58 protein-coding genes (2 of these 58 running past the window's edge) are annotated in these 57,446 nt (G+C 51.6%); 36 read left to right on the forward strand and 22 right to left on the reverse strand.

Features of this window, described 5'->3' with window-relative positions; genetic code table 11:
• Window positions 1-561 carry the 3' portion of a superoxide dismutase gene (locus tag ABJM21_RS07550; protein ID WP_348303551.1) on the forward strand. Its footprint begins 45 nt before the window's first position, so 561 of the gene's 606 nt are visible here — the last part of the coding sequence; its start codon lies off the left edge, out of view; its stop codon occupies window positions 559-561.
• A gap of 55 nt (window positions 562-616) precedes the next feature.
• On the opposite strand, the gene ispZ is transcribed toward ABJM21_RS07550, so the two are convergent.
• The 5 genes from ispZ to ABJM21_RS07575 form a co-directional block, all read right to left on the reverse strand.
• Window positions 617-1,231 (reverse strand): septation protein IspZ, encoded by a 615-nt coding sequence (gene ispZ / locus ABJM21_RS07555; RefSeq protein WP_348303549.1) that lies wholly within the window; start codon window positions 1,229-1,231, stop codon window positions 617-619.
• Window positions 1,228-2,157, reverse strand: coding sequence for a signal recognition particle-docking protein FtsY (gene ftsY / locus ABJM21_RS07560; protein WP_348303547.1), 930 nt, complete (start codon window positions 2,155-2,157; stop codon window positions 1,228-1,230). The genes ispZ and ftsY overlap by 4 nt, the downstream gene beginning before the upstream one ends.
• Entirely contained in the window at window positions 2,154-3,419 is a 1,266-nt protein-coding gene (gene mtaB, locus ABJM21_RS07565) for a tRNA (N(6)-L-threonylcarbamoyladenosine(37)-C(2))-methylthiotransferase MtaB (RefSeq protein ID WP_348303546.1), read from the reverse strand. Before mtaB ends, ftsY begins: the two co-directional genes overlap by 4 nt.
• Window positions 3,416-4,234: a diaminopimelate epimerase gene (gene dapF, locus ABJM21_RS07570; protein ID WP_348303544.1), complete on the reverse strand. Its 819-nt coding sequence runs from the start codon at window positions 4,232-4,234 to the stop codon at window positions 3,416-3,418. The genes mtaB and dapF overlap by 4 nt, the downstream gene beginning before the upstream one ends.
• A 90-nt stretch (window positions 4,235-4,324) precedes the next feature.
• On the reverse strand, window positions 4,325-5,980 hold the full coding sequence (locus tag ABJM21_RS07575; RefSeq protein WP_348303542.1) for an EAL domain-containing protein: 1,656 nt from the start codon (window positions 5,978-5,980) through the stop codon (window positions 4,325-4,327).
• Window positions 5,981-6,257: 277 nt separating this feature from the next.
• Between ABJM21_RS07575 and ffh the strand changes: the two genes are divergently transcribed.
• The 15 genes from ffh (at window position 6,258) to ABJM21_RS07650 (ending at window position 17,781) form a co-directional block, all read left to right on the forward strand.
• A complete protein-coding gene (gene ffh / locus ABJM21_RS07580) occupies window positions 6,258-7,721 on the forward strand; it encodes a signal recognition particle protein (protein WP_348303540.1) in 1,464 nt (487 codons plus the stop codon).
• A 44-nt stretch (window positions 7,722-7,765) separates the two neighbouring features.
• Window positions 7,766-8,305 carry a 30S ribosomal protein S16 gene (rpsP, locus tag ABJM21_RS07585; protein WP_348303539.1) on the forward strand — a complete coding sequence of 180 codons (540 nt, stop codon included), beginning with the start codon at window positions 7,766-7,768 and terminating at the stop codon, window positions 8,303-8,305.
• Between the two features lie 3 nt (window positions 8,306-8,308).
• On the forward strand, window positions 8,309-8,797 hold the full coding sequence (gene rimM, locus ABJM21_RS07590) for a ribosome maturation factor RimM (RefSeq protein WP_348303537.1): 489 nt from the start codon (window positions 8,309-8,311) through the stop codon (window positions 8,795-8,797).
• Window positions 8,794-9,084 (forward strand): hypothetical protein, encoded by a 291-nt coding sequence (locus ABJM21_RS07595; RefSeq protein WP_348303535.1) that lies wholly within the window; start codon window positions 8,794-8,796, stop codon window positions 9,082-9,084. Before rimM ends, ABJM21_RS07595 begins: the two co-directional genes overlap by 4 nt.
• A gap of 91 nt (window positions 9,085-9,175) precedes the next feature.
• Window positions 9,176-9,466, forward strand: a complete 291-nt coding sequence (locus ABJM21_RS07600) for a hypothetical protein (RefSeq protein ID WP_348303533.1) — start codon at window positions 9,176-9,178, stop codon at window positions 9,464-9,466.
• Entirely contained in the window at window positions 9,466-10,212 is a 747-nt protein-coding gene (gene trmD / locus ABJM21_RS07605; protein ID WP_348303531.1) for a tRNA (guanosine(37)-N1)-methyltransferase TrmD, read from the forward strand. Before ABJM21_RS07600 ends, trmD begins: the two co-directional genes overlap by 1 nt.
• The gene (rplS, locus tag ABJM21_RS07610) at window positions 10,209-10,598 is read left to right on the forward strand and encodes a 50S ribosomal protein L19 (RefSeq protein WP_348303529.1); all 390 of its coding nucleotides are present in this window, start codon (window positions 10,209-10,211) and stop codon (window positions 10,596-10,598) included. Before trmD ends, rplS begins: the two co-directional genes overlap by 4 nt.
• An 84-nt stretch (window positions 10,599-10,682) precedes the next feature.
• Window positions 10,683-11,708, forward strand: a complete 1,026-nt coding sequence (locus ABJM21_RS07615) for an aspartate-semialdehyde dehydrogenase (protein WP_348303527.1) — start codon at window positions 10,683-10,685, stop codon at window positions 11,706-11,708.
• A gap of 86 nt (window positions 11,709-11,794) precedes the next feature.
• Window positions 11,795-12,778, forward strand: coding sequence for a beta-galactosidase (locus tag ABJM21_RS07620; protein ID WP_348303526.1), 984 nt, complete (start codon window positions 11,795-11,797; stop codon window positions 12,776-12,778).
• Window positions 12,779-12,850: 72 nt separating this feature from the next.
• A complete protein-coding gene (locus ABJM21_RS07625; RefSeq protein ID WP_348303524.1) occupies window positions 12,851-13,498 on the forward strand; it encodes a DsbA family protein in 648 nt (215 codons plus the stop codon).
• 181 nt (window positions 13,499-13,679) lie between these two features.
• Entirely contained in the window at window positions 13,680-14,129 is a 450-nt protein-coding gene (locus ABJM21_RS07630; RefSeq protein WP_348303522.1) for a GFA family protein, read from the forward strand.
• Window positions 14,126-14,569 (forward strand): GFA family protein, encoded by a 444-nt coding sequence (locus ABJM21_RS07635; RefSeq protein ID WP_348303520.1) that lies wholly within the window; start codon window positions 14,126-14,128, stop codon window positions 14,567-14,569. Before ABJM21_RS07630 ends, ABJM21_RS07635 begins: the two co-directional genes overlap by 4 nt.
• The gene (locus tag ABJM21_RS07640; protein WP_348303518.1) at window positions 14,566-15,324 is read left to right on the forward strand and encodes an alpha/beta hydrolase; all 759 of its coding nucleotides are present in this window, start codon (window positions 14,566-14,568) and stop codon (window positions 15,322-15,324) included. Before ABJM21_RS07635 ends, ABJM21_RS07640 begins: the two co-directional genes overlap by 4 nt.
• Window positions 15,325-15,345: 21 nt before the next feature.
• Window positions 15,346-15,873: a hypothetical protein gene (locus ABJM21_RS07645; RefSeq protein ID WP_348303516.1), complete on the forward strand. Its 528-nt coding sequence runs from the start codon at window positions 15,346-15,348 to the stop codon at window positions 15,871-15,873.
• A 57-nt stretch (window positions 15,874-15,930) separates the two neighbouring features.
• Complete coding sequence (locus ABJM21_RS07650) at window positions 15,931-17,781, forward strand: M2 family metallopeptidase (RefSeq protein WP_348303515.1); 1,851 nt, start codon at window positions 15,931-15,933, stop codon at window positions 17,779-17,781.
• A gap of 59 nt (window positions 17,782-17,840) precedes the next feature.
• On the opposite strand, the gene ABJM21_RS07655 is transcribed toward ABJM21_RS07650, so the two are convergent.
• Window positions 17,841-18,317 (reverse strand): peroxiredoxin, encoded by a 477-nt coding sequence (locus tag ABJM21_RS07655; RefSeq protein WP_348303513.1) that lies wholly within the window; start codon window positions 18,315-18,317, stop codon window positions 17,841-17,843.
• 151 nt (window positions 18,318-18,468) lie between these two features.
• Here ABJM21_RS07655 and ABJM21_RS07660 point away from each other — a divergent pair, with 151 nt between their 5' ends.
• Entirely contained in the window at window positions 18,469-19,029 is a 561-nt protein-coding gene (locus tag ABJM21_RS07660) for a YqgE/AlgH family protein (RefSeq protein WP_348303511.1), read from the forward strand.
• A gap of 168 nt (window positions 19,030-19,197) precedes the next feature.
• Complete coding sequence (gene ahcY, locus ABJM21_RS07665) at window positions 19,198-20,610, forward strand: adenosylhomocysteinase (RefSeq protein WP_348303509.1); 1,413 nt, start codon at window positions 19,198-19,200, stop codon at window positions 20,608-20,610.
• A gap of 48 nt (window positions 20,611-20,658) precedes the next feature.
• Here the strand turns inward: ahcY and ABJM21_RS07670 are convergent, their stop codons facing one another.
• Together ABJM21_RS07670 and ABJM21_RS07675 are read right to left on the reverse strand one after the other, a co-directional pair.
• Entirely contained in the window at window positions 20,659-22,461 is a 1,803-nt protein-coding gene (locus ABJM21_RS07670; protein ID WP_348303507.1) for a lytic transglycosylase domain-containing protein, read from the reverse strand.
• Window positions 22,419-23,216, reverse strand: coding sequence for a uracil-DNA glycosylase family protein (locus tag ABJM21_RS07675; protein ID WP_348303505.1), 798 nt, complete (start codon window positions 23,214-23,216; stop codon window positions 22,419-22,421). Before ABJM21_RS07675 ends, ABJM21_RS07670 begins: the two co-directional genes overlap by 43 nt.
• A gap of 128 nt (window positions 23,217-23,344) precedes the next feature.
• Between ABJM21_RS07675 and ABJM21_RS07680 the strand changes: the two genes are divergently transcribed.
• From ABJM21_RS07680 to ABJM21_RS07715, 8 genes are read left to right on the forward strand one after another with little or no spacing between them, the layout of a single operon-like run.
• A complete protein-coding gene (locus tag ABJM21_RS07680; RefSeq protein WP_348303503.1) occupies window positions 23,345-25,000 on the forward strand; it encodes an electron transfer flavoprotein-ubiquinone oxidoreductase in 1,656 nt (551 codons plus the stop codon).
• Window positions 24,969-26,657, forward strand: a complete 1,689-nt coding sequence (locus tag ABJM21_RS07685) for a tetratricopeptide repeat protein (protein WP_348303501.1) — start codon at window positions 24,969-24,971, stop codon at window positions 26,655-26,657. The genes ABJM21_RS07680 and ABJM21_RS07685 overlap by 32 nt, the downstream gene beginning before the upstream one ends.
• The gene (locus ABJM21_RS07690; RefSeq protein ID WP_348303499.1) at window positions 26,657-27,511 is read left to right on the forward strand and encodes a 4-(cytidine 5'-diphospho)-2-C-methyl-D-erythritol kinase; all 855 of its coding nucleotides are present in this window, start codon (window positions 26,657-26,659) and stop codon (window positions 27,509-27,511) included. The genes ABJM21_RS07685 and ABJM21_RS07690 overlap by 1 nt, the downstream gene beginning before the upstream one ends.
• Entirely contained in the window at window positions 27,508-28,233 is a 726-nt protein-coding gene (locus ABJM21_RS07695) for an N-formylglutamate amidohydrolase (protein WP_348303497.1), read from the forward strand. The genes ABJM21_RS07690 and ABJM21_RS07695 overlap by 4 nt, the downstream gene beginning before the upstream one ends.
• Window positions 28,234-28,293: 60 nt before the next feature.
• Window positions 28,294-30,015, forward strand: coding sequence for a dihydroxy-acid dehydratase (gene ilvD / locus ABJM21_RS07700; RefSeq protein ID WP_348303495.1), 1,722 nt, complete (start codon window positions 28,294-28,296; stop codon window positions 30,013-30,015).
• Entirely contained in the window at window positions 29,996-30,436 is a 441-nt protein-coding gene (locus tag ABJM21_RS07705; RefSeq protein ID WP_348303493.1) for a hypothetical protein, read from the forward strand. The genes ilvD and ABJM21_RS07705 overlap by 20 nt, the downstream gene beginning before the upstream one ends.
• Window positions 30,437-30,441: 5 nt before the next feature.
• On the forward strand, window positions 30,442-31,845 hold the full coding sequence (locus ABJM21_RS07710; RefSeq protein ID WP_348303491.1) for an NAD(P)H-hydrate dehydratase: 1,404 nt from the start codon (window positions 30,442-30,444) through the stop codon (window positions 31,843-31,845).
• Window positions 31,842-33,053 (forward strand): class I SAM-dependent RNA methyltransferase, encoded by a 1,212-nt coding sequence (locus ABJM21_RS07715; RefSeq protein WP_348303489.1) that lies wholly within the window; start codon window positions 31,842-31,844, stop codon window positions 33,051-33,053. Before ABJM21_RS07710 ends, ABJM21_RS07715 begins: the two co-directional genes overlap by 4 nt.
• Before the next feature lie 10 nt (window positions 33,054-33,063).
• Here ABJM21_RS07715 and ABJM21_RS07720 read toward each other — a convergent pair whose 3' ends face one another.
• The 6 genes from ABJM21_RS07720 to ABJM21_RS07745 all read right to left on the reverse strand — a co-directional run bounded on the left by ABJM21_RS07720 (window position 33,064) and on the right by ABJM21_RS07745 (window position 38,753).
• Window positions 33,064-34,023 (reverse strand): carbon-nitrogen hydrolase family protein, encoded by a 960-nt coding sequence (locus ABJM21_RS07720; protein WP_348303487.1) that lies wholly within the window; start codon window positions 34,021-34,023, stop codon window positions 33,064-33,066.
• A gap of 18 nt (window positions 34,024-34,041) precedes the next feature.
• Complete coding sequence (locus ABJM21_RS07725) at window positions 34,042-34,476, reverse strand: MAPEG family protein (protein ID WP_348303486.1); 435 nt, start codon at window positions 34,474-34,476, stop codon at window positions 34,042-34,044.
• 21 nt (window positions 34,477-34,497) lie between these two features.
• A complete protein-coding gene (locus ABJM21_RS07730; protein ID WP_348303484.1) occupies window positions 34,498-34,926 on the reverse strand; it encodes an MAPEG family protein in 429 nt (142 codons plus the stop codon).
• A gap of 72 nt (window positions 34,927-34,998) precedes the next feature.
• Window positions 34,999-36,198: a type III PLP-dependent enzyme gene (locus ABJM21_RS07735; protein WP_348303482.1), complete on the reverse strand. Its 1,200-nt coding sequence runs from the start codon at window positions 36,196-36,198 to the stop codon at window positions 34,999-35,001.
• 173 nt (window positions 36,199-36,371) lie between these two features.
• Complete coding sequence (locus tag ABJM21_RS07740; RefSeq protein WP_348303480.1) at window positions 36,372-37,535, reverse strand: carboxynorspermidine decarboxylase; 1,164 nt, start codon at window positions 37,533-37,535, stop codon at window positions 36,372-36,374.
• Window positions 37,536-38,753 carry a saccharopine dehydrogenase family protein gene (locus tag ABJM21_RS07745; protein WP_348303478.1) on the reverse strand — a complete coding sequence of 406 codons (1,218 nt, stop codon included), beginning with the start codon at window positions 38,751-38,753 and terminating at the stop codon, window positions 37,536-37,538.
• Between the two features lie 53 nt (window positions 38,754-38,806).
• Here ABJM21_RS07745 and ABJM21_RS07750 point away from each other — a divergent pair, with 53 nt between their 5' ends.
• From ABJM21_RS07750 to ABJM21_RS07765, 4 genes are all read left to right on the forward strand, one after another.
• Complete coding sequence (locus tag ABJM21_RS07750) at window positions 38,807-39,787, forward strand: threonine/serine dehydratase (protein WP_348303476.1); 981 nt, start codon at window positions 38,807-38,809, stop codon at window positions 39,785-39,787.
• A 38-nt stretch (window positions 39,788-39,825) separates the two neighbouring features.
• Complete coding sequence (locus ABJM21_RS07755; RefSeq protein WP_348303474.1) at window positions 39,826-40,395, forward strand: sigma-70 family RNA polymerase sigma factor; 570 nt, start codon at window positions 39,826-39,828, stop codon at window positions 40,393-40,395.
• Window positions 40,388-41,104 (forward strand): anti-sigma factor, encoded by a 717-nt coding sequence (locus ABJM21_RS07760; RefSeq protein WP_348303472.1) that lies wholly within the window; start codon window positions 40,388-40,390, stop codon window positions 41,102-41,104. The genes ABJM21_RS07755 and ABJM21_RS07760 overlap by 8 nt, the downstream gene beginning before the upstream one ends.
• A gap of 82 nt (window positions 41,105-41,186) precedes the next feature.
• Window positions 41,187-41,741 carry a fasciclin domain-containing protein gene (locus ABJM21_RS07765; protein ID WP_348303470.1) on the forward strand — a complete coding sequence of 185 codons (555 nt, stop codon included), beginning with the start codon at window positions 41,187-41,189 and terminating at the stop codon, window positions 41,739-41,741.
• Between the two features lie 61 nt (window positions 41,742-41,802).
• Here ABJM21_RS07765 and ABJM21_RS07770 read toward each other — a convergent pair whose 3' ends face one another.
• The 4 genes from ABJM21_RS07770 to murI form a co-directional block, all read right to left on the reverse strand.
• Window positions 41,803-43,377, reverse strand: coding sequence for a cisplatin damage response ATP-dependent DNA ligase (locus tag ABJM21_RS07770; RefSeq protein ID WP_348303468.1), 1,575 nt, complete (start codon window positions 43,375-43,377; stop codon window positions 41,803-41,805).
• A 3-nt stretch (window positions 43,378-43,380) separates the two neighbouring features.
• The gene (locus ABJM21_RS07775; protein WP_348303467.1) at window positions 43,381-44,379 is read right to left on the reverse strand and encodes a ligase-associated DNA damage response exonuclease; all 999 of its coding nucleotides are present in this window, start codon (window positions 44,377-44,379) and stop codon (window positions 43,381-43,383) included.
• Window positions 44,380-44,425: 46 nt separating this feature from the next.
• The gene (gene hemA / locus ABJM21_RS07780) at window positions 44,426-45,640 is read right to left on the reverse strand and encodes a 5-aminolevulinate synthase (protein WP_348303465.1); all 1,215 of its coding nucleotides are present in this window, start codon (window positions 45,638-45,640) and stop codon (window positions 44,426-44,428) included.
• Between the two features lie 109 nt (window positions 45,641-45,749).
• Window positions 45,750-46,562 (reverse strand): glutamate racemase, encoded by an 813-nt coding sequence (murI, locus tag ABJM21_RS07785; RefSeq protein ID WP_348303463.1) that lies wholly within the window; start codon window positions 46,560-46,562, stop codon window positions 45,750-45,752.
• 149 nt (window positions 46,563-46,711) lie between these two features.
• On the opposite strand from murI, the gene plsY reads away from it, so the two are divergent.
• The 3 genes from plsY to topA all read left to right on the forward strand — a co-directional run bounded on the left by plsY (window position 46,712) and on the right by topA (window position 51,153).
• A complete protein-coding gene (gene plsY, locus ABJM21_RS07790; RefSeq protein WP_348303461.1) occupies window positions 46,712-47,305 on the forward strand; it encodes a glycerol-3-phosphate 1-O-acyltransferase PlsY in 594 nt (197 codons plus the stop codon).
• A 29-nt stretch (window positions 47,306-47,334) separates the two neighbouring features.
• Window positions 47,335-48,447, forward strand: a complete 1,113-nt coding sequence (gene dprA, locus ABJM21_RS07795) for a DNA-processing protein DprA (protein ID WP_348303459.1) — start codon at window positions 47,335-47,337, stop codon at window positions 48,445-48,447.
• A 111-nt stretch (window positions 48,448-48,558) separates the two neighbouring features.
• The gene (gene topA, locus ABJM21_RS07800) at window positions 48,559-51,153 is read left to right on the forward strand and encodes a type I DNA topoisomerase (RefSeq protein WP_348303457.1); all 2,595 of its coding nucleotides are present in this window, start codon (window positions 48,559-48,561) and stop codon (window positions 51,151-51,153) included.
• A gap of 208 nt (window positions 51,154-51,361) precedes the next feature.
• Here topA and ABJM21_RS07805 read toward each other — a convergent pair whose 3' ends face one another.
• Complete coding sequence (locus ABJM21_RS07805) at window positions 51,362-52,123, reverse strand: SDR family oxidoreductase (protein WP_348303455.1); 762 nt, start codon at window positions 52,121-52,123, stop codon at window positions 51,362-51,364.
• A gap of 117 nt (window positions 52,124-52,240) precedes the next feature.
• Here ABJM21_RS07805 and ABJM21_RS07810 point away from each other — a divergent pair, with 117 nt between their 5' ends.
• Window positions 52,241-53,158: a LysR family transcriptional regulator gene (locus ABJM21_RS07810; RefSeq protein ID WP_348303453.1), complete on the forward strand. Its 918-nt coding sequence runs from the start codon at window positions 52,241-52,243 to the stop codon at window positions 53,156-53,158.
• 69 nt (window positions 53,159-53,227) lie between these two features.
• On the opposite strand, the gene era is transcribed toward ABJM21_RS07810, so the two are convergent.
• The 3 genes from era to lepB are packed head-to-tail and all read right to left on the reverse strand — an operon-like array spanning window position 53,228 to window position 55,585.
• Entirely contained in the window at window positions 53,228-54,121 is an 894-nt protein-coding gene (gene era / locus ABJM21_RS07815) for a GTPase Era (protein ID WP_348303451.1), read from the reverse strand.
• Complete coding sequence (rnc, locus tag ABJM21_RS07820) at window positions 54,118-54,786, reverse strand: ribonuclease III (protein WP_348303449.1); 669 nt, start codon at window positions 54,784-54,786, stop codon at window positions 54,118-54,120. The genes era and rnc overlap by 4 nt, the downstream gene beginning before the upstream one ends.
• Window positions 54,779-55,585, reverse strand: coding sequence for a signal peptidase I (lepB, locus tag ABJM21_RS07825; RefSeq protein ID WP_348303447.1), 807 nt, complete (start codon window positions 55,583-55,585; stop codon window positions 54,779-54,781). Before lepB ends, rnc begins: the two co-directional genes overlap by 8 nt.
• A gap of 157 nt (window positions 55,586-55,742) precedes the next feature.
• Here lepB and pgi point away from each other — a divergent pair, with 157 nt between their 5' ends.
• Both pgi and gor read left to right on the forward strand, forming a co-directional pair.
• Window positions 55,743-57,236: a glucose-6-phosphate isomerase gene (gene pgi / locus ABJM21_RS07830; RefSeq protein WP_348303445.1), complete on the forward strand. Its 1,494-nt coding sequence runs from the start codon at window positions 55,743-55,745 to the stop codon at window positions 57,234-57,236.
• A gap of 18 nt (window positions 57,237-57,254) precedes the next feature.
• A protein-coding gene (gor, locus tag ABJM21_RS07835; protein ID WP_348303444.1) for a glutathione-disulfide reductase crosses the window boundary here: on the forward strand, window positions 57,255-57,446 show its beginning. Its footprint extends 1,155 nt past the window's final position; the window shows 192 of its 1,347 coding nt (coding positions 1-192); the start codon lies at window positions 57,255-57,257; its stop codon lies off the right edge, out of view.

Genomic DNA, 57,446 nt, shown 5'->3' on the forward strand with positions numbered 1-57,446 from the left:
GGAGAGTTAATCTCTGAAGCCACATTCAATTTTCACCATGGCAAACATCACAACGCCTATGTGACCAAAACCAACGATGCGATCGCAGGAACGGATCATGCCGGCAAAAAACTGTCAGAGATCATCAAAGCCTCTGATGGCGGTTTGTTCAACAATTCCGCACAGGTCTGGAACCACAGCTTTTACTGGCTGTGCCTAAGCCCTGAAAAGAAAGAAATGCCTGCAGAGCTGAAAAGCCGCATTGAAGCTGATTTTGGTTCGGTCGAAGACTTTAAAGAAAAGTTCAAGGCCGAAGCTACCGGTCACTTTGCCAGCGGTTGGGCATGGTTGGTGCTAAACGGTGACAAGCTGGAGATCACCTCTCTGCATGACGCTGATAGCCCCGTTGCGCATGATATGAAGCCGCTGCTGACCATCGATGTGTGGGAACATGCTTATTATCTGGACTATCAAAATGCGCGTCCGGACTATGTTTCCGCTTTGCTCGATAATGCGATTGATTGGGATTTTGTGGCCCAAAATCTCGACGGTGAAGGTGTGAGCCGCGCCGATCAGGGCTAAACACTTTATTCAAAAGAATAGAGAGCCGCGCTCCACCTAGTGTGGGGCGCGGTTTTTATTTGGAAGCCGTTTCCTCTGCTTCATCGTCCTGCCCAAGGTCCAGACCGTGGCGCATCAACATCGGCACATTGGCGATCGCGAAAATGAAGGACAAGATAGTGATGCCCCATACTTTCAGTGTAAGCCATAGGTCAAAACTGAGAGTCATTCGCATGGCCTCGTTGAGCAACGCCATGGCTACAAAAAATATCGCCCAATTGCGTGATAATTTTAACCAGCCTTCGTCTGAAAGCCCTTCATAGGCGGCTTGCAGCAGATATTTGAGCATCGCCTTGCCGCGCAATAATCCAACACCCAATATAACCGCAAAGCCGGTATAAATGATGGTAGGCTTGATCTGGATGAAGCGCGGATCGTTGAAATAGATGGTCAGAGCGCCAAATCCAATGACCAACACCGCAGAGAGCCAGAGCATCGGGGAAATTTTGCCGATCTTCCATTTTGATATGATCACGGCGATCAGGATGGCTGCCATGAAGGCAGCGGTCCCGGCAATGATACCAGAGAATTTGTAAGCCAGAAAAAATACCAACAGCGGCCCGAAGTCGAGGGCGAAACCCAAGCCCTTATTTTCCTTCTTGGGCTCTACGTTAATGACGTCATCGCTCATTCTTCGATTCCTGCTATTGCTGCGGCCAGATCATTGGCATCAAATGGCCGCAAATCTTCCATTGTTTCTCCGACACCAATAGCATGGATTGGCATTTCAAACTGCTTGGCTGCGGCGACAAGGACACCGCCCCGCGCGGTCCCATCCAATTTGGTCATGATTAAGCCGGTCACCTTTGCCACTTCCTTAAATACTTCAATCTGGGACAGAGCATTTTGTCCTGTCGTCGCATCCAGTACCAGAACGACATCATGTGGAGCCTCTGGATTAAGCCGTCCCAAGACCCGCCGGATCTTGTCTAGTTCATCCATCAACTCTGTACGGTTTTGCAAGCGTCCGGCTGTATCGACAATTAACACGTCGATGCCGGTGGCAGTGGCCTGTTTGACGCCCTCATAGACGATGCTGGCACTATCGCCGCCTTCTTTGCCGCTGATAATCGGAACGCCTAGCCGTTCGGCCCAGACTTTCAATTGTCCTATGGCCGCGGCCCGAAAAGTGTCTCCGGCGGCCAGCATCACGCCATAATCCTGCTCCAGAAACAGATGTGCGAGTTTGGCGATCGTGGTAGTTTTGCCAGAGCCATTAACTCCGATCACCAATATCACCTGAGGACGAGGGAAGGCATCGATTTCCAGCGGCACAGCTACCGGCTCCAATATCCCTGCAATTTCCGACTGGATGATTTCACGGACTGCATGTTCGCTAAGCCCTTTCTCAAAACGCTCGTTGGAGAGTTTCTCGCGGATAGCGGCGGCTGTTGCCGGGCCAAGATCTGAAATGATTAATGCGTCTTCGATTTCATCAAGGGTCGCATCGTCCAGCTTGGCCTTGGTCACAAGACCTGTCAGATTCTCGGTGAGACGGCCTGATGTCTTGCTGAAGCCGCCGAACAGACGGTCCTTCCATCCCGGTTTTTCACTCATATAATTTTTCTTCCGATCAGGTTACGGCCATCGGATGCAATGACTTCTACTGGGATGATTTGGCCTTCTGGCATGGTTTCTTCAAAGCTTATATGGGCAAAATTTTCCGCATATCCAGCTTTGCCATTTAACTCGCACAAGATATTTTGACGTGTACCGACCAGATTGTCGCGCCAGACCTGCGCCTTTTCGTTGACCGTTTGCCGTAAGATCTTCGCACGTTCCTTGATGATGGCGCCATCAACTTGCGGCATTTTGGTGGCGGGCGTGCCCTGTCGCGGCGAATAAGGAAATATATGGCCATGAATGACGTCACATTGGTCGATAATATCGACACTATTGGCAAACATATCGCCGGTTTCGGTGGGGAAGCCCGCAATGATATCAGCACCTATGGCAATTTCAGAGCGTTTCTCCTTCAGGCGCGCAACCAATTCTATGGCTTGCTCTCGGCTGTGGCGGCGCTTCATCCGTTTGAGGATCATATTGTCGCCAGATTGTAGCGAGAGATGCACATGGGGCATCATCCGGCTTTCGCCGGTCAGAATGTCAAACAGGCGCTCATCAATTTCTACGCCATCAACTGACGACAACCGCAACCGTTTAAGCGCAGGAACATGGTTCAAAACCCGTTCAACGAGCAGCCCCAGGCTAGGATTTCCTGGCAGATCAGGGCCATAGCTGGTCACATCAACACCGGTTAGAACAACCTCGTTAAAGCCTTTGTCGACTAAAGCTTTGACTTGATCGACCACTTGACCTGCTGGCACTGATCGGCTGTTGCCGCGGCCGTAAGGAATGATGCAAAAGGTGCAGCGGTGGTCACAGCCATTTTGTACCTCGACAAAGGCTCTGGATCGCTCGGCAAAGGCACTGACCATATGCGGCGCAGTTTCCTTGACCTGCATGATGTCGGAGACACGGATGTCTGGCCGGTTCGTTTCCAGACCAAATTTGAAATTATCCGCGTCATATTTGTCGAAATTGCCGACGACGCCAGATGTTTCAGGCATATTGGCAAACATGTCGGGATCAACCTGCGCAGCACAGCCTGTTACGACGACGGTTTTATCGGGGTTGTCCCGCTTGGCCCGTCTGACGGCTTGGCGGGTCTGGCGCACCGCTTCATTGGTCACTGCACAGCTATTGACGATGATAAGTTCATCCGCATTGACCTTGGATGCATTGATGCGCTGACGAATTGCTTCGCTTTCCGCGATATTCAGGCGGCATCCCATGCTGATGATATCTGGACCACTCATCCAAAATCATCCCAATTGGCTTCGCCAAAAAAGACATATGTGGTGGGACCCTGCATCATGATGGGGCCGCCATCCTGCCATGACAAAACAAGCTTTCCGCCGGGCAGATGGACGTTGACAGGGCTTTGCACCAATCCGCGCTTGATCGCCGCCACAGCGGTTGCGCAGGCCCCTGTACCGCAAGCGCGGGTTAGACCGACGCCGCGTTCCCAGACGCGTAAGTGGATATCGTTACCGTTTATATGCGCGACATTCACATTCACGCGTTCCGGAAATAGGGGATCAACCTCGATCATCGGCCCTAGGCGATCAAGTTCGACAGCATCGCTATCCTCTACAAAGAAAATAACATGGGGATTACCGACATTGACGGCTGCAGGATCCTGCAAATCTTCCCAGCCGACCGGCATATGCAGCGTATCCATGGCATAGGCGAGGGGGATGGTGTTCCAATCGAAACGGGGGTTCCCCATGTCGACGATCGCGCCCTCATCGGTCACCTGGCCAGAAATCATTCCGCCATCTGTTTCGATGGATGTTCCATCACCGAGCAATTTTACGACGCAGCGCGTCGCGTTACCGCAAGCCTCAACCTCACCGCCATCTGCATTATAAATTTGCATCCGGACATCAGCTTTGTCGGATGGCTTCAAAATGATCAGCTGATCGCAGCCAATACCATGGTGTCGATGTGCGATGGCCGCGGCTTTTGCCGGCGGCATGGTCAAAGAATTCGATATTTCAGGCGCGCGCGCATCGATAATGACAAAGTCATTGCCCAATCCATGCATTTTGTGAAATTGCCCGCGTGTCATGATGGGCGATTTAGGGGGGCAGGCCTACCAAGTCCAGCATTTCGAACATTGGTGCTATATCAGGCGGTCCTGACAAACCACTTTTGAGGCCTAACCGGCTTTCCGATGCTCTTCCGGCTTTTGTTCGACGATTTCCTCAACGGCTTCTTCGGGCTGTTCTGGCAGCAAATTCCGCTCTGCCAATACTTTCCGGGTTTGTAGCGTGGAAAGAGGGCGGCCGTAGTGCCAACCTTGACCTTTGGAACAGCCGATATTGCGCAATTCGTCTTCAATCGCCTTATCTTCAATGCCTTCAGCAGTGATTGGCATGCCAAGGCTCTCGCCAAGGCTGGTAATGGCTTTCACAATCGCTGCGCTTTCCGGGTTTTCCAAGATCGACGTAACAAAACTGCGGTCAATCTTGATCCGATCAAATGGCAAAGCGCGAAGGTGGGCCAGCGAACTATAGCCGGTACCAAAGTCATCGAGCGCGATGCTGATGCCCTGGTTCTTGAGGCTACCCACAATGGACTGCGCAAGGCTGAGATTTTCAAACAGCGAGCTTTCGGTAATCTCAATTTCAAGTCGATTTGACTGGAAGCCGGTTTCCACGAGTAGTTTGACGATTTTCTGAGCGAGCCAAGGGTCCAGCAACTGTACAGGAGAAATATTTACCGAAACGGTGAGGCTTGGATCCCAGTGTTTTGCGTCTTCAAAGCACTGGCGCATCACACTGAGCGACAAGTCACCAATCATTCCGGTTTCTTCGGCAATAGGAATGAATACCTCTGGTGATACCAGACCTTGTGTCGGCGATTCCCAGCGTGCGAGCATCTCGAAGCCTGTCAGTTTTCCTGTCGCAAGATCAATTTGCTGCTCGTAGTAAGGTACAAATTCACCTGCTGGAATACCCCGGCGCATGCCCGATTCAATGGTGTTGCGGGTCTGCAGTTCTTGTTCCATCGATACATCGAACCAGCAGAACCGGTTCCGGCCTTGCTTTTTTGAATTGTACATTGCGATGTCGGCGCGTTTCATGAGCACATCGACGCCTTGGGATTCAAAATCAAAGCGCGATATACCGATAGAGGTAGTGACCACCAGATGATTGCCATTTTCCACAATTGGCATCGCGATGCTGTCAATCAGGTCATCGGCAATGCGGTCTACGAGCTCTGGTTGGTCTGGATCAAAGACAAAAGCACACGCAAATTCATCACCACCAAGCCGGGCCAATAGATTATTGGGCGGAATGACGTTGGAAATTCGTGCCGCGACTTCTCTCAGCACAATGTCACCGGCACTATGGCCGTGCACATCATTGACAGTTTTGAAATTGTCGAGATCGAGCATTAGAAACGCTGTGCTCTTGTTTTTGCGCTGCGCGGTCGCAATCATTTTGGTTGTTTTTTCAGACAAAGTCCGGCGATTTAAAAATCCGGTCAGTGGGTCTGTAGCTGCAAGTGAATGGGCGCGTTCTTCTGCTGCAGTCCGCTCGACCACTTCAGCAGACAAATCGCGATAACGGCGCCAGCCAAATAATATCAGTGCGATATTCAGCAAAAATGCTGAAACAAGCATCTTGTCAGTGCCGCCGCCATATCCAGAGATAGATGCAATCGCTTCGGTGATGACCGTGCCGCCGGTTCCGACAAACATCAAAATCGCAAAGATCACGATCAGGCTGGTAACAACATCGCGACGCGCTGATACAGCATGTTTGTTGGCTGATTTGACGCTATTCTCTTCCGACATATTTTGCCCCATGACGGTTTCCCAAAACTTTTCAGCGTGCCTATTGCATTCATAATCCTCAATTTCCGGTTAACATTACTTAATTTAGGGGATTTAGAGGGTTGCGGGGCGGTGTCAGATCGACTAATGGCACGGCAAATAGAGAGACATATTGTCTCATGTTTTTAGTTTCGAGTTCAAAAAACTCACACGTCGGTTAGCGAGGTTTCGCCCACCGGCGTTTTTTGCGTTGAGCGGTTTTGGGCTTTTTTAGCCTGATTTCAGCCGGTTTGAGAGAAAGGAAGACGCCATGTTTGACAAGTTAAGCGACCGGCTCGGCGGCGTCTTTGACAAACTGCGTGGCCGCGGGGCGCTAAAAGAAGAAGACGTTCGCGGCGCGATGCGCGAAGTGCGGATTGCTTTGCTGGAGGCTGATGTTGCGCTTCCGGTTGTAAAGGATTTCGTTGAAAAAGTAACAGAACAGGCGGTCGGCCAGTCGGTTCTCAAGTCCATCACACCCGGCCAGCAGGTCGTCAAGATCGTCAACGACGGTCTGGCGGACATGCTGGGTGCTGAAGTTAGTGGTCTTGATCTGGCTGTTACCCCACCGGCGATCATTATGATGGTTGGTTTGCAAGGGTCGGGTAAAACGACGACCACGGCGAAGATCGCTAAGCGGCTCAAAGACAAAGAGAATAAGAAGGTCATGATGGCCTCACTTGATGTCAATCGCCCCGCAGCGCAAGAACAACTGGCCGTGTTGGGCGAGCAGATTGAAGCCGCGACCTTGCCTATTGTCGAAGGCCAACAGCCCGTTGAGATAGCCAAACGCGCTTTGCAGGCAGCCAAATTGCAAGGTTTCGACGTGTTGATGCTCGATACCGCAGGCCGCTTGCATGTCGATCAACAGCTAATGGATGAGATGAAGGCTGTAGCTGACGTCTCCAAGCCACAGGAAACATTGCTGGTCGTCGATGCTTTGACCGGTCAGGATGCGGTGAATGTTGCAACCAACTTCTCCGAACAAGTTGATCTTAGTGGTGTGATCCTGACGCGGATGGACGGCGATGCACGCGGTGGTGCAGCGCTTTCGATGCGCGCGGTTACCGGCAAGCCGATAAAATTTGTGGGTATCGGCGAGAAAATTGACGCGCTGGAAGAATTTCACCCTGAGCGCGTTGCGGGCCGTATCCTTGGGATGGGCGATGTTGTCAGTCTGGTCGAAAAGGCTGCTGCAACTGTCGACAAGGAAGAGTCCGAAGCACTGGCCGAGAAAATGGCCAAGGGGCAGTTTGACCTCAACGATTTGCGGTCGCAGCTACGCCAGATGACCAAAATGGGCGGTCTGGGTGCGCTAGCCTCAATGATGCCGGGGATGAAAAAAGCCAAGGCAGCTATGGCTGGCGGCGCGATGGACGACAAGGTTCTGGTGCGCATGGACGCGATTATCGGATCCATGACCAAGCAGGAACGGGTTCGCCCGGGCTTGCTCAACGCGAAACGCAAAGTGCGGGTTGCCAAAGGCTCCGGCACCACGGTGCAGGACGTTAACAAGCTCCTGAAAATGCATCAGGAAATGTCCAAGGCGATGAAGAAGATCAAGAAAATGGGAGGTTTGAAAGGGCTGGCATCCATGTTCGGCGGAGGCGGCGGCGCTGCTGGCGCGGGCATGGGCGGTCAAAATGGCGGTATGGGCGGAATGCCTGGACTGCCGGATATGTCCCCTGGCGGACTACCACCGGACTTAGCGAATTTGTTGAATAAGAAGAAATAGTTTTAGAAATTAAGTTTATTATATTGTTTTAGAAAGGTTTATTTATGTCAGTAGCAATGAGAATGGCCCGCGGTGGCTCCAAGAAACGTCCCTATTATAAAATTGTGATCGCGGATATCCGCGCTCCACGGGACGGCAAGTTTATCGAGCGTATCGGTAGCTATAACCCGCTACTCGCCAAAGATGACGAAAAGCGCGTTATTTTGGATCTGGATCGTGCGAAACATTGGTTGAGCGTTGGTGCCCAGCCTTCCGATCGTGTTTCTCGTTTCCTGGATGCCGCCGGTTTGATGAAGCGCGAAGCGCGTAACAACCCGAATAAAGCCAAGCCAGGCGAGAAAGCCACTGAGCGTTTGGAAGAAAAAGCTGAAAAAGCTGCTGCCGCAGAGGAAGCTGCGAAAGAAGCGGCTGCCGCTCCTGCAGAAGAAGCACCAGTTGAAGAAGCTGCAGCGGAAACACCTGCAGAAGAAACACCAGCCGCTGAAGAAGCTGCTGAAGCACCAGCTGAAGAAGTAAAAGCCGAGGAAGCACCCGCTGAGGAAGCTAAGGCGGAAGAAGCGACTGAAGAAAAGTCCGAGGGTTAATCCTTGGCCAGTGTTGATCCGGACACGTCTGTCCCTCTTGCCGTCATTATTGGCGCGCACGGGGTGACCGGCGAGGTCCGGCTCAAACTTTTCTGTGAGAGTCTCGATAGTCTCAAGCAGTATAAAATCTACAACAGCGGGAAACTAACGCTGAAGTCCGTCAAACCGCACAAAATGGGCGCGATTGCACGGATTGCCGAAATTACCGACCGCAACGGAGCCGAAGCTGCTCGCGGCACAGAACTCAACGTCCCACGCTCCGCTTTGCCGGATCTCGATGAGGACGAATTCTACCATATAGATATTATTGGTCTGCGCTGTGTCTCTGACAATGGCGAGGAACTGGGCAAAATTTTCGCCATCTATGAATTTGGTGCAGGCGATGTGATCGAAATTGAGCGCGCCAGTGGCAAGAAATTCATGGTGCCGGTAGGTGCTATTGATATGCGCAATGATCCGGCCATTGTGCTGTCGGATTTTGTCGAGCCATGACCGGCCCGATATTCTTCATAGTGATGATGGTTGTCGTGGTTACACTTCCGTCCATTGTCGGTTGGAAACTAAGTAAGAAATATCAGCAATTTGGTCGAATGGCGGCAACGGCATTGGCCGGGCAGTTAATCATGACACCGGTAATATTGTGGCTTGCCTACTCTGAAGATCGCAACTTTGGCGAAAACCCTTTGAAAGCTGTGACAATATATGCCGCTATGGCGCTGATGATCTCGATTATGACCTTTGTTATCCTAGAGATCAAAAACACGCGGAAGGGCAAATGATCTGCAGTGCCCAATTTTTTGAATTCTCGTCAGAAGTAGCTTTCGGATCGCCCGACACTTGTATGACGCTTCAGCAACTGGAGACCAGCAAATGGAATTGATCTTTGCCTTGGCGCTGCTTTTCATCCTGTCGATTTTCACGGCGTCTCTTGTTCAGCGCCTCTTCCCCCTGTTATCTGACCGGAGCCGGTGGCTCATATCAGGCGTTTTGAATATGGCCATGATAGTAACAGTGATTGCTGCTATTATCGCTTTCCGAGAAACCAGTTTTCACGCTGACATGCAGAGTAGTTTGCTGATTGGCTTCGGTCTTGTTTTGGCCCCTGTCGGTTTTATCCTCGGAGCGTTCATGTCCAAGAAAATGCAGAAACGGGGAAAGTGATGGAATTTACCGCCCAAATCCTAACGCTATACCCCGAAATGTTCCCCGGACCGCTCGGCACATCTTTGGCGGGCAGGGCGCTGGAAGAGGGCAAATGGTCCTGCAATCCCATCCAGATGCGCGACTTTGCAACGGACAAGCATAAATCGGTAGATGACACGCCAGCGGGCGGCGGTGCGGGTATGGTTTTGCGGGCTGACGTCATGGCATCGGCAGTCGATCATGCGCTGGAACAGCAACCAGATGCTCCGATCTTGGCGATGACACCTCGGGGAAAACCGCTAAAGCAGGCGCGTGTGCGGGAATTATCTGCTGGCCCCGGTGTCACCATTCTCTGCGGTCGTTTCGAAGGATTTGATGAGCGGATTTTCGATGCAAGGCCGATTGAAGAGGTCTCGATCGGTGATTATATCCTCTCTGGCGGAGAAATGGGTGCTTTGGTGCTTTTAGACGCTTGCATTCGGCTGCTTCCCGGGGTAATGGGCGCGTCTTCTAGCGGAGATGACGAGAGTTTCGAAACCGGACTTTTGGAATATCCGCAGTTTACCCGACCTCAGAAATGGGAAGGGCGTATTATCCCTGAAGTCTTGCGATCGGGGGATCATGCGAAAATAGCTGCTTGGCGGAAACAAAGAGCAGAGGAAGATACACGGCTAAGGCGGCCCGATTTATGGGAGCATCACAGGGATGTTCCGGATCAGTCGCCCTCTGGTGCGCGAGGACAGAAAAAGGAAGATCGGTCATGAACCTGATCCAAACACTTGAGAAAGAAGCTGTAGAAGCATTTGCAGCCTCTAAAGATATCCCGGAATTTCGCGCTGGCGACACGCTGCGCATCGGTGTTCGCGTTGTTGAAGGCGAGCGCGTTCGTACCCAGAATTTTGAAGGTGTGTGCATCGCACGGACCAGCCGCGGCATGGGCTCCAACTTTACCGTACGGAAAATTTCCTTCGGTGAAGGCGTTGAGCGTGTGTTCCCGCTTTATTCACCAAATATTGAATCGATCACAGTGGTCCGCCGGGGTGTCGTTCGTCGTGCTAAACTTTACTATCTGCGCGGCCGTACAGGTAAACGGGCACGTATTGCGGAACGCCGCGTGAACCAGCCAGCCAAAGGCGCTGAAGCGAAATAAGAAAAGCTTCATAACAAATTCAGGCAGCCGGTTCTCCCCACAAGGAAAACCGGCTGTTTTCATATTCAGCACAGGAAAAGTTTCATGGGTTACAAAGTTGCAGTTGTTGGAGCGACCGGAAATGTCGGGCGCGAAATGCTGACCATCCTCGCCGAGCGGGAATTCCCGATTGATGAAATTGCCGCAGTGGCCTCATCGCGATCCCATGGGACCGAAGTCGAGTTGGGTGATACCGGCAAGATGCTGAAGGTCCAGAATATCGAGCATTTTGACTTTTCAGGATGGGATATGGCGCTTTTCGCTGCCGGTTCCGGTCCGACCAAGGAATATGCGCCCAAAGCGGCTGCCGCCGGCTGTGTGGTGATCGACAATAGCTCGCTATACCGGATGGACCCAGACGTGCCGCTGATTGTGCCGGAAGTGAACCCTGATGCGATTGAAGGCTATAAAGCGCGCAACATCATCGCCAATCCCAATTGCTCGACCGCGCAGATGGTGGTGGCGTTGAAGCCGCTTCATGACGTCGCGAAGATTAAGCGCGTCGTTGTGTCGACCTATCAGTCCGTGTCCGGTGCAGGCAAAGGCGGCATGGACGAACTGTTCGAGCAATCCCGCGCGATTTTTGTGGGTGATCCCAAGGAAAACCAGGTCTTCACCAAGCAGATAGCGTTTAACGTGATTCCGCATATTGACGTCTTCCTTGACGATGGTTCGACCAAGGAAGAATGGAAAATGGTCGTCGAGACAAAGAAAATCCTCGATCCCAAGATCAAGCTGACCGCGACCTGCGTGCGCGTGCCGGTTTTTGTCGGCCACAGTGAAGCGATCCATATCGAATTTGAGAATGAAATTTCTGCCAAAAAGGCCCAAGAAATCCTGCGCGAAGCACCAGGTATCATGCTCGTCGATAAGCGTGAGGACGAAGGTTATACGACTCCGGTTGAGTGCGTCGGCGACAGCGCTACCTATATCAGCCGCGTCCGCGAAGATCCGACTGTGGACAACGGCCTGATCATCTGGTGCGTATCCGATAACCTGCGCAAGGGCGCGGCGTTGAATGCGGTGCAGATTGCCGAGCTACTAGGACGGAAGCATTTGCAAAAGGGCTAAATCACTGAGCGACCTCTGTTGGTCGCACCTATATTGAAACTGTAACAAAGCTCCTTCAATCCTGCCGTGGTTGAGGGAGTTTTTGTGTGAACCATATTTTGATTCGTGCCGTTTGGTTATTCGTTATTGCTATCGGTTTAGCCTATCCTGTCATAGCGTCGGAAGCGGCGAAACGCACTCCAGAAAACTGGATATTCATCGGTGGTGACAATCCCGCCACCCATATCGATCTGCTAAAGCACGCTTACATTTCGGGCGTTCAAGTTATTCATAGCTGGAAATCATTGGAACCAGAGAAGGATCGCTATGATTTTTCGCGCATTGATCGCGATCTGGAGCTGCTTGAGCCGCTCGGCAAAAAACTTTTCCTGCAGATACAGGACCGCTTCTTCTTTCCTACCCATCGGAATATTCCCGATTATGTTCTAACGGATCCGATCTACGACGGTGGTCTAGTGCGGCAGGATGACAATGCTGGCGAAGGTAAGAAACAAGGTTCTGGTTGGGTGACTATCCAGTGGAACTCAAAAGTGCGGGCTCGGTATCAGAAACTGTTGCGGGCGTTAGGGGAACGCTATGATGGCAAGCTATTTGGTATAAATCTACCGGAAACAGCTATTGAAGTGCGGAACAATTCCGAGAATAAGGGTTTTGACTGCGACGCCTATTTTGCGGCGCAGATTGAAAATCTCGGAGTTGCAAAACAGGCCTTTCCGAAATCCCATGTCGTGCAATATGTCAATTTCTGGCCATGCGAGTGGAACAACGACCGCAAATATATGGAGCGAACGTTCGACTTCGCTAAGGCCAATGGCATCGGCTTGGGCGGCCCGGATATCATTCCTTACCGCCGCGGTCAGATGAAAAACTCCTATCCGTTTTTCAACCGCTATCAGGATGATCTGCCGCTCATCGCCATGGCAGTGCAGGGGCCGACGCTGACCTATACCAACCCCAAAACAGGCAAGAAATTCACCCGGGCGGAGTTTCAGGATTACGCGGCAGATTATCTCGGCGTCGATATCATTTTCTGGACCGTTGAGTCGTCTTGGTTGAAGGAAAAGCCTTAAACGGTTCCTGGCTTGCCATCTGCAATTCCGCCAATCATAAGAGCGCACATGAAGCGTTAACGGGAGTGGATGATGACATTGCAAGCAGACGTATATTGGTCCTTCCGGTCCCCCTATAGTTATCTCGCAACACGCCGCTATGTCGCGCTGACGCAGAAATATGACCTCAAAATCAATCAGCGTTTCGTTTATCCGCTGGCCATTCGCGAACCGGATTTCTTTGAGAAAAACCATCCCAACTGGTTGGGCTATGTGTTCAAGGATATTTTCCGTGTGGCGCAGTTTATGGATATCCCGATGATGCCGCCCAATCCTGATCCGATCATACAGGATATCGCAACCCGCAAGATTGCCGAGGATCAGCCGCATATTTTTCTGCTCACCCGGATGGGGCAGGCGGCTTCGCGGCGCGGTAAGGGGCTGGAATTTGCCGACGAGGTGTCCCGCCTTATCTGGGGTGGGGTGCAGGGTTGGAACGAGGGCGATCATCTGGAACAAGCGGCCACGCGCGCCGGGCTTGATCTCTCGGAACTCAAGACAGAGGCCGAAGCCAATCCGGAGGAACTGGATAGCGAGATTGCTGGCAATCAGAAAGCGCTGGAGGTCGCCGGTCACTGGGGCGTTCCGACTTTGGTGTTCGAGGGCGAGCCGTTTTTCGGGCAGGACCGGATTGATCTTGCGGTTTGGCGGATGCAGCAAAAGGGCTTAGCCAAGCGCTGATAATTCCCTTTCCTACAATATCGAAAACGCTTAGCTTGATCGAATGGCAAACTGGTTCTCTGCTCCCACTCGGTTCAACGACAATGATATTCGCTTCAACCGAATTTCACCCCCAATTTGCGTATCTTTTGTAGAATTTCTCGGGCCGTAATTGAACTAGCACGAAAGGAGGGACTCGGTAATGGAAGGGACACTCACTGGTGGCTGCCTTTGCGGAGCGGTTCGTTACGAACTCAAACCGGGCTTCAGAATGCGGCCTTATGCCTGCCATTGCACCGATTGTCAGCGCCGGACCGGAAGCGCTTTCAGTCTGCACATGGGTATCATGGCAAAGGACCTGACCATCGAAGGTGAATTGAACGAAGGGAAATTTGTGCAACCCAGCGGTGCGATCAGCACCATCACAGGTTGCGCAAAATGTATGAGCCGAATTTGCGCGGCCCATGATCAAAGACCGGGGCTGGCAAGTATCCGGGTCGGAACACTCGATAACAGCAAGAATGTTAGCCCTGCCGCGCATTTTTGGGTGTCCAGCAAACAGCCATGGATCACTATTCCCGACGGCGTGCCGACGCTTGAGACGCAGCCCGGGTCCAGCGAGGAATGGCTGAAATATGTCGGCCCTGAATGAGTGAAACGCAAACAGGAGGTTGCCAATGCGGCGCTGTTCGTTATGCGTTTAACGGCCCAGTGCCGCCCGCTTATGCCTGTCATTGCGGGGAGTGCAAGAAACAGAGCGCCAGCGCCTTTTCAATGTCGATCCCGTTCACCTATGATGGCCTGACTGTGACCGGCACGCCAAAAATCCTTGAAACAACCGCACATAGCGGCAAACGGAAATATAACTATTTCTGCGGGAAATGCGGGACGCGGCTTTGGCACAGCGGAACCAATCCGCCGACGGCCATCACGCTAAAAGTCGGGACATTGGACCACTCGGCGGATATCACGCCCGTCGGCCATTTATGGGTTTCCAAAAAACAGACGGGTATCATGCTCGATCCGGAAACAGATCAACATCAGACACAGCCAGACGATGTGGTCGCCTGGCGCAGCAATTTGGGGCAATGACTGTGGAAGCAAAGAGTTGGGACTTCGCGTCCTTTGATGGCGTAAAGCTCAAAATTCATGAAATGGGAGAGGGACGAGCTGTCATCCTGCTGCACGGGCTATTTTCCAATGCAGAGACCAACTGGATAAAATTTGGCCAAGCTTCGGCATTGGCTAATGCAGGCTTTCGAGTGATCATGCCGGACCTGCGTGCGCATGGGCAGAGCGAAGCACCGCATGAAGAGACTGCCTATCCACAAGGTGTGCTGATCAAGGACGTTTTGGCGTTGATTGATCATCTCAACCTGCCAGATTATGATTTAGGCGGCTTCTCGCTCGGCGCTCGGACAACCGCCAAATTGCTTACCTCGGATATTCACCCGAAAAAGGCTATTTTGGCGGGCATGGGACTTGAGGGTCTGGCGGGCTGGGATAGGCGGCAGGGCTTTTTTCTCAAAGCAATTGAACTGCGCGATACGGCGAAGCGCGGCGACCCACACTGGATGGCGATCCAGTTTATGAAAAGCCAGAAAATTGATACGATCGCGGCGGCGCATTTATTGAAGACATTTTCCGATATGCAGCCAGAAGCGATTGCAACGATCACCACGCCAACACTGGTGCTATGCGGATCAGAAGATCGCGACAATGGCGACCCTGAGACACTGGCCAAACTGCTGCCGGACGGACAACATGTTGCCGTTCCCGGAACGCATATGAGTAGTGTAACGAAGCCGGAAATGGGGCAAGAAATGCTCCGGTTTTTAAAAGCGTAGGACAGGGGAGAGGGAAGACCGATGCCGAAATTTATAAGCTGGCGCAATTTCTGGATATTCTGGCTGGGGGGACTGGCTGTGTTTGTGTTTAATGTTGCGACCAGCGGACCGCTGATGACGGACGTGGCGCCTACCGGGATATTGGATCATCAAAGCGCAGCAACGGCCGAGCGGGTCAATGCAATTCAGCAAAGCTGGGCTGCTGCGGGGCAGATGAACTATGCCAAATGGTCTATGATCACGGATCTGGTTTTTATCGGACTCTATACCATTGGCGGAATTTTGGGCGGACGGCTATTGTGGCAGGAGGCGCGTTCTCCTTCGCTGAAGAAACTCGGGCTGGCCATGGTTCTCACTTATTTTCTATTCGGTGTGTTCGACTATGTCGAAACGATTAGCCAGATTACGCAAGTGTTACAGCAGCAAGGCAGCGATATGCTGGCCGGTATTGCCGCTTTTGCACGGCCGCCGAAAATACTGACCTGGATCATCGGAACTGTTGGAATAATTGTTGCTTTGATCTGGCGCAGTCGGGAAAGACGCGCTTGACGGCCACGCAATAAAGTTTCAATTCATACTAAAATAACTGCCAGAGAGGATATATTTATGAAGATAGCTGGGAAAACAGCCGCTTCGATCATCGCCCTTGCTGCGATAGCATTTAGCGCCCCCGTTCATGCCAAACATCATGAAGGCGACGAAATGGCCGACAAGGCCAATCCTACGACTGAAGACGCCAAGAAATTCGTCGAAGAAACCGAGAAAAAGATGTTTGATTTCTCAGTCGATGCTGGCCGGATTTACTGGATCAATGCAACCTATATCACTGAAGATACCGATGCCTTGGCGGCGAAGGTTGGTGCTGAGGGAACCACCATGTCGGTGCAGGCTGCTATTGATGCAGCAAAATTCAACAATGTGACTGGGCTTGATGCGGTAACCACGCGCAAGCTCGATAAGCTGCGCGGTGGCATAGTTCTTCCCGCGCCAACAACCGAGGGCGCAGCAACAGAGCTGAACACAATCGCGACCAAATTGAACTCTGCCTATGGCAAGGGCAAAGGGACGCTAAACGGTAAGGAAATCAACGGCTCCGATATCGAAGCGGCCATGGGCACCAACCGTAACCCGGATGAGCTATCGGAAATGTGGGCAAGCTGGCACAGCAATGTCGGTGCGCCGATGAAAGACGATTATGCCCGCATGGTCGAGATTGCCAATCAAGGCGCTAAAGAACTAGGTTTTGCTGATGTCGGGGCAATGTGGCGCTCTGGTTATGATATGCCTGCAGATGATTTTGCCAAGCTGACAGACAAGTTGTGGAGCCAAGTGAAGCCCCTCTATGACGAACTGCATTGTTACACGCGGGACAAACTCAACGCGAAATATGGTGATGACGTTCAGGCCAAAACCGGTCCGATCCGTGCCGACCTGCTCGGTAATATGTGGGCACAGGAATGGGGCAATATCTATGATGTTGTCGCTCCCGAAGGCGCTGGTGACATTGGTTTCGATACGACCGAATTGCTAACTTCCAAGGGCTATGATGCCATGAAAATGGTCAAGGCCGGGGAGGGATTCTTCTCATCTCTTGGTTTTGATCCTCTTCCTGACACGTTCTACGCAAGGTCTCAGTTTACAAAGCCGGCAGACCGCGAAGTTGTTTGCCACGCTAGCGCGTGGGATATCGACAATGTTGACGATATCCGGATCAAAATGTGCATCAAGGTGAATGGCGACGATTTTGTCACGATCCACCATGAACTGGGACACAACTATTATCAGCGCGCCTATAACAAGCAGAGCTATTTGCATCTCGATGGTGCCAATGACGGTTTCCATGAAGCCATTGGTGATATGATCGCGCTGTCGATCACGCCGGAATATCTGGTGCAGGTTGGGCTGCTGGATGCAGACAAAGTGCCGAGCGAGGACAAAGATGTCGGATTGCTGTTACGGCAGGCGATGGATAAAGTTGCGTTTCTACCCTTTGGCTTGCTAGTCGATAAATGGCGTTGGCAGGTTTTCTCCGGCGATATCCAGCCAGCGGAATATACGCAGGCATGGCATGATCTGAAACGCCAATATCAGGGCATTACACCGCCGGTAGATCGTCCAGCGGACGCGTTCGACCCCGGTGCAAAATACCATATTCCGGGTAACACGCCTTATTCGCGCTATTTCCTAGCACGGATATTGCAGTTCCAATTCTACAAAGCCGCCTGTGATGCCGCAGGATGGGAAGGGCCACTTCATCGCTGTTCTTTTTATGGCAATAAGGAAGTGGGTGCGAAGCTGAACGCCATGCTGGAACTCGGCGCATCCAAGCCTTGGCCCGATGCGCTGGAAGCCTTTACCGGCACGCGCGAAATGGATGGATCAGCGATGATCAGCTATTTTGCGCCGCTAATGGACTGGCTGAAGGAAGAGAATAAAGGTAAATCCTGCGGTTGGTAGGCATTAAAAAACCGGCGGGGCATAGATGTTCCCGCCGGTTTTTGATGATTTAAATCGAATTAAAGCTGGTCGAGCATATAGTCGGCAGCGCTGACTTTAAAGTCGCCGGGTGCTTCGACGTTTAGCTCTTCGACAACACCGTCATTGATGATCATCGAAAAGCGCTGGCCACGGGTGCCCAGACCAAAGCCGGAACCATCCATTTCGAGGCCGATCGCTTTGGCAAAATCGCCGTTCCCATCAGCAAGCATGGTGACATCTTCGGAACCCGCATCTTTGTTCCAAGCGCCGAGAACGAATGCATCATTGACCGCAGTGCAGGCAATTTCATCGACGCCTTTCGCTTTCAGATCGGCGGCTTTTTCAACATAGCCCGGAAGATGCTTGGCTGAACAAGTAGGGGTATAAGCTCCAGGAACGGAGAATAATGCGACTTTTTTGCCCGCAAAATAGTCAGAGGAGCTGACTTGCTCAGGGCCATTTTCTGTTGCTTTTACGAGGTTTACCTCGGGTATTTTATCGCCTTTGTTGATCATATTGTCGCTCCTTTTGGGATCTTTTGGGAATATCTGTATGTCCTATGCATTTGTGGTGACAGCATCATGAAATTGCAAGCAATGTAATGATAATGTTCGGTTTATCGAATTTACCATGGGCAGGGCGTCATAACTCACTTATGCATTGGTAATGGAAGATCCCCTCTATTTCTCCGGTCAATTTCTACTTGCAACGCCTGGCATGGCCGATCCGAGATTTTCTCGCTCTATCATTGCCATCTGTTCTCATGATGAAAATGGAGCGTTGGGAATTAACATTGCGGAAACGTCTGAGGACATCAGCTTCCACGGGATTTTGGAGCAGTTTGACATCGAACCGCAGGAACTGAAGGATCGTAATGTCTTTGTCGGCGGTCCTGTCGAGATGCACCGGGGCTTCATTCTCCACAGTCTGGATTTCAATTTGTCAGACACGTTGCAAGTTGGTGATCGCTGGGGATTAAGCAGCTCTCTCGATATTTTGGGCGCTATCGCCAAGGATCGCGGACCAAAAAAATGGATCGCTGCGCTGGGCTATTCGGGTTGGGGAGCTGGCCAATTGGAGCAGGAGCTGACCCAGAACGGATGGTCGATCACGCCGGGAGAACCGGAATGGCTCTATGAGACAAGTGCCAAAGACAAATGGGAAATGGCTTGGAAGGCACAAGGCATCGACCCGAGCATGTTATCCGGCCAGTTTGGTAGTGCTTGAAAACCTAATACCTTTAATAAAGTTCTGATTATCGGTCAAAATTCATAATAATATAACAAATATAAAGACATCTTTATATTTGCTTCCAGAGCTTCAGGAAGCTAAGGAATGTCGCAACTGCTGCGCAGAATTTCCGGCGCGGCAATTCGTCTTTCAAGGAGAATGAACGTGGCTACTGCAGCAGATACAGCAAACCAAGATTATGTGATCAAGGATATTTCTCTCGCCGAGTTCGGCCGTAAGGAAATTGAGATTGCCGAAACCGAAATGCCTGGCCTGATGGCTTTGCGCGAAGAATTTGGCGCTGAGCAGCCTTTGAAAGGCGCACGGATTACCGGTTCGCTGCATATGACTATCCAGACGGCGGTTTTGATTGAAACGCTTCTCGCTCTCGGCGCGACTGTTCGTTGGGCTTCTTGCAACATTTTCTCAACCCAGGATCACGCGGCTGCGGCAATCGCTGCGGGTGGGACACCGGTTTTCGCAATCAAAGGCGAAACACTGGAAGAATATTGGGCGTATGTTGAGCGCATTTTTGATTGGGGACAGGATGAAACCTGTAACCTGATCCTTGACGATGGCGGCGATGCAACCATGTTTGCGCTTTGGGGTGCACGGGTTGAAGCGGGAGAAGAATTGTTTACTCCTGAGAACGAGGAAGAAGAGGTTTTCTGCGCGACACTGACACGTTTCTTGGCCGAACGCCCTGGTTATCTGACCAAAACCGTTGAAACCATCAAAGGTGTTTCAGAAGAAACCACGACCGGTGTTCACCGCCTTTATGAACTGGCGAAACAGGGTAAACTTCCTTTCCCTGCAATCAACGTGAATGACAGTGTCACCAAATCGAAATTCGATAACCTCTATGGCTGTAAAGAGTCGTTGGTGGATGCGATCCGCCGCGCGACCGACGTTATGTTGGCCGGCAAAGTAGCTTGCGTCGCTGGTTTCGGTGATGTTGGTAAAGGTTCGGCACAATCGCTTCGTAATGGCGGCGCGCGCGTACTTGTGACGGAAATCGACCCCATCTGTGCTTTACAGGCATCAATGGAAGGCTTCGAAGTCGTTACCATGGAAGAAGCAACCCAGCGGGCGGATATCTTTGTGACCACAACTGGTAACAAGGATGTGATCACGGTGGATCACATGCGGGACATGAAAGACCGTGCCATCGTCTGTAACATCGGCCACTTCGACAGTGAAATTCAGATTGCGGGCCTTCAGAATATGAAATGGTCAGAAATCAAGCCACAAGTTGACGAAGTCGAATTCCCGGATGGCAAAAAGCTCATCATTCTTGCGCAGGGGCGCTTGGTCAATCTTGGTTGTGCGACCGGTCACCCAAGCTTCGTGATGTCTGCTAGCTTCACCAACCAGGTGATGGCGCAGATCGAACTCTGGTTGCGGCCTGAACAATATAAGAATGACGTTTACGTGTTGCCGAAACATCTCGACGAGAAAGTAGCTGAGCTTCATCTCGCGAAATTGGGCGTGAAGCTGACCAAATTGACCAACGAGCAAGCTGATTATATCGGCGTGACAACGGAAGGCCCATTCAAGCCTGATCATTACCGCTATTAATGAAATGACCGGATGGGCCATAATCGGCTCATCCGGATTTTCTGGAACTTAGCGTGCCGTAAAACGCGTTTTGCTTTTATCCGGCTTCTTTGGGAAGCTCGGCCATTTATTTTGCGCCAGAGTTCTCAAGCTGGCTGATTTGATGCCGGCCTGCTTTTCATACATCCAATAGTTGCGCATGATGATCGAGACATAGCCGCGCGTTTCGACGTAGGGGATGCTCTCCATATAGAGCAGCGGATCATCATTATCTTGTATCTCGTTGTTCCAGCGCTGAACTGAACCCGGGCCTGCATTGTAAGCGGCAGCGACTTTTGGCAGTTTGCTGCCGGTAATCGATGAATTGCTTAGATATTCCAGGTAGGATTGCCCATATTCCAGGTTGGTTGATGGCTCGAGCAATTGAGACTTCTGAAACCGTCGTCCATTCGCGCGCGCAATATCACCCGCCGTCCCAGGGCGAACCTGCATCAGACCAATGGCATTTGCTGGGCTGACCGCTTTGCTGCGAAAAGCTGATTCCTGAAGCGTATGCGCATAGACTAAAGCTGGATCGACGCGCCATCCGCCATCTGGTTTCCATTTGGGGGCTGGGAAGCGCGCCTGCGCATCCGGCTTAAACCCGCGCGGCGCATGGTGCGCCAGCCACAATTGCGTGCGCGGTAAATTCAATTCGCGCGAGAGTTTCAAAAGGGCTGCATGATCATTGGAATCACCAATACGCGCCTGATGCCGCAACACTTCGTCGGCAAGACCTTCTTCACCGATTTCAACCAAGGCGATGGCGGACTTGACATTGTCGTGCCGCTTCAAGGTTTTCCAGTCACCCTTTGCAAATCCGGCACGGGATTTCATACTTGCGATATCCATACCCAATGTCTGTGCAGAAAGGAGGCCATAGAAACTGTCACTGCGCTTGGCCGCTGTTTGCAATTTGCCCTGTGCTTTTTGCGGCTGACCACAAACAATGTCGGAGCGTGCGCCCCAATAAAGCCCAGCGGCTTGCAAATCAGCATTAGCGGCACGTCGACCAACATTATCGAAAGCCGCACTGGCGGTTTGACAGTCTTTCAGGCGCCAAGAAGAGAGTCCTGCAACCCAATCGGCATGAACAACCCAAGGGCCACTTCCTTTTTGTGCCTTTTTCGCCATGCGCTGCGCTGATCGGTCATCATTTTCGATATAGTAAGACCAGGCAACCCGCTGTTCGAGCTCGGTTCGAGCGTCAGACGATAGGCCATCGGCTTTATTCGAGAGAAGCGCTTCGGCAGATTGTGGACTATCGTTCTTGATGAAACCCAAAATCTGCCCGCGAATTGCATTAGCACCATTGTCTGATTTTATCGAACCAGGCTTTTTTCGGATTGGCAGCCCTGGAACATAAGAAAGATTGCGGCGTTGCGGCAGATTGGGAAGCAGTTGCGCGCCCCGTTTCTTTGCCAATCGACCAAGTTGTGCCGCCTGCGGAATATGCGGCGCTTCATTGACCAAAACCAAAAGTGGCCCCAGTTCCGCACGTGGAGAATTTGCATCCAGAAAATATTCAGCCTGTGCGATCGATTTCAAAGGCCCTTTGGGCGCGTCGGCGATAAGGTTTTTTGCCGTATCCCATTGATTGCCGCCCATCGCCTTGAAGATAGCACGATAATGTTCGGACTGTTTCCGTTTTAATTGTGAAGGGATATCTTTCGCTACAGAAGAGCTTTTGAACAACACGGCCCCGCCATCCTGGGCCGCTACTGGAGCGATCGGAAGTGCTATAAACGCTGATGTCAGGGCAATTTTCAATTTTACCGGAAACTGATTTTTCACGAACTGGTGATCCTTGTAAGCAATTGCAAATCTTTCCACGCCTCCGCCTTGAATTCTGGTCTTTCGATCAAAATCCGCGGGTGAAAGGTCGCGATTGCCTCTATTTTGTATGAACTATGGTTAACAAATTGTTTATTCTTGCGGGCAGTGAGCAAATTCTCGTTAAAAAACAACCCGGATGGTGTGTCGCCAAAGAAGATAAGCCTCTGCGGTCGGACCAGCCCTATGTGATGTAGCATGCGTTTTTTTAACGCATCATGATATTGCGGATCAATACGGCCATCAAAGGAACGCCCTAAAGAGACGGAAGCAGAATAAGTTTTTTCCGAATCGCATCCAATAGCCTTCAGCATATTGGCCAATAGGGCTGCGCTTTTCTCAGAAAAGAGAGAATTTTGTGCTAAACTACCTTGTTCCGGCATTCCGACAATGACCATGATTTCAGGTTCAATCACGCCAGTAGGAAGCACATGATTTTGCGACCATCGCGCTTCAACCAATTTCTCAGGCACTGATAACCAAGCAAGAAATTGATCATGCTGCTTCGGATAATTTTCACTGCAGCTCTCGACGGAAGTACTTTCTTGGGCGGATTGTGGCTTGCTTTCCGTAGGGGCAATAGACTCGATTAGTTTTTGTTCTACAGGGAGCGTCGCCGGAGCGGTTTCTTCCAAAAGTGAGGCCGGCTCGCTGTTATAGTGCAAGTCAACACCCGCCAGGCTCCACCAGTCGCGAAGGCTTTCAATCTGCTCAGCAGGCGTGCTTTCAGCAGGTGCAGGTGTAGAAAAATTCATGTATACATAGAGTCATGAGTTGACGAATTGGTCAATTGGCGGGCAAGCATGTTTCTGTCCAAAGGGTTGCCGTTTGCGGTAGGGCGAATGTAAGAAAATGATATAGTGTTGAATACAGGAAAAATACGATGAGTGAACGAGAATCTATGCCTTATGACGTAGTCATTGTTGGTGGGGGACCAGCAGGACTAAGCGCGGCTATTCGATTTAAACAAATGGCTGATGAAGCTGGCAAAGATCTCTCTGTCTGTATTTTGGAAAAAGGCTCCGAAATTGGCGCCCATATATTGTCCGGCGCGGTCGTTGATCCCAAGGCTTTAGACGAATTGCTGCCCAATTGGCGCGACGAAGACTGCCCCATGGCGGCCGTTCCCGTTACCGATAATCAGCATTGGGTCCTGACTAAGAATAAGAAATTCTCCATTCCGCACATTTTTACACCGCCGTTCATGCATAATAAGGGAACCTATACAGGTTCGCTTGGGAACTTGTGTCGCTGGCTCGGTGAACGTGCCGAAAATATGGGCATCGAAATCTTCCCCGGATTTGCAGCCGCTGAAATCCTCTATAATGACGACGGTTCCGTTAAAGGCGTTGCCACCGGCGATATGGGCGTAGCGCGCGACGGCAGTCACAAGCCTGACTATCAACCGGGACTAGAGCTTCACGCAAAATATACTTTCTTTGCAGAGGGTGTGCGCGGACATCTAACAAAAATTCTGAAGAGTAAATTTGCGCTGGATACGGATAGCGAACCGCAGATTTACGGGCTTGGTATCAAGGAGCTTTGGGATATTGATCCTGACAAACATGTTCCCGGCCGCGTCATTCACAGTCAGGGTTGGCCATTGGGCGAAGGTTCTAATGGTGGTGGTTTTCTCTATCACCAAGCCGATAATCAAGTGGCACTGGGTTTTGTCACCTGGCTCAACTATGAAAACCCTTATTTGTCGCCGTTTGAGGAAATGCAGCGTTGGAAGCAGCATCCTGAAATCCGCAAGATTTTGGAAGGTGGCAAGCGCATTTCCTATGGCGCGCGCGCGATTAATGACGGTGGGTTCCAATCCGTACCAAAACTATTCTTCCCAGGCGGCGCGCTGATTGGCTGTTCCGCTGGCTTCGTGAACGTCCCACGGATCAAGGGTACGCATACGGCCATGAAAACAGGTATGATGGCGGCAGAAGCGGCTTTTGAAGCGATTGTGGCGGATCGTCAGAGCGACGAATTGGCGGCTTATGGCACGGCTTATGAGAACAGCTGGGTTCGCGAAGAGTTGCGCGTCGTTCGGAATGTTCTCCCGGCGGCTGAAAAATATGGTGATTTCCTGGGTTCAATCATTGCTGGCATCAATATGTGGGCTGAGAATTTCAAAATCAAAATGCCGTTCACGATGAAGCATCATCCGGATCACACACGGCTGAAGCGCGCAGAACATTGTGAACCTATAGAGTATCCAAAACCCGATGGCGTGATAAGCTTTGACCGTTTGTCTTCGGTATTCCTGTCCAATACCAATCATGAGGAAGATCAGCCGGTGCACTTGCAGCTCAAGGACGCATCCATGCCGGTAGATGTGAATCTACCAGTTTTTGCTGGTCCATCACAGCGTTACTGCCCGGCAGGGGTCTATGAATTTGTTGAGGATGACGCGGGCAATCCAAAATTCCAGATCAATGCGCAAAATTGTGTCCATTGCAAAACCTGTGATATCAAAGACCCGAACCAGAATATCAACTGGGTTGTACCCGAAGGTGGCGGAGGTCCCAATTACCCCAATATGTAAGATATCAGCTCTTGGCGTCCTGATTGCAGCTCTGGCTAGTGGCACCGCTAGTGCCAAACGTAGCGATGGTGCCGAAGGACTGAACCAATATGTTGAGGCGCGGTTGTCGGAATCGGTCGATCAGCCGGCAGTGGCAGCTTCCATCTATGCAGAATCACTCAAGAAACAGCCTGATAACCTGCTTCTTGCAAGCAAGACCTATGTGAAAGCTGTCGAAGCGGGGGATTTTGACCTTGCTGTCAAAGCCGTGCGCAGTCTCGATTTACGCGGTGAGGTTGATGCCGAAATGCCGCTTTTGCTGTTTGCAGACGCCTTTGCCCGCAATGATTATAAGGCGGCTGCGACGGCAACGGTTGAATTGGAAGCCTTAGGGAATTTTGCTTTTCTATCACCATTGCTGGACGCTTGGCTTGCCGATGCCACAGGGGATAACCCCCTGGTCGGGCTGGCGGCTGCCGAAAAAGACAAAACGGCCTCTTATTATCATCTGGAACAGTTCATCTTGCATGGATTGGCCCGCGGAAATGATGTCGACGTTATCCCACTGCTCGACAATTTAGTGGAAAAGAATGAAGCGCGAATGGGGCCTTTGCGGATCATTGCTGCCCGACATTTTTTGGCTAAAAAGGATCAAGAGCGCGCTGTTATGTTGTTGAAGGGCGAAAGAACAGGCCCGGAAATGAAAATGCTTCGGGACGTACGGTCCGGTAACATTAAAAAACTGGCGCAAAAGGTTAATACCGAGGTCGGTTTGGGTTTTCTCTTTCAAAGGCTGGCATCAGATTTAAATACTCAAAGAGCCTATTTTCTCGCCCTTGTCGGCGCGCAGGCCGCTGCCCAGGTTAACCCCAATAGCGACTATGGACATCTTGTTTTGGGTGATGCCCATGAAGACAGTCAAAACAGCTCATCTGCACGGTCTGAATTTAAACAGATACCCTATACCAGTGCCTATGCCTTGCTGGCGATCAGTAAAGAAGTTGCGAGCTATGCGGATGAGGAGGATTATGTCGGCGGTCAGGCAAGATTGGACGACCTAATTGCTCAGGATCCTGGCGCACCGGAATTGAGAGTGTTACTGGGGCAATTGTTCCAGATGAGCGGAGACCACAAAGCAGCTGCCAATGCTTTCAAACAAGCCATTACATTGGCCGAGAAGCGTAGTTTTTCAGACGCTCTTCTGGCAAGCTATTGGTTGTCGCTAGGTAGTGCGCAAGAGCAGGCAGGACTTTGGCCCGCTGGCTTGGAGTCCTTGAAGAAAGCCAATATGTTACAGCCTAATTCGGCGAGCATATTAAACTATCTCGGCTATGCGCAATTGGAACGCCGGGAAAACACCGTGTCGGCGATGGGTGCTATTCGAAAAGCCTATAAGATGCGCTCTTCTTCACCTGCAATTACGGACTCACTAGGATGGGCCTATTATATTATTGGTGAGCATGACAAAGCGGTAGGCTATCTAGAACGGGCGCGGGCCGGTGAACCACAAGATCCCACTATCAACGAACATTTGGGCGATGCCTATTGGGCCGTCGGGCGAAAATATGAAGCGCGATATGCCTGGAAATCCGCAAAATTATTCGCCGATGCCGAAGATGGCAAGCGGTTGGCGTCCAAAATTGATCTGGGGCTGCAAGCCGACCTTGTTTCTCCCTGATGCCGACCGACAGTGATACGTTTTGTGACAGTGAACTTGCCTGCGCAAAAATAAACCTTGCGCTGCATGTGCGCCGGCGACTGCCAGATGGATATCATGACATAGAGACAATATTTGCGTTTCTGGATTGCGGTGACGTCATATCAGTCGGAACCGGACAAGCCATTACATTGTTGATAGATGGCCCATTTTCTGATGGACTGAGCAATAGCAATAATCTGATCCTGGACGCTGCTCATCTTTTGGCCTCCCATGCCAATGTGGAAGCTGGCGCCCGGCTGCATTTGGAAAAATGCCTGCCAGTGGCGTCTGGCATTGGCGGCGGATCGGCGGATGCTGCAGCGACATTGCGATTGTTAAATCGTTTTTGGGAAACCGGACTTTCTCTGGAGGCGCTAGCGCAGCTTTCAGAACCCTTGGGAGCCGATATCCCCGCCTGCGTATTGAACCAAACATGTCGCGGGGAGGGTATTGGTCAGGATCTTGTGCCGTTAGAAAACGGGGCTTTGGAAGGCCATTATGCTTTGCTGGCGAATCCATTGGTTCCGGTATCTACAGCCATAGTGTTTCAAGACTGGGACGGTGTCGATCGTGGCGCTCTGCAGGACGGTGATCTGATGGATGCGGCGATAGCGGGCCGTAATGACTTGCAGAAGCCAGCAGGAAATCTTGCCCCTATCATCGCGGATATACTGTCTGAGTTGGGTAAAACGGAACCGGTTATGGCGCGGATGTCTGGATCAGGTGCAACCTGCTTTGGACTTTATGAAACAGAACAACTGGCCCTTGCAGCTAGAGAAGACATTGCTGCGATATTGCCTGACATTTGGACGATGGTTGGAGGATTAAAGTGACGGAGCCCTATGAAATATTTGGAGTGCCCCAAGAGCGTGGTGTCCTGATCGTTGTGGATCATGCATCCAACCATGTTCCTCCTGATATCGATCTTGGCATTGATCGGGCACTTCTTGAAGAGCATATCGCCTATGATATCGGTGTCGCCAATGTAGCTCGGTACATGTCTGAAACGCCCGGTTATCTTAGTATTTTGGGTACTGTGTCGCGGCTCGTCGTCGACCTTAATCGCTATCCCGAAGAAATTGGCGTCATTCCCAAGCAAAGCGATGGTATTGAAATTACGGGCAATGCAATTGATCGGGCAAAAAGAGAGGCCCGGCTTGATCGGTTTTTTCACCCTTATCATAACCGCGTGGCTGGACTGGTCCGTGATCTTGACCCCGTATTGATGCTTTTTCTGCACAGCTTCACGCCACAGCTTCGGACCAATGGTGCTGAATCCAGGCCATGGGAAGTTGGCGTTTTATACAATGAGTATGAAACGGCTTCGCGGCTGGCAATTCAGTTTCTTGAACAAGAAGAACTGGTTGTGGGTGATCAACAGCCTTATTCCGGCAAAGACCTCCATGCGACTATGAAGCGGCAGGCAGAAGATATCGGAAAAGCCTATACGGAAATCGAAATCCGGCAAGATATGGTTGCAGAAGAAACCGGTCAGCGCCGTTTTGCTGAAATATTGTTACGAACTTGCGATAAAATGCGAACAGGGCTTGCGTGAGCGGCACAGTTTTGGAAGGAGGATCGGCGATTATAACCACCTCTTTTGCAGGACCAAGAAATGACCCGGACCTTCGATAAATCCAATCTTCCCAGCCGCCATGTCAGTGTTGGCCCAGAGCGGGCGCCACAGCGCAGCTATTATTACGCGATGGGCATGACTGAGGAAGATATCGCAAAACCATTTGTCGGCATAGCCTCTGCCGGTAACGACAGCGCGCCTTGCAACACTTTGCTGGATGCGCAGGCTGATATGGCAAGAGAAGGCGTTATTGAAGCGGGCGGTACGCCGCGCCGGTTCAATACGATCACTGTGACCGATGGTATTGCCATGGGGCATCAGGGGATGAAATCCTCGCTCATATCGCGTGAAGTCATTGCTGACTCGGTGGAAGTCAGCGTGCGCGGCCATTGCTACGACGCATTGGTGACCTATGCTGGGTGCGACAAAAGCCTGCCCGGCATGATGATGGCAATGCTGCGGCTGAATGTGCCGTCGATTTTTGTCTATGGCGGCTCCATATTACCGGGCCGGTTCCACGATGAAGACGTCACCGTTGTCGATGTCTTTGAAGCCGTGGGACAACATAGTGCCGGAAACTGCCCATTGCAGGAACTGATCGAACTCGAGAAAGTGGCTTGCCCCGGACATGGTGCATGTGGCGGCCAGTTTACTGCCAATACCATGGCCTGTGTGGCCGAAGCGATTGGATTATCGTTGCCGAACAGCAACATGGCTCCAGCGCCTTATGAAACCCGCGATGCGATGGCTGTCGCGGCAGGACGTCAGGTTATGGACCTGATCGAATGGAATCTTCGGCCGCGTGATATCTGTACCAGAGACGCCTTTGTTAATGCCGCGCGTATTGTGGCCGCAACGGGGGGGTCAACCAACGCCGCGCTCCATCTGCCAGCCATGGCGAGCGAGGCGGGCATCGATTTTGACCTATTTGACGTGGCAGAAGCCTTTAAATCAACGCCCTATCTGGCTGACCTGAAACCTGGTGGGAAATATGTCGCGAGAGACATGCACAATGCTGGCGGCGTTTATATGCTGATGAAAACCATGATGGAAAATGATCTTCTAAATATCGATTGCATGACGGTTACCGGCAAGACGCTTGGTGAAAATATAGAAGAGATTACATGGAATAGTGACCAGAAGGTTATATATGATGTGAAGAATGCGATTACCGAAACCGGAGGTGTGGTTGGCCTGAAAGGCTCGCTCGCTCCGGAAGGCGCGATTGTTAAGGTTGCGGGCATGGCACGACTGCAATTTCGCGGCCCAGCTCAGATATTTGAATGTGAGGAAGATGCCTTTGCCGCCGTTGAAAAACGCGCAATTAAAGAAGGCTCGGTGATTGTCATTCGCAACGAAGGTCCGAAAGGCGGTCCGGGCATGCGCGAAATGCTGGCAACAACCGCAGCGCTTTATGGTCAGGGTATGGGCGAAAAAGTCGCTCTTATTACCGATGGCCGCTTCTCTGGCGCTACACGCGGCTTTTGTATCGGGCATGTCGGCCCCGAAGCAACCGATGGCGGCCCGATTGGCTTGGTAGAAGACGGCGATATCATCAATATCGATGCCGAAGCTGGCATAATCGACCTGGAAGTTGATGAGAAAACTCTGGAAGAAAGGCGTTCACGTTTCAAACCGCATGTGAGTGATTATGGGGCAGGTGCATTATGGCGTTATGCGCAAAATGTCGGTCCGGCCTATAAGGGGGCTGTGACTCACCCTGGAGCGAAAGCAGAAAAACATGTCTATGCGGATATTTAGCACTTGTGCTGCCCTATTGCTGGTAACCGCCTGCGGGAAGCCCGACAACGCAGTCTTGGCGGAAGCAGAGGAAAGTGCGGCAGCCCAAGCCGCTGACAATGGGAGCATCAAATGTGCCATCAACGGCGACAGTAATTTTACCGCAGGCTGTCAAACCGAGCGATTATCTGGTGAAAATGGTGTTACCATGATCGTCAGGCATCCTGATGGCGGTTTTCGCCGCTTTAAGGTGCTCACGGATGGCCGCGGACTGGAAGCCGCCGATGGTTCAGAGAAAGCCACGATTGAAATCGTCGAAGATGACAAGATTTTGGTGAGCGTGGGTTCGGACAAATATCTCATGACGGCACGAATGAAGACCGCTGACACAGCTGATGCGGCCAATGCAGCTGATGAGCCAGCACCACAAGCCGGGAATTAGGGACGATGCTCAATAATGGGCATATTCTTACAGCCACAGAAATGCAGGCCGCTGAGCGGGGTTTAATCGACAGCGGCACGTCGGTTATCGAACTGATGCGCCGAGCCGGTAGGGGCGCTGCCGACTATATCTGGCGGTCTGCGCCGCATATACCAACATTGGTATTATGCGGTCCGGGCAATAATGGCGGCGATGGTTATGTTATTGCTCAAACCCTTTTGGAAAAAGGCGCGGTGGTTAAAGTTGCAGCCAGTGGAGAGCCAACGACTGATGCGGCGCGAAATGCGAAATCCCTTTGGCAGGGAGAGATGCTGGCTTTGGAAGATGCCAAACCGGAGATGCAGTTTGTAGACTGTTTGTTTGGTACGGGGTTGAAACGGCCCGTTACTGGCAACCTATTGAACCACTATCAACGGCTGTATGACGGCGCGCATAGACGGGTAGCGATTGATCTACCGAGCGGTATTAAAACCGATACGGGATCGATGCTGAACCCTGTCTCGGAATATGATCTGACCATCGCGCTAGGGGCATTTAAACCCGCCCATTATCTGGCTCCAGCCTCTACGATCATGGGTGATTTGGTGGGTGTTGATATTGGCGTTCATGCCGCCTCGCAAATATGCTTGCTTGAACGCCCTACTATAAATCCACCTGCAAAGCTTGATCATAAATATACAAGAGGATTGGTCGCCGTCATCGCCGGGAAGATGCAGGGGGCGGCCAAACTGACCGCCTTGGCGGCGCAGCAATCGGGGGCCGGTTATGTGAAGATATTCGCCAGTTCCAATTTTTCGTCGCCTAATCACAGTATCGTGGTGGAATCCTATGAAGGACTGGATCAACTGCGCGCGCAATTGTCAGATGAAAGAATCGGTGTGATCGTTGTTGGACCGGGCCTGGGTCGTGATGCCGCCGCTGCAAATTTGTTGGATTTGGTTCTGGATAGTAAAAAGCCAGTTTTGCTGGATGCCGATGCTTTGGTTGTTTTGGGAAAAAGTGCGGCCAGTCGCCTGAATGATCGATCATTGCCCGTGATAGTAACACCCCATGCCGGAGAATTTGCGGCAATATCCGACGATAGTGAGACAGCTAAGACTGATCGAACAGTAAAACTGGCTACCGATAGCGGCGCTGTTGTCGTGCATAAAGGCAGCGATAGTGTGATAGCCAATCCAGAGGGTGATGTTGCTGTGGCGCAATCATCACCCAGTTGGCTGTCGACAGCCGGAACTGGAGACGTTCTCGCGGGCATGATCGCCGCGCGTTTTGCGAATGAGAAGGATGCTTTTCTGGCCGCAAAACAGGGTCAATGGCTCCATAGTCGGGCGGCCGCACTTGCTGGACCAAGTTTTTCGCCCGAGATACTGATTGATCATATCCCGAAAGCATTACAAGAGTGCCTATGAGCACTGAAACCGATCCGAATGTCATTTTGCGCGTCGCAGCCAAAGGGGATGGTGTGACCGCTGATGGCCGCCATGTCGCCTTTTCTGCGCCCCTAGACCAGCTGAATGAAGATGGCGGCCTGATAAAGGGACCACATCATGTCGAGCCGCCTTGTCAGCATTTTAAGGAATGCGGAGGCTGCAGCCTCCAACAGCTGGATGACGAAAGCTACGCGCAATTTGTAATTGATCGCGTTGCCTACGCGCTGGAGGGGCAGGGGCTAAGCGTCGGAACATTGCATCCGCCGCAGATTTCGAAACCGAAAAGCCGTATCCGCGCGAGCTTGCGGGCTGCAATGATGGGCAAAACCTTCAAACTGGGGTTCAGTGGCGCAGGCAGTCACCGGATTGTTGACCTCAAGCAATGTGAAATCATGCGACCGGAGCTTTTTGCAGCAATTGGACCTTTGCGAGATTTTCTCAAAACGGTGGCACGGCGTAAGCACGATATGAATGTCGAGATGAGCCTCGCTGATCAAGGTGTTGATCTGTGTATCAAAAATTATGAACCGGAAAATTTGGAGCAGCGAGAGGGTCTGGCGGCCTTTGCTCAGACCAATGGTCTGGCGCGCCTGTCCGTTGATAATGGCTATGGGCCGGAAACCCAGTGGGAGCCGGATCCGGTTACGGTCACATTTAACGGAATAGCGGTGGCTTTGCCGCATAACAGCTTTTTGCAGCCGACACATGATGGTAAGGCTGCGTTGGTGGCGGCAATGCTAGAAACCGTTGGTGATACCAAATTGGTCGCCGATCTGTTCGCTGGCCTGGGTACATTCACCTTCGCGCTGGGCGAAAATCGTAAGGTCTATGCTGCCGAAGGGTCTCGTGATGCCATCGGCGCCCTAAAAATGGCGGCAAATCTCTCTGGTCGTCAGATATTTACCGAGCATCGCGACTTGTTCAGGCGCCCGCTTAGTCCGGAAGAATTAAACCGTTTTGGTGCTGTGATACTGGACCCGCCGCGTGCCGGTGCACGGGATCAGATTGCCCAAATCGCGCAGTCAGGTGTCCCCAAGGTCTGCTATATAAGCTGCAATCCAGCGAGTTTTGCTCGCGATGCAAAACAGCTTTGTGATGCCGGTTACAAGCTGGATGCGTTGTGGCCGGTGGGACAGTTTCTATGGTCTACTCATGTGGAACTGGTTTCTAGCTTTTCGAAGAAATAGCCTGTTGTTGCTAGTCGTCAGACCAGTTCACACCGGCTTTTGATCGCGTATCAACCGTCAGGTCAAACACATCTGCTCTGGAATAATGACCGTCAACATCCAGTGCTGCCTTTGCTTCCTTGCTGGCATCCAGATCGATCTGAGCTGTTAATATGGTGTCCTGATCGCCTGCTTCTGCGAGCACAGTAGCATCGGGAGCGACAATGATGCTCTGGCCAAATTGCAGCGGGGCGTCAGGGATTTCCTTGAACAAGGCGAGTGCTTCGGCATTTCCGCCGACCAGTTTCAGACCTGCGAGCAAATCATCCCGATGCAGTAGGGTGCCGGCGGCTAGCACATGACATCCCCCTTCAAATGCATAATGGCGCGAAGCAATCTGATAGGTTTCGCGCACCGTAGGCCAGGCCGCAACATGGACATCTTCCCGCAAATTATGCATTGCCGCTCGTGCGAGTGGCATCCAATGTTCCCAGCAAATGAGGTTCCCCGCCCGGCCCCAATCGGCCTGATGCACGTTGATGGTCGAGCCATCACCGCGGTTCCAGATCAAGCGTTCTCCATGGGTTGGGACTAGTTTACGGTGATTCAGCACCGGCATGTCCGGGCGGAACAGCATTTGGTTGTTATACAGGCTGGAGCGCAACCGTTCATGCACACCGATGGAAATGCAGAGCTTCTTCGCGTCCGCCAGTTCCTGTAGTGGCGCCAATCGTGGGTCATTTTCGACAATCGCCTGATCCATCAGGATGCGGTGCAGCGCCTTGCTACCCGGATGATCCCACAAAGCGGCTCCCGGCGCTTCATCAAGCCAAATCGGATAGCCGCCGAGAAACGTCTCTCCAAATCCAACAAGCTGTGCGCCCTGGTCGCTGGCTTTGCGCGCCAACCCCACAACTTGGTCTATGCCCTTATCTATGCACAAGAGAACCGGTGCCGCCTGGACTATTGCGACATTCAAAAGATTGGGCATGGGAAAGACCGTTTCTGGTTAGTGGAACACCGCAAGCGCTGCGTGGATGGCCAGAGCGATAATACACAAGCTCGACAATGCAAATACCAAAAAGCGGTACATGATCTTGTTCACCGTCGCCTGGATCAAGCTGTGCAGGACCCGCAAGCCAACATAGGCCCATGCGATAGTGAGGTTCAGGCCATCGCCCTGTCCGACAAGCGCCAGGACAATGCACACGGCGTAGAACAACGTTGGCTCGGTTAGCAGGTGATTATAATTATGCGCTTTCCACTGCACTTCCGGTGGCAGCAGAGCGTCCAGACCGCCAGCGGTGGATTCCCGGCTCAGCTTGTCCGGATCGACCTGCGCTTTGTTCATCGCCGGAATGCGCGTGACATACATCCACAGCCACATCAGCATCGTCCACAGGATAAGCGCCACGACAGGCTGTAGAATAGGACTATTTTCCATTGTTATTCCCCCCAAAAAAGATCACACAAAAGTCGTGAAAAATGCATTCATTGCCATGATCAGCAGACAGATTGTCGATGTCACGAACAGCAGAAAGCGCACATTCACGAGATTGATCGTCGCCTGCCAGATGCTATGCGCGATCCGCAGTGCGACATAGGCCCAGGCCAGCCAAAGGTTGATTCCGGTCCCGGCCTCCGCAACCGCCAATATGATGACTGTCGCGTAAAATAGCGTCGGCTGTTCCATCAAATGGGTATAATTGTGGGACTTCCACGCGACCTTGTCCGGCATGTTCGGATCAATATCAGGCCCGCGTCCACCCGGCTTTGCCGTGATGTCTATGCCCATTTTCTTAGCTGCCGGAAGCCGTGTCCCGGCCATCCAGAAAAGCATGAAGATTGACCAGATGACCAGCAAAGCTGCTGGTGCCAATATCGCAGTGCTCATGATATCCTCCCAAATATTGGGCGGAACCTGCGTCACATATTGTAAATTGTCAAATGCAACTTAATCGGGCCACTAGGCGCCGGGGAAGGATACAACATTCTCACGGTCCGTCCGATCAAGATTCTCGCCGACATAGACGCTGGCCATTGGCTCATCCGCGACATCATAGTCATCAATCGATCCATAGCCGTTAAACTTGGTCCGCATCGCTGATCCATAAGCGCCGAGCATGCCAATTTCGATATAGTCGCCAGCCTTCACATCTTCGGGCAGCACAAAAGGTCCGGCCATATGATCCATGTCATCGCAGGTCGGGCCATAAAAGCTATATTCAGTCATTGCAGCATCATCGGAACAACTGCCAAGCCGCTGAACCGGAAAACGCCAGCCAATATGAGCAGCATCAAACAAAGTGCCATAAGCGCCATCATTGATATACAGCTCATTCCCGCGCCGCTGTTCCACTTTGACGATCAGCGAATTATATTCCGCCGCCAGCGCACGCCCCGGTTCACACCAAAGTTCAGCCGAATAGCTGATCGGCAGATCTTCAAACGTCCGATCAATCGCACTGAAATAGTGGTTCAGCGAAGGCGGCGCCATATCCGGATAGATAGACGGAAAGCCGCCGCCGACATTGACGATATCCACAGTAATGGATGCCTCGACAATCACCGTACGGACGCGTTCCAAAGCATGAACATAGGCAAGCGGCGTCATCGCCTGACTGCCGACGTGGAAACAAATTCCCAGCACATCAGCCACCTGACGCGCACGCATCAACAGTGCTTTGCTGTCATGGACATCAATGCCAAATTTTGAAGCCAAACTGATCTGCGCAAATTCCGAAGCAACCTTGATCCGAACACAAAGCGTCAAGTCTTCGGCATGATCTGTGGCGCGTTCAATCTTCTCAAGCTCTTCCATGGAATCGAGCGAGAACACGCGAACGCCATGATCATGATAGGCTTCGCGTATCACCGCTTCCGATTTGATCGGATGCATGAAGCACAAAACCGCTTCGGGCAGCGTGCTGTGAACCAGGCGCACCTCTTCAATTGACGCGACATCATAATGGGTCACGCCTTCACTGAACAACAACCGCAAAAGGGCAGGCGAGGGGTTTGCCTTAACGGCGTAAAGAGACTTGCCGGGAAATTGCTCGACAAAGTAACGTGCCGCGCGTCGCGCAGCGTGCGGGCGGTTCAGTAATACTGGAATGTCGGGGCAAAGAGCCTTCGTCAGCTCCTGCGCATCATGGAAATTGTGCAACTCAAGGGACCCCCTAGATTTTAAGATCGATTGAGCTGCCTTGCGGAATCACAAGTGCCATGGGGCAGCGGAGGCGGCTATATGGCCGATGTGACAATCTGTAAAGTCTCTATGGCCGATAAATATGGCACAAATGCGGAGATTTGTTGCGATGCAACAATTTTTGCGAGATTTTAGCTCAACCGATCCCGAAATTCGGTCCAGTCAAACTGCTTCACGCAGCGCAGATCATCAGTCTCGCTATTCCACAGCCAGATGGAGGGCAGGGGCACACCGTTAAACGTATTGGTCTTGACCATCGAATAATGGGCCTGATCGAGAAACGCGATCCGCTGGCCAACATGCGCAGGTTCCGGAAGCTGATAGTCGCCGATAATATCGCCGGCTAAACAGCTTGGTCCACCAAGTCTGATAGCTTCCCCGTCATTGGCTTCTCCAAGCATGGCAGGACGATATGGCGCTTCAATAACATCCGGCATATGGCAGGTGGCGGACAGGTCCGTGATACCAATGGGCATACCGTTCTCGAATAGGTCCAGTATCTCGCCGACCAATATCCCGGCATCAAGCGCGACCGCTTCACCCGGTTCGAGGTAAATTTCGCAGCCGGAGTTCGCTTTTAAGTTGGACAGGAATTGCAACAGCTCTTCGCGATCATAATCATCCCGCGTGATATGATGACCGCCGCCCAGATTGATCCAATCGAGCTGATCAAAATAGGGAGCAATCAGCGGTTCGATCTTGGCCCAGGTTTGTTCCAATGCATCGAAATTCTGCTCACAAAGATTGTGAAAATGAATGCCGGAAATAGCGTTGAAATGATCCGCCTGTAGCTGCGACACCGGAAATCCCAATCGACTATGCTGTTGGCTAGGGTCGTATTTTGGCGTTTCACCCAGCGCAATTTCAGGGTTCAAACGCAGACCAATGTCGCAGTCATCGAGACTCAAGACAGCTTCACTTTTCCATCTTTCAATCTGGGCCGGATTGTTGAACGTGACATGATCAGACAGGGCAGCGATCTCGACAAGGTCGTCCGCTTTATAGGCAGGTGAGTAAGTGCTGACAGAGCCTTTAAAATGCTCACTGGCGAGCTTCGCTTCCCAAAGCCCGGACGCGCAAAAACCGTCGAGATATTGATCGATCAGCGGTGCCAGGGACCACATAGAAAAAGCTTTAAGCGCAAGCAGCACTTTCGCACCGGACCGCGCCTTTACATCAGCCAATATCTCAAGGTTCAGACGAACAGCCGCTTCATCTACGACAAAGGAAGGCGAGGGAACCCGCGCCAGATCAAAATGCGCAAATGCGCCGGGATCGCCTGCCTTGGTTTCCATCTAGAATGCTAAGGGCCCGTCAAGCTCTTCGAGCGTCCAAGGTAAGCCATGTTCGTTCAGCATCTCCATAAACGGATCAGGGTCAAATTCTTCCATATTGAAGACTCCATCGCCGCTCCATTGCCCGGACAACATCAGCGCCGATCCAATCATTGCTGGCACGCCAGTTGTGTAGCTCACTCCCTGATTGCCGGTTTCTTCAAACGCGGCTTCGTGGCTGCAGATATTTTTGACGTAAAGGGTTTTCTGGACACCACCTTTTTCGCCGGTCGCAATCACCCCGATATTGGTGTTGCCTTTGGTCGTTTCGCCAAGGCTCGCTGGTTCGGGCAATACCGCTTTCAAAAATTGCAGTGGAATAATTTCATGGCCCTCATACTTGACTGGATCAATACGAGTCATGCCGACATTTTGCAGCACTTCCAGATGGGTGAGATAGGCATCACCAAAGGTCATCCAGAAGCGAATGCGCTTGATCTCCGGAATATGGGTTTTGAGGGATTCAATCTCTTCATGGTACATCAGATACATGTTCTTCGGGCCAACAGCCTCGAAATCAAATTCCTGTTTATGGGATAGAGCAGGTGTCTCAACCCATTCGCCATTTTCCCAATGACGGGCAGGAGCGGTCACTTCGCGGATATTAATTTCGGGATTGAAGTTGGTAGCGAAATGCTGGCCATGATCGCCGCCATTGCAATCCAATATATCGATCGTGTCGATCCGATCGAAATGGTGCTTCTTGAGCCATGACGTGAATATGGAGGTTACGCCAGGGTCAAAGCCCGACCCGAGCAACGCCATGATCCCGGCATCCTTGAAGCGATCCTGATAGTCCCATTGCCATTTATATTCGAACTTGGCTTCATCGCGTGGTTCATAATTGGCGGTATCGAGATAATCCGTCTTCGTGGCCAGACACGCGTCCATGATTGGCAAATCCTGATAGGGTAGCGCCAGATTGACCACTAGGGCAGGTTGCACCTTTTCGATCAGCGCCGTCATGGCGGGTACGTCATCCGCATCGATTTGGCCGGTTTCAATAGATACGCCCGTCCGTTCTTTCACGGACTCGGCAATGGCCTCACATTTGGAAACCGTACGACTGGCCAGCATGATCTCGGAAAACGGACCTGTTTCTGCGGCTATCAGCTGCGCCATCTTGTGCACTGCCACTGAACTGACACCGCCTGCACCAATCACCAGAACCTTGCTCATATCGCACACTCATTTTGCTAGAGGAATCGAGTAACCGCATATAGAAGGACGCCATGACAGAGCAATTACTTTTGGACCCGACCCGCAAACCAAGTGCAGCGGGGGTTGAACGGGCCGCAGGCAAGGTTTCCGATATTCTTCCGAAAACGCCTCTATTGCCATTGACCGTCGACGGCCAGACAATCTGGTGCAAGGCAGAATGTTTGCAACCTATCGGTGCCTTCAAGATACGCGGCGGATGGCATCGTCTGACCGATCTCACAGAAGAACAACGCAAGTGCGGTGTGGTGGCCTTTTCCAGCGGTAACCATGCGCAGGGTGTGGCCTGGGCGGCTGAGCGACTTGGGGTCAGGGCGACGATCATTATGCCTGCCGATGCCCCGCTGGCGAAACTGGAGAATACCAAGAGGTTGGGTGCGGAGGTGATCACCTATGACCGTCTGGCTGATTCCCGGGAAGAACTGGCGGCAGAACTGGCCGGCGAACGCGGCGCGGTTGTGGTTCCCAGCTTTGATGATCCGTGGATTATTGAAGGGCAGGGCAGCACCGGTGTCGAAATTCGGGAACAGATGATGGCTCAGGTGGGAGCACCTCCCGATCACCTGGTGGCCTGCTGTGGCGGTGGCGGGCTGGCTTCCGGTATATCATTGGTCAATCCTGAGGCCGCTATAACAGTTGTCGAACCGGAAGGCTGGGACGATATGAAGCGCTCGCTGGAAGGCGGCAGCATTGTTCCCGTACAGGACAATCCGCCGCCAACAGAATGTGACGCCTTACAGACCCTATTGGTTTCGCCCCTGACCTTTGATGTTCTGAAAGCACGTAACGCCAATGCTGTGGCCGTGACCAAGGCAGAAGTGCATCATGCGATGCGGGTTGCATTTGAAAAATTGCGTCTGGTCGTGGAGCCTGGCGGAGCGGTGGCATTGGCTGCGATATTGTCGGGCAAAGCCGCTGTGACTGACAGAACAGTGATTACAATTTCCGGCGGCAATGTCGATCCGGAAAGGTTTGTTGCGATAATAGGTGCTTGAATCTTTGGTAAATTGTCATAGTCTCTGCTGCGGAGAATATGCCCCAAACCAATGAAACAGATCGCGCCCGTGCGCAGCTCTCTGACCTTATCGGTCAGGCCGCCGGAGGTGACCGTCTGGCGTTTCAGGATATATATAATCTGACGTCGGCGAAACTTTTTGGCGTTTGTCTCCGTATCTTAAATGATCGCCAGGCATCGGAAGATGCGTTGCAGGATGCCTATGTCAAAATTTGGCGCAATGCACGGCGGTTTGATGCACGGCGCGCCAGTCCCATCACATGGCTGGCGACAATAGCTCGCAATACCGCAATTGATCGGAAACGATCAGGTGGCAATCGGGTGATGGTTTCGGATGATGCCATAAAGCACATGGCAGCGGATGAACAAAGTGCATTGGAAAGGTTAGAAAAGCAGGAAGGTGCGGATATTTTAAACAAATGCCTCGATAGTTTGGAAGCACGGCAGCGCAACGTGATCCGAACAGCTTTCTTTGAAGGGCATAGCTACAATGAATTGGCACAGAAGTTAGGCACGCCGTTAGGGACGGTAAAAAGCTGGGTTCGCCGGGGATTGAAGCGTTTGAAGGATTGCATGGACGATGGTTGAAGAAACAGATCCACGAAAGGATGGCGAAGCGCCAGATGATGTAACCCTAGCGGCTGAGCTGGTGCTTGGCCTACTTGATGGTGAAGAAAAGGCGGTGGCGCTGCGCAAACAATTGTCTGACCCAGAATTTGCACGGATAGTTGATGATTGGAACCAGCGGGTCGATCCGATGTTCCAGGAATTTCAAGAGGTTGAGCCGGCGTCCTCTGTTTGGGCCGGTATAGAAAGCCGTCTGGATGGCGGTTCGTCTGATGGCGCCGTGGTTCAAATGAAACGTTGGCGCACCGGAGCGATTGTCTCAGGTGCACTGGCCGCCTGTCTGGCGCTTGCACTTATTGTCGGTCCAGGCACCTTTGCGCCAACTTCCGAACCCCAATCTGTAGCGGTTGCGCAACTAACCGGAGACATTGAGGGCCTCGTCCTCGCGGTATCCTACAACCCTGAAACGGCCGAAATGCGGGTCGACGTAAACGGCATGCCGGAAACCGAAACCGCCCCGGAACTATGGATTGTCGGCAGCGACGGCATACCCCGTTCCCTGGGCCAAATAGGTCGCGACGGCATCAGCCAGATGACCGTACCCAGCGACCACCGCGAATTAATCAACTCCACGGCAACATTACAACTTTCAATGGAACCCCCATCCGAAACACCCCACGCTAAACAGACGGGAGAACCAGTTGCCAGCGGGAAAATAACAATTATTTGAACAATTTTGCATCCGTTGCAAAACTCACCCCGTAACTCCTCGCATATCCAGCTTCGGATATAAATTTTTAGGAGTTACCCCCATGAAATATGTTCGTTTTCCCAAAGTCGCTGTCGCCCTGGTCGGTTCGCTCGCGCTTGTAAGCGGTGGCAGTGCTTATGCGATGAAGCATCATGCTGAAATGTCTTCAGAGAATATTGTTGAAAAAGCCGTCAGCACCGATGATTTCTCAACTCTGGTAGCTGCAGTAACAGCCGCTGATCTCGCCGATACGCTCTCAAGCGATGGTCCTTTCACGGTGTTTGCACCGCTGAATTCTGCGTTTGCAAAGCTCCCTGCTGGCACAGTTGAAACGCTAGTGAAGCCAGAGAATAAAGGGACATTAACCTCAATCCTGACTTATCACGTCGTATCCGGTCGCTTCAAAGCGAAGGATGTAATGGGTTTGATCAAGAAGGCACCAGATGGCGTCGCGTCAATCCCAACGGTTCAAGGCGGCGTTCTGAAAGCCTCAATGGGAAGCGATGGCTCTTTGATGCTTACAGATGCAAAAGGCGGCACATCAAAGGTTGTGATGGCTGATGTGAACCAATCAAATGGCGTTATCCACGCAATTGATACGGTTGTTATGCCTTAATTTTTGAAATGTCGATCCCCCAATTGACCTGCAGAGCTTCGGTTCTGCAGGTCTTTTTTTTCTAAGTGATCATCTTTTTAAGCGTTGCAATCTGATCTGCCTCAGCCGCCGGTTTGTCGAGCCTGATTCTTGATATCCTTGGGAAACGCATCGCCAAACCTGATTTATGGCGCTTACTTTCATGAATTGAATCAAACGCGACTTCCAACACCATCGTTTTTTCGACTTCACGAACCGGCCCAAAACGATTGAGCGTATTTTGCCGAACAAACCGGTCGAGCATCTTTAGCTCTTCGTCGGTAAATCCTGAATAGGCTTTCCCGACCGGATATAGTTCTCCATCCTCTGTCCAGCACCCAAAAGTATAGTCAGAATAGAAGGATGATCTTTTGCCCGATCCGCGCTGCGCATACATCATCACGCAATCGGCGACTAAGGGATCGCGCTTCCATTTATACCACAGGCCTGTTTTACGGCCCGATATATAGGGACTATCTCTGCGCTTTAGCATCACGCCTTCGATCGCTGCGTCGCGCGCGCCCTCGCGAATTTCACTGAGATGGTCAAAGTCTCGCGCTTCCAATAATTTGGATATGTCGAACCGCTCGGGATTCAATTTGGGTACAAATAGTTCCAGTTTTTCACGGCGATCAGTCCAACTTTGTTCGCGCAGGTCGATTTCACCATCAAATAGAAAGTCATACAGGCGGACAAATGCGGGGTATTTTGCCAACATTTTTGCCGAGACCTTTTTACGCCCTAACCTTTGTTGAAGAGCATTAAAGCTCGCTGCCTCGCCACCTTGGAATTCCCCGCGTACCAATAGCTCACCGTCCACAACGGCCACTGATTTGTATGCTTGTGCAACGTCTGGAAAGGCTGATGTAATATCATCACCGCCGCGGCTGAATAGTCGGGTATCTTGTCCGGTCCCAACAATTTGAATGCGGATACCATCCCATTTCCATTCAGCAACATAATCCATCAGATCAAGTGTTTTATTCTCCAAGGGATGGGCCAACATAAATGGTCTGAAAAAAGGAATTCCGGTTAAATCCGGACGATCAGCCTTGCCTTCTCCCCAGTCGAATAATTCGGAATAGGGAGGAGCGATAGCATGCCAAACTTCTTCAACATCTTCGACAACCATATCAAAAGCCTGAGCGAAAGCGGTTTTAGCAAGTCTTGCAGAAACGCCGACCCGCAATCCGCCTGTTGCAAGTTTTAGTAATGCGTAACGTTCGTTAGGACCCATATGGTCCATGAAATTGGCTAGTAGTACTGGCGCATCGGCCCGGCTGACAGTAGCCAATTCATCTACAATCTGACTGACAGTTGGCATCGTGTTGACCGATTGATCGATATTTTCGGGCCAGATTAGTGCCACTGTTTCGGCAGTGTCACCAACAAAATCACGGCTTAATCGAAAGAGGGTCTCGTCAACCCGCTCCATCGCCATATTGCGCACTGCGGATGCCTTAACGGTTGGAAAATCAAGCTCTCCGGTTAGTGCGGCAAGTACCCATCCACGGTCGGGATCAGGAGCCTGTTTCAGATAATCGCTGATCAGTCGCAACTTGCCATTGCGAGATCGGGTATAGATTAGGTTATCAAGAAGGTCTGAGAAAGCCTGCATAGTTCAATCATCTTCCTCTTCACGTCCAACCATTTCTAGCGCTCTCGCTTTCATTTGATTGAGCGCACACCAATGCACTAGGGCATCTTCCCGGCCATGGGTCACCCAAGTTTCGGATGGAGAGACATCTTTGATCGTCTGGGTTAGTTCGTCCCAATCCGCATGATCGGACATGATTAGTGGCAACTCGACATTGCGCTGGCGAGCCCGCTGCCGCACCCGCATCCAACCTGAAGCCATGGCGGTTATCGGATCAGGCAACCGGCGGCTCCAGCGATCATTCAGGGCGGAGGGAGGGGCTATTATGATTTGCCCGCGCATTACCTCCTTTTCTGTTTCCATAACCGAGTGGATATCTCCCAGGTTAACGCCCAAATCCTGATACAGGTGACACATTTTTTCCAAAGCACCATGGAGGTATATTGGATCGTGATATCCTGCTGTTCTTAGCTCGCCGATAACCCGTTGTGCCTTACCCAAAGCATAAGCACCCACCAAGATGCAGCGATCGGGATTTCTATTTTTTGCTGACAAAATCTTCTGGATCTCGACAGCTGTGTCAGGGTGTTTGAATACCGGTAACCCGAACGTGGCTTCGGTTATAAAAATATCACATGGAATGACTTCAAATGGAGCGCAAGTAGGATCAGTTCGCCGCTTATAATCTCCAGTCGCAACAACACGCTCGCCTTGATATTCCATCAATATTTGCGCTGAACCCAGAACATGGCCGGCTGAATGGTAACTGATTTTTACCCCGCCAAGCTCAAAGCCTTCGCCATAGGCTACCGGCTCCCCGGAACTGATGCCATAGCGAAGATTCATGATCGCTAGGGTTTCTGGAGTAGCCCAAACTTTCTCATGGCCGCCACGTGCGTGATCCGCGTGACCGTGGGTCACTAAAGCACGTTTGACCGCCCGAGACGGATCAATCCATGCGTCTGCTGGTTTTACATAAATGCCGTGGGAATACGGTTCTATCCAATGGGCTGCGGTGGTCATGCCCATTTATAGCGTTGAAAAACAAAAAAGTTCCAGCGAAACGAGATCAAGCTGCGAGTTGCAGTTCCATCCGGCTCCAGATCTCAACCAAAGCTTTGGTCAAGTCAGCCATCATTTCTTCGGAATGGACTGGTCCTGGAGTAAAGCGCAATCGCTCCAATCCCCGCGGTACTGTGGGATAGTTAATTGGCTGCACATAAACGCCGTATTCGGCCAACAGAATATCACTGATTTTTTTGGCTTTGATCGGGTCGCCAACTAGCAATGGCACAATATGGGTTGTGGATCCCATAACGGGCAGACCAGCATCGGAGAACATATCTTTCAACGTCTGAGCGGCCGCCTGTTGGCCATCGCGCTCTGCGTTAGACTGTTTTAGATGGCGGACACTTGCCAACGCACCGGCAACCAGAACGGGTGACAGGCTAGTAGTAAAGATGAATCCAGGGGCATAGGATCGAATCACATCAATGATTTTTTGATCAGCTGTGATGTAGCCTCCCATAACACCAACGGCTTTCGCTAAGGTGCCTTCGATAATAGTGATACGGTCAGCAGCGCCATCGCGCTCGGAAATACCGCCACCATGTTCACCATACATGCCTACAGCATGGACTTCATCGCAATAGGTGAGAGCGTTATATTTATCAGCAAGATCACAAATGGCGTGAAGCGGAGCCACATCGCCATCCATCGAATAGATGCTCTCAAACGCTATTAATTTAGGTGCATTTGGATCTTCGGCCGCTAGAAGTTCTTCGAGATGTTCCAAGTCATTATGCCGGAAAACACGCTTTTCACAGCCGCTATTTTTTATGCCTGCGATCATCGAAGCGTGGTTGAGTTCGTCTGAAAAAATTATGCAGCCTGGCAGGATTTTGGTCAGTGTCGAAAGCGTCGCTTCGTTAGAAACATAGCCAGAGGTAAACAACAAGGCGCCGGATTTACCGTGAAGATCAGCCAGTTCGCTCTCGAGCTGTACATGATAATGGGTATTGCCGCCAATATTGCGCGTACCGCCCGAACCAGCACCGACATCATGCAGTGCTTCTTCCATTGCTGCAATCACATCGGGGTGTTGCCCCATCGCAAGATAGTCATTGGAGCACCAGACAGTTACTGGCTTTGGCCCATTGTGATGAGCGAAGCAGCGGGCGTTTGGAAAAGTGCCTTTGTTCCGCAAAATATCGATAAAAACCCGATAGCGGCCTTCGCTGTGAAGGCGGTCAATCGCTTGAGAAAAAACCTTATCGTAGTTCACGTTACACCATTCCCTGTGTCATTCTTTTACCAAGCGATCCCTCTGAAACGGCCATTAACGACCTTTTTGCAGAATTTCCAGCGCGAACCATTCGCAATAAGGCGTTCTGCTAGAGTACTTCTAATTTTGTTAGACCAAATTCATCAAGCGTCTTACGATAGGGCTCTAGTTGAGATAGTGTGCCGGTTGTAACAAAGGTGCCGTTTTCAGCGGTTTCTGGCCAATTTGTTTCACCAGTGAGATAGGTAATTCGTCTCGCAATCCCTTGTGATCCATCGATAAATTGAATGGGTCTAACAAAAGATTTTTGCAACTCTTCTTGCACCAAAGGAAAGTGCGTGCAGGCTAATATAACAGTGTCGATCTCGTCACCATGCTGTTGATCTGTTAGTCCAGAAACGGCCGCATCGACAAGTTCTTGATTAGGTGCTTCGCCCCGTAATTTGGCTTCTGCTGCATTCACTAGGTCAGGAGCACCAAAGCGCAGTAGCTGTTTATCCTGAGCAAATTCGGCAGCTAGACGGTCGACATAAGGCTGACGGATCGTGGCACGGGTGCCGAGCAGACCAATCACACCGGTTTTTGTCATCTGACTGGCTGGCTTTATGGCGGGCACTGTCCCGACAACAGGTATGTCCAGGACGGATCGAACAACGTCAAGCGCTATGGTGGAGGCAGTATTGCATGCGATAGTAACCAATTGAGGATTGTAACGTTCGACAAGGCGGCCCAAGAGCAGGGGGATACGGGTGGAAAGCTCTTCTTCAGATTTCATGCCGTAGGGCATGCCGGCATAGTCAGCTGCGTATATGATGGGTGCAGTAGGTAGCAATTTCTGCGCTTCCCGCAGGATGGACAACCCGCCAACACCGGTGTCGAAAAACAAAAGTGGATCAGTCGCTTTTGTTCGATTGCCTGACATCACAGCACCTTTACACATGGTTAATTCACAGCATCAACTGTCTCGACTGATCCTACAACTGGTTGATCTTACCGGTTTTTACAACGCAAAAGCCTTGCCGAAACGCTTTCTTACAGATAGCCCACGGAAATCAAAGGGGATTTGGTACGATGCAATCCATGTGGATTGAACCGATTTTGGCTGTGTTCTTTGGCTATATGCTGGGGGCAATACCGTTTGGCCTTCTTTTAACAAAGTTAACGGGCGGCGGAGATCTTCGGGAAATTGGGTCCGGTAATATCGGAGCGACCAATGTTTTGCGGACGGGGAATAAGGCTGTTGCGGCGCTGACATTGTTACTGGATGTTGGCAAAGGGGCCGCAGCGGTGTTTGTTGCGGCGAATTTTGACAGCGGATTGGGCGTGCTGGCGGGAATGGGCGCGTTTTTGGGGCATCTTTACCCGGTTTGGCTGAAGTTCAAAGGTGGCAAAGGGGTTGCGACCTTACTCGGTATAGTTGCTGCTTTGGATCCTATATTGGGAATAGTGTTTGCCGTTGTGTGGCTCGGAACCCTGTTAATATTACGATATTCATCGGTTGGCGGCATGCTTGCATCTATTTCTGTACCGATAGCGGCGGTTATAGTTGGGCATTATTCATGGATACCTATGTTTATCGGATTTGCCCTGCTTGTAATCTGGAAGCACCGCGCTAATGTCGAGCGCCTGATGGCGGGCGAAGAACCCAAAGTCGGATCGTCCTGATTTCCCCTAACCGTTAAACGGTACGCATCATGAAAGATAATTTTGATCGACTTCGGTTGATTCGATCTGCCAATATCGGCCCGGTGAGCTATGTCCAACTCATCCGTCGCTATGGCTCGGCAGCCAACGCGCTGGAAATGCTGCCTGAACTGGCGGCAAGAGGCGGTGGCAGGGCGCCGCGTCTGTCCGACCGCGCTGCGATTGAACGGGAAATGGACAATGTGCAAAAGCTCGGCGCGAAATATCTATTTCTCGGTGATCCCAATTATCCCTATTTGCTCGCGGAATTAAGCAATGCCCCGCCAGCCATAATCTGGCGCGGCAATTTGGCGCTGCTCAGCCACCCCACAGTTGCCATTGTCGGTGCGCGCAACGCATCCGCAGCTGCTTGTCGTTTCGCAAGGGATTTGGCCAACAGCTTGATGGCTGAAGGCATTTCGGTTGTATCCGGTCTAGCACGGGGAATAGATACCGCAGCGCACCAGGGCGCGATCACGAAATCAACCATCGCTGTTATCGCTGGCGGTATAGACGTTCATTACCCGCCCGAAAATGAAGAGCTACAGCAAAAAATAGCGGAGGACGGTTTGCTGCTAGCAGAGCAACCACCCGGAACAGAACCAAAAGCCCGTCACTTTCCTTATCGGAACCGCATTATAGCTGGCATTTCAAAGGGCACAGTGGTCGTCGAAGCCGCTCCAAAATCAGGTTCACTCATTACCGCAAGATTAGCCGCTGAATCCGGGCGTCATGTTATGGCCGTCCCCGGTTCTCCGCTCGATCCGCGCTCCAGAGGGTGCAATGGCTTGATCCGGGAAGGCGCAATCCTGATCCAATCAGCAGAGGATGTTCTGGAATTGATCAGTCATTTCGATGACCATGCGGCGGGCGCGGATATTCGTTATGATCTTTTTGATACATCTCAGGATTCCTCGGCACTGAGGGAAACGCAAGCAGATGACATTGATGATGCCGCCCGCCAGTTCCTGACCGATTTGCTAAGCATAACGCCAGTGTCCATCGATGAACTGGTGAGGCAATCTGGCCTATCCGCTGCATCCGTGCAAATGATCCTGCTGGAACTGGAACTTGCAGGTCGATTGACACGCCACGCCGGAGCCCGCGTAAGTTTGCCCAGTTGAAATCCTATAAAATTAAGCTAAACGGCAATTTCGTTTATCAAGTGCTTGACGAACGTCCAATCTGTGTTCCAGCCTCGCGTGTGTACGTGAGACAAATGAAAATCGGAAATTATGCAATTAGTAATCGTTGAGTCACCCGCCAAAGCGAAAACAATCGAAAATTATCTGGGATCAGATTTCAAGGTGCTGGCCTCTTACGGCCACATCCGTGATCTACCGCCCAAAGATGGCTCTGTTGATCCTGATGATGGTTTTGCCATGCTGTGGCAGCCTTATGCGGACAAGACCAAGCAGCTTAAGGCGATTACGGACCTTTCGAAAAAAGCCACGCGCCTCATTCTCGCGACCGACCCTGACCGCGAAGGGGAAGCGATTAGCTGGCATGTGCAGGAAGTTTTGCGCAAAAAGAAAGCGCTTCCCGAAAAGGTCGACCGCGTAACCTTTAACGCCATCACAAAATCCGCCGTCACCGAAGCCATGGCGCATCCGCGAGCGTTGGATGACGATCTGATTGATGCCTATCGTGCGCGGCGCGCGCTCGATTATCTGGTGGGCTTCACGCTTTCACCGGTCTTGTGGCGCAAGCTGCCCGGAGCGAAATCTGCTGGTCGCGTGCAGTCGGTGGCTCTGCGTCTGATTGTCGAACGTGAGCGCGAAATAGAAGTCTTTAACCCGCAGGAATATTGGTCCGTCACATCGCAAATGGAGCAGGGCGGTCAGGCTTTTGAAGCACGGCTCACCATTCACCAGGGCAAAAAGCTCGGCAAAATGGACCTGTCGAATGAAGCCGAAGCGACGGCTGCCAAAACAGCGGTGGAAAACGGCCTGTTCACGATTGAAACCGTCGAGACCAAGCCGCTTACCCGCAACCCGCCGCCGCCGTTTACAACCTCGACCTTGCAACAGGAAGCGGCCCGTAAACTCGGCTATTCGGCCAGTCATACGATGCGGATTGCCCAGCAGCTCTATGAAGATGGCGGCATTACCTACATGCGTACTGATGGCGTGCAGATGGATGGCAGCGCCATTTCTGCCGCGCGCAAAGCGATATCCGATCGCTATGACGCCAGCTATGTTCCTGACAGTCCGCGGATCTATAAATCCAAAGCCAAAAATGCGCAGGAGGCCCATGAAGCCATCCGGCCTACCAGTTTTACCCGAGATACGATGGGCAGCGGCGATCATGCCAAACTTTACAGCCTGATCCTGAAACGTGCCATGGCCAGCCAAATGGCGGCAGCGCGTCTGGAACGCACCACCGTCGAAATGCTTGACGGTGCGGGCCAAACCGGACTGCGTGCTACGGGTCAAGTTGTGAAATTTCCCGGTTTCATGGCTCTTTATGAAGAGGGGCGCGACGACAAGAAAGATGAAGATGGTGGCTTGTTGCCGGCCATGTCTAAAGGCGATAGTCCGGCGAAAAAATCGGTCGAAGCCAATCAACATTTCACCCAGCCACCGCCGCGTTACAGCGAAGCCAGTCTGGTGAAAAAAATGGAAGAGCTCGGCATTGGCCGTCCTTCCACCTATGCCTCGATCATCAAGACGCTGAAAGACCGCGCTTATGTCCGTACCGAAGGAAATCGTTTCTTTGCAGAGGAAAGCGGGCGGCTTTTAACAGGATTTCTCGAAAGATTTTTCCAGCGCTATGTCGCTTATGAATATACAGCAGGGCTTGAGGACGAGCTGGATGACGTCAGCGGCGGACGTGCAGAATGGCAGAAAATTCTCGAAGCCTTCTGGCATGATTTCAAGCCCAAGACGGCGGAAGTCATGGAGAAATTGCCGTCCGAAGTCACCGCTGAACTCGACAAATTTCTTGAACCTTATTTGTTCCCGGAAAAAGAAGACGGAACCGATCCGCGCCTTTGTCCGCGCTGTAACGAAGGCAAGTTAGCCCTTCGTGGCGGCCGCTTTGGTGCCTTTGTCGCTTGTTCCAACTATCCCGAATGCAAGTTCACCCGGCGTTTTGCGCAAGGTGGCGGTGCCAATGCCGATGCGGATGAAGGTCCGGAAGATTTGGGCGTTGATCCGGATACGGATGAGAAAGTGACCAAAATGGTTGGTCGTTTCGGTCCCTATGTCCAGCGCGGCGAGGGCAAGGAAGCCAAACGCTCCTCGATCCCGAAAGATGTACCGGCGGAAGAATTTGGCCTGGAATGGGCTTTGAAATTGCTCTCGCTGCCTCGCGAAGTCGGTATGCATCCGGAATCAGGCAAAGAAGTAAACGCACAAATCGGCCGCTATGGCCCCTATTTGAGCCATGACGGCAAATCCGCACGACTTGAAAACACGATGGAAGTGTTTGAAATCGGCATGAATGCTGCCGTCGCGAAGCTCGCCGATGCTGCCAAAAATGGCAAAGGTGGCCGCCGGGGTGCTGAGCCACTCAAGATCATGGGTAAACACCCACGCACTGAGGAAGAAATCAAACTGATGGATGGCCGCTATGGCCCATATGTCACCGATGGCACAACCAATGCGTCCTTACCGAAAACCGTCAATAAGGACCAACTGACACTGGAAGAAGCGGCGCAGTTGATTGATGATCGTGCGGCCAAAGGTCCGGCGAAGAAACGGAAAAAGAAGGCGGCGCCCAAGAAGAAGGCTGCAGCTAAGAAAAAGCCGGCGGCAAAGAAGAAACCTGTGGCCAAAAAGAAACCTGTGGCCAAAAAGAAAGCGCCTGCGAAGGCTAAGGCGGAGTAATGAAGGTTTAGCGATCTGCTTGCTAATGCCCGCTATGGGCGCAAAGGCCGACGTTGCTAGATCTGTCAATTTTGGTTCGGCTCTATGGTATTAAAAGGCGATCAGTCTATTGGTTCGATACTACTGCAGCTGTGGAGTTTTCGAATATGCGGCGTGGTGCAGTTTTCGTGTTCACTGTCAAACCACACCGCAAGAGAATTGAAATGGACTAGTCGAAATGCCAAAGGTTAGTGTTGATACGCCCGCCATCGACCAAGATATCCTGAGCAGAAACAAATCCTGCGTCATCGCTCGCCAGAAACGCGACTACTGCGGCAACTTCCTCAGGGCGGCCTAGTCGTCCAGCTGGCGTTTGTGCTTCAATCCGTCCATGCATAACGCCGTCAAGAACACTTTCGGTCATGCCGGTTTCGATGACGCCGGGACTGACAGCATTTACCCGAATGCCCCGTGATGGCAGTAAAGTCGCCGTCATAGAACGGGTGAATTGCGATACGGCTGCTTTGGTCGCGGCATAGATAGACATGGCCTGATTGCCTTGAAATTGCGTCAAGGAAGAGGTGATAATGATCGACCCTCCATCAGCCATGAAAGGAAGCGCCTCTTGGGCCGAGAAATACACCCCTTTGATATTCGCGTTTACTATGCTGTCAAAGCTTGCCTCGGTGGTATCGCCCAAGATTGTCGAAGCGCCGGACCCTGCGTTTGCGAACAACGAATGGATTGCCCCAAACTTGTCATTAGCTAACTTAAAGAGGGATTTTAGGTCTTCTACTTCAGCAACATCGGCGCTCACAGTCAGCAGCCTGTCGCCAGCCTGCAGAGTTTCTGCTGCCGCTGCCAGATCTGTTTCCGAGCGCGCCGCAATAACCACATTTGCGCCTTCATCTAGAAACCGCGTGGCCGTGGCTAGGCCAATTCCTTTGCTTCCACCGGTAATGACGACTGTTTTATTTTGAAAACGTTTCATAATATCCTCGCTTGGTTGTGGAGCCTAGCGCTCCGTTGTGATGAGGAATTTCTAGCCAATTTCATTCAAATGGATTAGATTGCGTATAATTGTTTCACTATAAAGCTATTATTTATAATGTTATCTCATGTCTCACCATCCCTGACCGCTTTCATCAAAGCAGCAGAACTTGGCAGTTTTGCTGCGGCGGGACGAGAGATCGGCATTTCTCCAGCGGCCATCGGACAAAATATCAAACGGCTCGAAGACGGCTTTGGTGTGAAACTGTTTAATCGTACTACCCGAAAGATTAGCCTTACCCCCGAAGGCGAGCTGATATTCCGGCAAGCAAAAGGTCCGCTGGCTGCACTTGCCGACATTGAAGCGATAGTGGAGGAAAGCCGGGGCGTAGTATCTGGCCGGATCAGGGTATCTGCTCCGGCTTTTTTTGCGCGACGGCATTTAGCACCGATCATCAAGCAGTTTTCAGAGCTTCACCCGAAGGTTGAATTCGAGATTGATTCCAGTGATGCGGTACGAGATTTGGTCGATGATGCAATTGATATCAGTTTCCGCATCGGGACACCTGCCGATTCCACATTTATCGCGCGCCCGATATCGGATCTACAAATCCTTACGCTTGCTGCACCTTCATATTTGGCGCAGCAAGGCAAACCAGATACACTGGAGGCGCTTTCTGAGCATAGCTGTCTTCGTTACCGGTTCCCAAAAAACAGAGATTTCCTGCCTTGGACTTTTAAGAGTGAAGATGGCATTCAATATCTGAGTCCAAGCCAGCGCTTTGTCTTCAATGATCCGGAGATGCTGATTTCGGCAGCTATTTCCGGCTTGGGTCTGGTTCAGATGGATAGTCTCTATGCTGCCGACGCCCTTGAAAGCCGCTCGTTGGTGCCGGTCCTCACTGATTTTGTACCAAAGCTCTATTCACTACATCTCATATATCCATCGCGAGAACTGCGTCCCTTACGTATTCGGGCTTTCCTCGACTTTATAAATGGCAAGTTCCTCAGAGACTGCTTTTTGATAGAAGTTTGAAGTACCTTGAGATCGGAGCCGCTAACGTCCGCTTTCGGGATAAAGCAGTCATAAGCATAACCGCCGGCCCTACTTAACCCAATCCAACCCCATATCTTGATACAAGCTCTTATCTTCATCCCAATTCGCGCTGACTTTGACGTGGAGATAGAGATGGACGGTCTTGCCCAATATCTCGGATAGTTCCGCGCGCGCCTTTGCACCGATGTCCTTGATCTGATGCCCGCCTTTGCCGAGGATGATCGCGCGCTGGGTGGGTTTTTCGACCAGGATTTGCTGGTGGATTTCCAGCGAGCCGTCTGGGCGTTCCTTATATTGCTCCATCGCAATGGCGGTAGCATAGGGCAGTTCGGCGTGGAGCTGGCGGAAAACCTGTTCTCGTGTGATTTCTGCTGCCAAAAGCCGCTCGCTGGCGTCGGAGACCTGATCTTCGGGAAAATGCCAGGGGCCTTCCGGCATGGCGTCGACCAGATAGGCTTTTAGCTCGTCCAGCCCGTCACCTGTTTTGGCGCTAACAAAAAATGTCTCATTAAAGCCGCATAGGTCATTGAGTTTGGTGACATGGGTCAGCAATTTGTCCTTCGCGGCGATGTCGACCTTGTTCATAACCAGAATCAATTTTTCCGGACGGTGTTTGATCCGTTCCACGATCGACGTGACCTTGGGGCCAAGACCTGCGCGCGAATCCACCAGCATGACGATAATATCTGCATCTTCCGCGCCATCCCAGGCAGCGGAAACCATCGCCCGGTCAAGCCGCCGGCGTGGCTCGAATATGCCAGGCGTATCGACGAGGAGTAGCTGCGCCTCATCCTCAATCGCAATGCCCAAAAGCCGTGTCCGCGTGGTTTGCGGTTTGGAGCTGGTAATGGCGACTTTCTGACCGACCAGAGCATTGATCAAGGTTGATTTGCCTGCATTGGGCGCTCCGATTAGCGCGACTACACCGCATTTTTGGGTCATGTATATTTTTCCAGAAAGAGTTTCGCGGCGGTAGTTTCAGCGGTTTGGATGGAGGAGGCGGTGGCCTCGACTTCTCCGACCTTGTTGATACTGGCCTTCACCGTGAAGCGTAGATCATGATGCGGTCCGGTTTTTTCAACCAGTGCGTAAATTGGCATCTTCCGGTTATGGGCCGCGGCCCATTCCTGCAACGCTGATTTGGGATGCCGGATATCTTTCGCCATTCCTGAGATACGATCGCCCCAATATTTGAGAATAAACCGCTTCGCCGCATCCATCCCGTGATCAAGATAGATCGCGCCGATAAGTGACTCCATGACGTCACCCAGTACCTTCGCACTCTGCCGCGCACCATCATCCCGCGCCTGTTTCCCGAGTAGCAGATGGTCGGAAATCTCAAGTTCACGGGCAATCTCTCCGCAGACTTTTCCCGAAACAAGGCCATTGAGGCGCTGTGACAATTTGCCTTCCGGTTCTTTCGGAAACTCCTCGTAAAGCTGTGCCGCGATGATCAAGCCCAAGACGCGATCGCCAAGAAATTCAAGTCGCTGATAGTGGCCATCGCCAAAGCTACCATGGGTGAAAGCACGGATATAAAGCGTTTCGTCGCCCGGCTTCTTCCCCGTCAGTTTGGCAATCCACTCCAGAAACGCAGCTTTATTCAAAATTCTCTCCAATGCGATCCCACCGTGCGGCACTAAACCAGGTCCATGGCTTGATCCATTCCGCAGACCCATCGGTTGAGAATACCGACACCAACGCACGTCCTACCAGATTTTCCTGCGGGACCATACCTATGGCTTGTCCTTCTACGGCAGGGAAACGGCTATCCGCGCTACGATCGCGGTTATCACCCATAAGGAACATGTGACCATCAGGTACGACGAAACTTTCGGTATTGTCGCCTACAGAGGCTTCGTTGACGTCCAATATCTTATAGCTCCTTCCGTTGGGCAATGTCTCTTGAAACTGCGGATAGCGACAAATTCGTTCGCCATCGCCGTTGGTTGTTTCGAAATAAGTCGCATAACAAGGGCTGTTGAGGGACACCAGATGAGTGTAATCATCGATTTTTTTACGCTCGACCGGAACACCATTGATCGATACGACACCATTCGTGACCTGAATTATATCTCCCGATAGACCAATGACCCGTTTGATATAATCATCATTGCCACTAGGCGGCGCCTTGAAGACGACCACATCGCCCGGTTCCGGTTTATTGGCCAATATCCGACCCGGGATTACGGGTACGCTAAACGGCATGCTATATTTGGAGTAACCATAAGGCCATTTTGCAACGAGCAGATAATCACCAACCATCAGACGAGGCTGCATCGATTCCGACGGGATATTGAAAGGCGATACGATGAAGCTGCGCAAAATCATGACGAATAACGCCAATTTTACTAGGAATATCATGAAATCAGCGGTTTCGGAGCGCTCAGCGGTTTTATCTTTCATCGCGCCCCTTTGCTGATAATGGCACGTGCGGTCAAGAGACAGTATTTAACGACAATATCCAGTGATTTAAGCTTGTTCACAAGATGGACGCAAGATAGAGCTATAACCGCATATATGGGGCGTATAGATCATTGAAAATAACAAGAAAGAATGTGCTTTGGATCATTGGAATGCGATAGAAACCCAACCTGTATCAACGTTAAAACCCCTGTTCGACGCTGATCCCGATCGCGTCGCCAAGATGAGTTTTGAACAATCCGGCATATATTTCGATTTTTCCAAGACACATATGGACAGTGCTGTGCTGGAGAATTTCCAGAAACTAGCTGCTGATAAAGGTCTTTTCGATCAAATTGAATCGCTAACCAGCGGTGGCACCATCAATATCAGTGAAGGCCGCGCAGCAGAGCATACGGGAGAACGGGGGATTGGTTCCGAGACTAGTGTTGAAAATGCTCAATTGCTCAGGAACCGGATGCAGGGATTGGTTCAGGCCATAGATGAAGGGGCGCTCGGCGATATAGAATATATCATCCATCTTGGAATTGGTGGGTCCGCATTGGGACCAGAACTGCTTCTCAAAGCTCTGAAAATCGGCGATGAAAGATATGAAACTGCAGTCATCTCGAATATTGATGGTTGCGCGGTGGAACCAGTGCTGGAGCGTTTTGATGCACATAAAACATTGCTGGTTATCGCTTCTAAAAGCTTCACTACGGCAGAAACCTTCCTGAACGCACGCTCGGTGACTGATTGGATGGCCGAACAGGGCGTATCCGATCCCTTCGGCAAGATCGTTGCATTGACCGCCATGCCGGAAAAGGCGGTCGAATGGGGCATTGATGAAAGCCGCATACTGCCCTTTTCAGAGACTGTTGGTGGACGCTATTCGCTGTGGTCCTCTATTGGATTCAGCGTCGCTCTAACGCTAGGCAGTGAAATTTTCGACGACCTGCTGGCGGGTGCGGCGGAAATGGATCAGCATTTCAAAGACGCACCCTTTGATCAGAATATCCCGGTCATTGCTGCCTTTGGTGATCAATATTATAGTCAAGTTCGAGGCTGCGAGACGCGCGCAGTATTTGCCTATGATGAGCGCCTAGGTTTGTTGCCCGACTATCTCCAGCAGCTCGAAATGGAGAGTAATGGTAAGTCGGTTTTGGCCGACGGGAAGCCGTTGGACCGTCACAGCAGTCCTATTGTCTGGGGCGGGGTAGGGACTGATGCCCAGCACGCCGTTTTCCAACTGCTTCACCAAGGCACACATCTGGTACCGGTTGAATTTCTAGCGGTGATTGAACCGGGTCATTCACTGGCGGCTGAACATCATCAAGGCTTATTGCTCAATTGCTTTGCGCAGGGTGCCGCACTGATGGCCGGCAAAACATCCAATGATAGTAATCGAAATTATCCGGGTGACAGACCGTCAACGACCCTATTACTAGACGATCTAGACGGACGAACATTGGGGGCGCTCATCGCCTTTTACGAGCACCGCACTTTCGCAAATGCTGTACTCTTGGGCATTAATCCCTTTGATCAGTTTGGTGTCGAACTGGGCAAGGAAATGGCCAATGCGCTTTTGGCAGGTGATGGTAACCAAATGGACGCTTCGACCGAAACACTAAAAAACCGGGCATTTCCTGCCTGAGTTATCAAGGGAAATATAATGTCGGAATATGATTATGACCTGTTCGTCATCGGCGCAGGCTCAGGCGGAACCAGAGCAGCACGGGTGTCCGCATCCTATGGCGCAAAAGTAGCCGTTGCCGAAGAATATCGTGTTGGCGGCACCTGTGTTATCCGCGGCTGTGTGCCGAAAAAGATGCTGGTTTACGGTTCACATTTTTCGGAAGATCTG

Origin of the sequence: Parasphingorhabdus sp. (assembly GCF_039977335.1) — a bacterium.
Lineage (GTDB): Bacteria > Pseudomonadota > Alphaproteobacteria > Sphingomonadales > Sphingomonadaceae > Parasphingorhabdus.

Bases quoted from the DNA above. Each gene is read 5' to 3' on its own strand.
- lepB (WP_348303447.1), bottom strand. From the start codon at position 55,585: ATGAAAGATAAAACCGCTGAGCGCTCCGAAACCGCTGATTTCATGATA.
- ABJM21_RS07760 (WP_348303472.1), top strand. From the start codon at position 40,388: ATGGTTGAAGAAACAGATCCACGAAAGGATGGCGAAGCGCCAGATGAT.
- ABJM21_RS07705 (WP_348303493.1), top strand. From the start codon at position 29,996: ATGTCTATGCGGATATTTAGCACTTGTGCTGCCCTATTGCTGGTAACC.
- ABJM21_RS07750 (WP_348303476.1), top strand. From the start codon at position 38,807: ATGACAGAGCAATTACTTTTGGACCCGACCCGCAAACCAAGTGCAGCG.
- ABJM21_RS07640 (WP_348303518.1), top strand. From the start codon at position 14,566: ATGACTGTGGAAGCAAAGAGTTGGGACTTCGCGTCCTTTGATGGCGTA.
- era (WP_348303451.1), bottom strand. From the start codon at position 54,121: ATGACCCAAAAATGCGGTGTAGTCGCGCTAATCGGAGCGCCCAATGCA.
- ABJM21_RS07675 (WP_348303505.1), bottom strand. From the start codon at position 23,216: ATGAATTTTTCTACACCTGCACCTGCTGAAAGCACGCCTGCTGAGCAG.
- ilvD (WP_348303495.1), top strand. From the start codon at position 28,294: ATGACCCGGACCTTCGATAAATCCAATCTTCCCAGCCGCCATGTCAGT.
- topA (WP_348303457.1), top strand. From the start codon at position 48,559: ATGCAATTAGTAATCGTTGAGTCACCCGCCAAAGCGAAAACAATCGAA.
- rplS (WP_348303529.1), top strand. From the start codon at position 10,209: ATGAACCTGATCCAAACACTTGAGAAAGAAGCTGTAGAAGCATTTGCA.
- mtaB (WP_348303546.1), bottom strand. From the start codon at position 3,419: ATGAGTGGTCCAGATATCATCAGCATGGGATGCCGCCTGAATATCGCG.
- ftsY (WP_348303547.1), bottom strand. From the start codon at position 2,157: ATGAGTGAAAAACCGGGATGGAAGGACCGTCTGTTCGGCGGCTTCAGC.
- ABJM21_RS07710 (WP_348303491.1), top strand. From the start codon at position 30,442: ATGCTCAATAATGGGCATATTCTTACAGCCACAGAAATGCAGGCCGCT.
- ABJM21_RS07730 (WP_348303484.1), bottom strand. From the start codon at position 34,926: ATGAGCACTGCGATATTGGCACCAGCAGCTTTGCTGGTCATCTGGTCA.
- murI (WP_348303463.1), bottom strand. From the start codon at position 46,562: ATGTCAGGCAATCGAACAAAAGCGACTGATCCACTTTTGTTTTTCGAC.
- ABJM21_RS07720 (WP_348303487.1), bottom strand. From the start codon at position 34,023: ATGCCCAATCTTTTGAATGTCGCAATAGTCCAGGCGGCACCGGTTCTC.
- ffh (WP_348303540.1), top strand. From the start codon at position 6,258: ATGTTTGACAAGTTAAGCGACCGGCTCGGCGGCGTCTTTGACAAACTG.
- ABJM21_RS07770 (WP_348303468.1), bottom strand. From the start codon at position 43,377: ATGCAGGCTTTCTCAGACCTTCTTGATAACCTAATCTATACCCGATCT.
- ABJM21_RS07630 (WP_348303522.1), top strand. From the start codon at position 13,680: ATGGAAGGGACACTCACTGGTGGCTGCCTTTGCGGAGCGGTTCGTTAC.
- ABJM21_RS07740 (WP_348303480.1), bottom strand. From the start codon at position 37,535: ATGGAAACCAAGGCAGGCGATCCCGGCGCATTTGCGCATTTTGATCTG.
- ABJM21_RS07775 (WP_348303467.1), bottom strand. From the start codon at position 44,379: ATGACCACCGCAGCCCATTGGATAGAACCGTATTCCCACGGCATTTAT.
- ABJM21_RS07715 (WP_348303489.1), top strand. From the start codon at position 31,842: ATGAGCACTGAAACCGATCCGAATGTCATTTTGCGCGTCGCAGCCAAA.
- dapF (WP_348303544.1), bottom strand. From the start codon at position 4,234: ATGACACGCGGGCAATTTCACAAAATGCATGGATTGGGCAATGACTTT.
- rpsP (WP_348303539.1), top strand. From the start codon at position 7,766: ATGTCAGTAGCAATGAGAATGGCCCGCGGTGGCTCCAAGAAACGTCCC.
- ABJM21_RS07725 (WP_348303486.1), bottom strand. From the start codon at position 34,476: ATGGAAAATAGTCCTATTCTACAGCCTGTCGTGGCGCTTATCCTGTGG.
- ABJM21_RS07625 (WP_348303524.1), top strand. From the start codon at position 12,851: ATGACATTGCAAGCAGACGTATATTGGTCCTTCCGGTCCCCCTATAGT.
- ABJM21_RS07745 (WP_348303478.1), bottom strand. From the start codon at position 38,753: ATGAGCAAGGTTCTGGTGATTGGTGCAGGCGGTGTCAGTTCAGTGGCA.
- ABJM21_RS07755 (WP_348303474.1), top strand. From the start codon at position 39,826: ATGCCCCAAACCAATGAAACAGATCGCGCCCGTGCGCAGCTCTCTGAC.
- ABJM21_RS07690 (WP_348303499.1), top strand. From the start codon at position 26,657: ATGCCGACCGACAGTGATACGTTTTGTGACAGTGAACTTGCCTGCGCA.
- ABJM21_RS07810 (WP_348303453.1), top strand. From the start codon at position 52,241: ATGTTATCTCATGTCTCACCATCCCTGACCGCTTTCATCAAAGCAGCA.
- trmD (WP_348303531.1), top strand. From the start codon at position 9,466: ATGGAATTTACCGCCCAAATCCTAACGCTATACCCCGAAATGTTCCCC.
- ABJM21_RS07805 (WP_348303455.1), bottom strand. From the start codon at position 52,123: ATGAAACGTTTTCAAAATAAAACAGTCGTCATTACCGGTGGAAGCAAA.
- ABJM21_RS07645 (WP_348303516.1), top strand. From the start codon at position 15,346: ATGCCGAAATTTATAAGCTGGCGCAATTTCTGGATATTCTGGCTGGGG.
- ABJM21_RS07765 (WP_348303470.1), top strand. From the start codon at position 41,187: ATGAAATATGTTCGTTTTCCCAAAGTCGCTGTCGCCCTGGTCGGTTCG.
- ABJM21_RS07655 (WP_348303513.1), bottom strand. From the start codon at position 18,317: ATGATCAACAAAGGCGATAAAATACCCGAGGTAAACCTCGTAAAAGCA.
- ABJM21_RS07650 (WP_348303515.1), top strand. From the start codon at position 15,931: ATGAAGATAGCTGGGAAAACAGCCGCTTCGATCATCGCCCTTGCTGCG.
- ABJM21_RS07575 (WP_348303542.1), bottom strand. From the start codon at position 5,980: ATGGGGCAAAATATGTCGGAAGAGAATAGCGTCAAATCAGCCAACAAA.
- dprA (WP_348303459.1), top strand. From the start codon at position 47,335: ATGAAAGATAATTTTGATCGACTTCGGTTGATTCGATCTGCCAATATC.
- ispZ (WP_348303549.1), bottom strand. From the start codon at position 1,231: ATGAGCGATGACGTCATTAACGTAGAGCCCAAGAAGGAAAATAAGGGC.
- ABJM21_RS07635 (WP_348303520.1), top strand. From the start codon at position 14,126: ATGAGTGAAACGCAAACAGGAGGTTGCCAATGCGGCGCTGTTCGTTAT.
- ABJM21_RS07600 (WP_348303533.1), top strand. From the start codon at position 9,176: ATGGAATTGATCTTTGCCTTGGCGCTGCTTTTCATCCTGTCGATTTTC.
- ABJM21_RS07660 (WP_348303511.1), top strand. From the start codon at position 18,469: ATGGAAGATCCCCTCTATTTCTCCGGTCAATTTCTACTTGCAACGCCT.
- ABJM21_RS07595 (WP_348303535.1), top strand. From the start codon at position 8,794: ATGACCGGCCCGATATTCTTCATAGTGATGATGGTTGTCGTGGTTACA.
- ABJM21_RS07680 (WP_348303503.1), top strand. From the start codon at position 23,345: ATGAGTGAACGAGAATCTATGCCTTATGACGTAGTCATTGTTGGTGGG.
- ABJM21_RS07615 (WP_348303527.1), top strand. From the start codon at position 10,683: ATGGGTTACAAAGTTGCAGTTGTTGGAGCGACCGGAAATGTCGGGCGC.
- plsY (WP_348303461.1), top strand. From the start codon at position 46,712: ATGCAATCCATGTGGATTGAACCGATTTTGGCTGTGTTCTTTGGCTAT.